Consider the following 56,084-nt stretch of genomic DNA (forward strand, 5'->3'; position numbering starts at 1 on the left):
ATCGACTCCCTCCGCCTGTCCATGGCATCATTTCTCAGGCATTCCGCGAAAACCCCGCCGAGCGACCCGGGATGGAAGAAATCCTTGCTGTGCTTCACGACAGTGATCCCACGACTCCGGTAAGCGCGCCTCGCTCACGGGCACGTCACGCCCGAGGGCGGAGGCGCAGGGCGAGTCCGGACTCCTGACTCTCGGCTTCGGCCCGGGGTCTCAGGTGATGTCGTGGACGTTGTGCTCACTCAGGTCGGATGCGTGACGGGCGACAGCGCGGTAGTCGGCATCGTCGTGGAGGACGGTCAGACCATGGTAGGCGGCAGTGGCGGCGATGATGAGATCCACCGCTGAGGCGCTGCGGTGCTCGCCCGCCTGGGCCATCCGGTGCTGGACCGCACCGATCCAGCGCCCCGCGTTCTTCGGCACCGGTACGTCAGGGTAGAGATCGGCGAACATCTCCGCGATCTCGTCGTACTCGCGCCTGTTCCGGGCGCTGTAGAGGAATTCAGCGCGCTGCGCGTAGCAGGACGCGACAGTCGTGGCGTCGATCGCGTCGTACCAGGCCGATTGCAGTTCGGGGTCACGGAGCAACCGGACCAGGCCGGACGTGTCGAGCAGGTACATCACCGGCTGTTCTTCTCCGCCCGGTGCAGCTGCTCGGCGTCCTCGACGGCGCCCCACTCACGCGCCCGCTCGAAGTGCCGGCCGATCCGGGCCGCTCGCTCCTGCTGCTCGGCGTAGAAGCGCAGAGCGAGGTTCACCGCCTCCTTCTTGGTTCTGACCTTGGACAGAGCCATGGCGCGCTCCAAGGCATCGTCATCGATGTCGATCTGCGTCACAGACATGAAGCACCTCCGGCGCGATGTTGGTGATGTACATAGAAGAGTACGTGACCAACATTGACTCCGTCCACGAATCGGTCACTGTCAGGACGTGATCAGCTCCCCGGTCGACACCCGCTCCATAGCCCCCACCCCCTTCTCCGCGTCCGGCGCGACCTCGGCCGCCGTCAGCACGTACCCCGTCTCGTCGTCGGACGTGGACCGGGCGAAGACGACCCCGAACACCCGCCCCTCGGTCGTCAGCAGCGGCCCCCCGGAGTTCCCGGGCCGGACGGTCGACCGGATCGAGTAGATCTCCCGTGTCACCGTCGCGTCGTTGTAGATGTTGCGGCCCGTCGCCTTGACCCGGTTCGCGACCGTGGCCGCCTGGAGGTTGAGGTCGCCGTCCTGGGGGTAGCCCGCGACGACCGCCTGGTCGCCCCGGGACGCCTCGTCGTCGAAGCGGAGGATCGGTGCGCGCAGGCCGGGGACGTACAGGACGGCCACGTCCTTGTCGGGGTCGAACAGGACCACGCGGGCGTCGTAGGAGCGGCCCACGCCGCCGATGCGGACCGTGGGGCGGTCGATGCCCGCGACCACGTGGGCGTTGGTCATCACGCGCTCGCGGGCGTACACGAACCCGCTCCCCTCACGGCCCTGGTCGCCGGACGCGCCCTCGATCTTCACCGTGCTGAGTTTCGCCGCGTTGGTGGCGCTCGCCGTGACGCTGTCGCCCGTCGGCTTCGCGACCTCCGCCGTGGACTCGTTCTCGAAGGGGTTGAAGACCTGGGGGAACCCGGCCTCGGTGAGGGCGGAGGTCGCGTCGGAGAACCAGGCCGGGGTGGTGTCGGGCATGGCGTCCTGGACCGTGCCGAGGAGCTTGGAGTCCCGTATCGCGGAGGTGACCAGCGTCGAGGAGGACGCGCCGAGGACGCTGGCGGCGACCCAGGCGACGATGAGGACGGCGACCGCGTTGGCGGCGGCGCCCCCTATGCCGTCGGCGACGCGCAGGGGCCCCCGGTCGAGCTCCCGGCGCAGCCGCAGGGCGAGCCGCCCGGCGAGGCTGTGCGCGACGACGGCCGGCAGCAGGACCGTACACACCGCGGTGATCGTCGCCGCCGTCGTACCCGGTGTGACCAGCTTCATCACCCACGGCAGGACCCAGACGCCGATGACCGCGCCGCCGACGAAGCCGGCGAGCGAGACGCAGCCGGCCACCAGGCCGCGGCGGTAGCCGGAACCGGCGTACGCGAGTACAACCAGCACCAGCAGGATGTCGAGCAGGTCCACGGAGCCGCCTTTCTCTCGAACCCATGAATACGTGGGGGAAGGGCCCTTTTGATCAGCCGCACCCGCACGCGTGATCGAAACCGGCCACGTGTGCGTGTACCTCGGAAAACGGTCGGACCGGGACGTTGGTTCCACCGAGTGGCACACCGTACATCGCGCCCTCGGTGCGACGAACCGACAGTAGGACCATGCGCAACGGACGCCGCCTCAAACCCCTGGCCTACGTTCCCGGCCTCGCCGCGATCGCCGCCCTCGCCCTGTGCGCGTCCGGCGTCGACCGGGTCCCGGTGACCACCGCGACGCTCCAGCCCGCGCCGCACACCGCGCCCCGCCCCCGCATCGTCCCCCGCAGCGCCTGGCTCGACGGCCCCCGCGCGCAGCCCGCGCCCCGCTACGACGACAAGGTCGTCGCCGTCTTCGTCCACCACACCGACTCCCCGAACCGGTACGACTGCGCCGACGCACCCCGCATCATCCGCTACCTCCGCGCAGGTCAGACAGGTGTCCGGGACTGGGACGACATCGGCTACAACTTCCTCGTGGACCGCTGCGGGACCATCTACGAGGGCCGCGCGGGCGGCACCGACCGCGCCGTCACCGGCGCGCACACGCAGGGTTTCAACCACCGGACGACGGGTATCGCGGCGCTCGGCACGTTCATCTCCGGGACGCCGGTCCCGCCCGCCATGACCGAGGCCATCGCCGCGCTCGCCGCGTGGAAGCTGGGGCTGTCCGACGTCGACCCGCGCGGGCTCGCGCGCCTCACGTCCACGAGCGGGCACAGCCGGTACGCCGCCGGGACCACCGCGTCCCTGCCCGTGATCGCCGGTCACAAGGACGGGTACATGACGACCTGCCCCGGCCTGGCGTTGATGCGCCTACTGCCCCACATCCGCGCCCGCGCCGCCGAGTTGCAGGGCCGGGCGTTCACAGGAACGTCTCAGGCGGCCTTCAGCGTCCTCCCATTCCCGGTGCCTAACGTCATGCACGACACAAGCCGACAGGGAGGCCGGGGAACATGAACGAGCACCGCACACCGCAGCCGAAGCGCTGGACCCGCAGCCCCTGGGCGGTGCTGGGCGCCGTCGTCGCGGTCGTCCTCGGCCCGGCGGCGACGACCGCGTCAGCGCTGGACCAGGCGAACCGGGCGCCGCTGCATCACGCAGTGCTGAAGGCGGAGGGGCAGCAGGGGTACATCCCGAGCGACAGCACGCGGCGCCCGGCCTCCCGTACGGAACCCCTCACTCCTTGAACCGCCCCCACAGCCTCGGGTACCTCTCCGCCAGCGCCGCCTCGTTCTCGAAGTCGATCGGCGTGCCCGCCGGCTCCGGCGGGGCCGGGGGGATGCCCAGGTCCGGCGCCACCACCCCCGTGAGCTGCTCGTACGCCTCGTCCGCCGCGTAGCCCAGCTCCTCGCCGTCGCCGTCGATCTCCTCGTCGAAGTCGTCGATCAGCTCCGCGAGGGCGTCGGGGTCGTGGAGGGCGCCCTCGAAGACGTCCCGGCCCTGGCCGATCAGCCAGCACCGGAAGAAGTCGAACGCGTCGTCGCTCACCCCGTCCAGCAGGACCCACGCGGCGCCCCACAGATCCCACCGGTACGCCCGGTTGTACCGCGCCTCGAAGTGACGGGCGAAGTCCAGCACCGCCTCCGGATCCCGCTCCAGCAGCCGCGCGACCAGCACATCCGCCTGCTCCTCGGGGTCCCCGTCGGCACCCTCCCGAGCACCGTCCACCAGCTCCCAGAACTCCGTCTCGTCCATCACGGGACCAGCATCGTGCTTCGAGGGGCGGGACGCACCCGGAGTAGCGGGATCGGCGGGATCTTCACGGGACGGTGCCACGCCCTCCCCCCTCCCCGTACAGCGCCCCCAACCTCCCCGCCACCCCCACGAACCGCTCCCGCAACTCCCGCGGCGTCACCACCTCCACCTCCGCGCCCAGCCCCAGCAACTGCGTGAACGCCACGTCCATCGACTCCACGCCCAGCGTGACGGTCACCCACTCGCGGCCCGCCTCCACCCCCGCGAGCGCCTCCCGCGCCGTCAACGGATCGACCACGTACGGCAGCCCGCGCACGCCCTCCGGCGAGAGCCGTACGACGACCTCCTCCCGCCGCAGCGACCGCGCGAACGACTCGCCCTGCGTCTCCCAGAACGCGGCCAGCTCGAAGCCGCCGTCCCGGTCGAACCGCTCCTCCAGCACGTCCACGGCCTCGAACCGCTCGACCCGGTAGATCCGGAACGTGCCGTCGGCCCGCGCGCACAGGTACCAGACCCCGGCCTTCAGTACGAGCCCGTACGGCTCCAGCTCCCGCTCCACGGTCCGGTCCTTGCGCCGGTACGTCCCCCTGATCCGCCAGTCCCCCCACACCCCCTGCGCCACCGCCGCGAGCCCCTCCGGGACCGCCGCCTCCCGGAACCACGCGGGCGCGTCCAGATGGAACCGCTGGGCGGCGACGTCCGGAGCGTCCCGCAGCGAGGGCACCAGCGCGGCGGCGACCTTCATCCGGGCCGCCGACGCGGCGTCCTCCAGCCCCATCCCCCGGAGCGCCTCCGGCACCCCGCTCAGGAACAACGCCTCGGCCTCGTCCCTCCCCAGCCCCGTCAACCGCGTCCGGTACCCCCCGATCAACCGGTACCCCCCACCCCGCCCCCGCTCCGCGTACACCGGAATCCCCGCCTCCGACAACGCCTCCACATCCCGGCTCACCGTCCGCTCGGACACCTCCAGCTCCCGGGCCAGCTCGGCCCCGCTCATGAAGGGCCGCCCCTGAAGCAGCAGAACCATCTTGATCAACCGCGCCGCACGCATACGGCCATGATGCCGGGGGCCACTGACAACGGGGTCAGACCCGGTTCTTGGATACGAGCCAGCGCCAGCGGCGGCGTTCTGTGACGAGGGTGGTGGCGGCCAGCAGAGTCACCGCGATCGCCACCCCGGCGGGCCAGGCCACCCACGCGGAGATCACGGCCGCGGTGAGCTGAAGCAGCACGAGCAGGATCGTGACCCAGCCAGGTACCGGAATGATCACCTTGGCCTTGTCGCCGGGGGTGGAGAAGAGTGTCGGGAGGCCGATCAGGATCACCACGGAGAGAGTGGCGAGCAGCCATGAGTGGCTGGACAGGGCCCAGGGGGTGGCTATCCAGGCGATGAGTTCCGTTGCGAAACGCAGGACGGACGGGATGCGGTCGTCCGGGGCAATGTCAGTCACCTGCGGACGGTCTCACGGTGTGGAGCTGGTCACCAAGGGTTGGGCCCGTCGCCGTGGGGTGGGGGGGGTTTAGAGCATTTCGCGCGGGCGCGCGAGGGGGGTTGAGGGGGTCCGGAGTGCCTGGATGAAGGGGGTCCAGGCTTGGGGGGTGAAGAAGTGGACGGGGGCGGAGGGGAGCTGTTTGCTGTCGCGGACCGCTTGGCCTCCGAGGGAGGTGCGGGCCAGTTCGACGCAGGCGTTCTGCTGGGCCGAGTACGACGACTTGCGGAACGGGGTGACGATCCCTGGCGTCATGCGCAGTCCCTCAGGAGGTTGTGGTCACGGACTGGACGAACCGGGTCCACGCCTCCGCGCCGTGGAACTGAACCGGGCTGGAGGACAACTTGCTGTCACGGACGGCATGGCCCCCGATGGAAGTGCGGGCGAGTTCGACGCAGTCGTTGTTCTGGGCCGAGTACGACGACTTGCGGAACGCGCTGACGATCTCAATGTCGGGGGTCACAGGTGCCTCTTACGTCTGCTGGTCCTTGTTGTCCAGCGCCTGGCGAATCCGGCGAGCGGACTGCGTAGGCGACAGTGCTGCCGAGCGTAGCCGATTGAAGACGTTGGCGTAGGTGGCCAGGTCATCCGGGGACTCAACGACGGTGGTGTTCACGGGGGTTCGGACGGTTACGACCTCCGCGTAGGGCTCCACGCCGTACGAAAAGGCTGTAAACGCGTCGGACATCGTCGCGGCCAGAAAGGCCGATGCCGGCAGGATCTGAAGCTGTACGTTCTGCCGACGGCCCACCTTCAGCAGATGTTGCAGTTGGTCCCTGTTCGCCTCGGAGCCATCAGCAAGCGCAGTGATCACAGGCTCCCAGAGGATGGCCGTGTACTGCACAGCCCCCTCGTCGAGCCTGCGCTGCCGCTGCATCCGGACCTCGACCAGTTCGGCGACCTTGTCGTCCGAGTGAACGAAAGGCCCGACGGTAATGACCTTCTCCGCGTACTGAGCGGTCTGCAACAGACCAGGGATCAGCACCGGGTCCCACGACAGGATGTACGACGCGTCGTTCTCCAGCGTGATGTGGTCCGCATAGTCAGGCTGAAGCGTCTCCTCATAGTCGACCCACCAGCCCCGTTCGTTACTGGCGCGCGCCCAACCCAACAAGCGCGCCCGCTCGTTCTCGTCCGTCACCCCGTACCGGTCCAGCAGCGTGCGGACTTCCAAGGCCGAAACCGAGACGTGACCGCTCTCCGCCCGGCTGACCTTGCTCACGGACTTGATGATCGCCTCGGCCGCCGCTGCCTGGTCGAGGCCGGCCGCCTCTCGGTGACGGCGGAGTGCGATGCCGAGCCGGCGGCTGCGCACGGTCGGCTTTCCCCCTACGGGCATATCCCTTCCCCTCTCAACTCTGCCGAAGAGTCTGCCCTGTTGATGCAAGGTGAGTACAGGGGGAACACTAGTTCTGACGCAAATTTGTGAGCCAAGCGCATTGCAGACACGATTCGAACGCGGCTAGCTTCGGTGCGTAGCGCAAGCCGCACGGAACAAAGGGGATGACTCATGCCCGCGAACGCCGTATCGCAGTCCGCCGCCCACCAGTACCCCCGCACTCGCCGCAGCGTCGCCCGCGCCCGGGACGACCTCAGGCGGCAGCTCATCCGCTGGCGGATCGGGACCGAACTCATCGACGACGCCGAGCTGTTGGTGTCGGAGCTGGTGACCAACGCGGTGCGGGCGAAGGCGGCGCCCGACAAGGAGGTGCGGGTGGAGGTCGAGTTGGGCGCGGTGGAGCTGCGGATCGAAGTCGCCGACGCCGGCGAGGAGTTGCCCGTGGTGAAGCGGGCCACGGAGTGGGACGAGGACGGGCGGGGGCTGATGCTGGTGGAGGCGCTGGCGGCGGAGTGGGGGGTGGGGCCCAGGGAGGGGGTGGGGAAGGTGGTGTGGGTGGTGTTCAAGCTGCCGGGCGGGGGCACTGTAGGGGCGGGGTGCGATCGGCGGGAGTGACCCGCTCGCACACGATTGAATGTTCAAACGGAGATTTTATGGGGACGAGGCGCAGGATGGGCGCATGAAGCGAATCGCTGTGGCCGGGGCTTCCGGTCTGATCGGGAGTGCGCTGGTTCGGTCCCTGGAGGCCGACGGGCATGAGGTGGTGCGGCTGGTGCGGCGTGAGACATCCGGGCCGCGCGAGATCGCCTGGCAGCCGGAGGCGGGGCGGGTGGACGCGGCGGGGCTCGCGGGCGTGGACGCCGTCGTGAACCTCGCCGGGGCCGGGGTCGGGGACCGGCGCTGGACGGAGGCGTACAAGAAGACCATCCGGGACGGGCGGATCAACGGGACGCGGGCGCTCGCCGAGGCCGTCGCCGGGATGGCCGAGCCGCCGCGCGTGTTCGTCAACGGGAGTGCGATCGGCATCTACGGCGAGACCGGGGACCGGGTCGTCGACGAGAGCGCGCCCGCCGCGTCGGGGTTCCTGCCCGAGCTGTGCGTGGAGTGGGAGGCCGCGGCCGGGGCGGCCCAACAGGCGGGCGTACGGACCGTGTTCGCGCGGACCGGGCTGGTCGTCGCGAAGGGGGGCGGCGCCTGGGGGAAGCTGTTCCCCTTGTTCAAGGCGGGACTTGGCGGGCGGATGGGCGACGGGCGGCAGTACTGGTCGTACATCGCGCTGCACGACGAGGTCGCCGCGATCCGGTACCTCCTCGAACACGACGACCTGGAAGGGCCGTTCAACCTCACCGCACCCGAACCCCTGACCAACCGTCAGATCACCGACGCCATGGCCCGCGTACTGCACCGCCCGAAGGTGTTCACCGTCCCCGCCCCCGTGTTGAAGGCGGTGCTCGGCGAGATGGCCGGGGACGTGCTCGGCAGCGCCCGCGTCGTACCCGGCAGACTCCTGGAGTCCGGATTCCGGTTCGCGTTCCCGGGCATCGACGACGCCGTGCGGGCCGCCCTCGGGTGACATGCGACCCGCGTGCGCCCGTGCCCGGTGTGTGCGCGAGCTGACCCCGCGCGGGCGCGGACCTACCCTCAAGCGGAACTCGGGTATCCCTACGGCGAGTTGAGGGTACGACGCCTTCGACTCGACGCAATCCGCGAGGAGGGGCACATGCTTGAGCCCGCGTACAAGGTCGACGTCGTCATCGTGGGAGCCGGGGTGTCCGGGCTGTCCGCGGCGCAGCGGCTGACCAGCGCAGGACTGTCGGTGTGCGTACTGGAGGCCGCCCCCGGGGTCGGGGGGCGCATGGCGACCGAGAAGGTCGACGGGTTCCGGCTGGACCGGATCGGGCAGCTGCTGTCCACGGCGTACCCGGAGCTGACGATGACACCGGGCCTGGCGGGGCTGGCGCTGCGGCCCTTCTCGCCGGGGGTGCTGGTGCACGGCGAGGGACGGCGGGTGCGGATGGGAACTCCCGGCGCCGCGAGGGGACTTGGGGGCAGGAGGGGAGTCGCCGGAGCACGGAGGACAACTCCTGGTGCCTCGCGGGGGGTTCGGGGTGGGGCGGGGCTCGATCCCGGAGGCGGGCGGGGAGTTCTGGGCGGGCGAGGCATCGACCTCGGAAGCGCGCGGGGTGGGCTGGGGCTCGACCTCGGAGGCGCGCGAGGAGTCCTGGGGCTCGACCTCGGCGGCGGCCGGGGAGTCCGGGCGTTCGGCCGCGGCGCGCGCGGGTTCGACGCGGCGAGGGAATCGTGGGGCTCCGAGACCGAGACCGGCTCCCGGGCCGCCGCCGTGGGGGGCGCGCTGGCCGGTGCCGGAGGCTCCGTCGTGGGGGGCGCGAGGGGCGCATTCGACGCCGTACGCGCCCTGGCGAGCGCCCCTCGGACCGGGGCGGGCGGCGAGGTGCGGTACGGCGGCCCCCTCGGATCGGCCATGGACCAGGCGCGGTTACGCGGCGCCCTCTCCCGGCTCGCGTCCGTCCCCGTCGAGCGGCTCCTCGCCCGCGCCGAGTCCCCCGCCGGGGAGGCGCTCACGGCGCGGGGGCTGCCGGGCCGTACGGTGGACGCGTTCTTGCGGCCCCTGCTCGCCGCGCTGCTGTGCGACCCCGAGCTGACGACGTCCAGCCGGTGCGCCGACCTGGCGCTGCGGGCATTCGTCGGGGGGCGGCTGTGCGTACCCGAGGGCGGGGCCGACGCGCTGCCCGAGCTGCTCGCCTCGACGCTGCCGACGGGCGTCGTGCGTACGGGAGTTCGCGTCACGTCCGTCTCCACCACCTGCGTCACCACCGCCGAGCACGGGGAGTTCCGGTGCCGGGCCGTGCTGGTGGCGACCGACGCGCGTACGGCGGCCGAGCTGCTGCCGGGGCTGCGGGTGCCGGAGTTCCATCCGGTGACCGTCGTCCACCACACGACCGACGAACTCCCCGACAGCGGGGGCGCGTTGCTGCTGGACGCGGAGCGGGGCGGGCCGGTCGCGCACACGGCCGTCATGAGCGAGGTCGATCCCAGCAGGGCGCCCGTGGGGCGGGTGCTGATCTCCTCGACCGTTCTCGGCACTCCCCCGGCCGGCCTGGACGACGCCGTCCGCGCGCACCTCGCGCGCCTCTACGGCACGTCCACGTCCCGCTGGGAGACCCTCGCCGTCCACCACACCGCCGAGGCGGTCCCCGCGATGCGTCCACCCCACGACCTGCGCCGGGCCGTCCGGCTCCTCGCGGGGCTGTACGTCTGCGGGGACCACCGGGACACCAGCACGGTGCAGGGGGCGCTGCATTCGGCGCACCGCGCGGCGACCGCGCTGATCGCGGAGCTGGGGGCGTCTGGGGCGTCGCAGTCGGCGGACCCCCCGGCGACGGTCCGCGAAGCGGCGTGAGGGTCCCGGAGAAGAGAATTCCGCGCGAGAAGTGAACCGTCCCCATCATGACAGGTTCGCCGGTGATTTCGTAGGACGGACGGCACAACTCGTTTGCCTTGTCCGCGAGTTCACCGGCGCCCAGAATCTTCCGCATGGATCACTCCAAGTCGGTCGATCAGGACGCGGTGTTGAGGGCTCGGACGGCATTGCTGGGATCGGGGGGACTGAGTCTGCGGGAGAAAGTCACGGCCTATCGGGTATTGGCTCAGGTGAGTCCGCTGGCTTATCTGGGGAAACTGGCGACGGCATTGGTCTCGTATTCGTACGCGGCGGAATTCAGGGAGCGGCCGGACATCGTCTTCGCGCTGTGCGGGGAGGCGGCCCGGGCCGCGCGGGAGATCCCGGGAGACGAACCCGGGCGCACCGAGACACTGGTGCGGGCGCTCGGGGCGTACGAAGGGGAGTTGTTCCGGCAGGGGCGGCGGGCGGAAGGGCTCGCCGTGTGCGAGGAGGCGGCCTCCGTCGGGCGCGAGGGGTTCGAGCGGGGGCAGGTGGCGAGCCGCGCGTACGGGAGCGGGCGGCTGGCCGTGGTGCTCGCGGAGGAGGGGCGGCACGACGAGGCGGCGGAGGTCGCCGGGCGTGAAGTGGACGACTCCTTCTGGGCGTTGACGCGGTGGGCGGCCGAACTCGACGCGGCGGGCGGCCACAGCGCGGCGTCGGAGGCGTTCGGGCGGCTCGTCGATGTCCAGCGGGGGCGGCTCGTGAAGGGCGAGGGGTCGACGGCGATCACCGTGTGGGCGCTGGTGCACCACTCCCGGATGGCGGGGACCGTCGGCGCGGACGCCGTGCGGGCCGAAGCGCTGGGCCTGTTGCGGGAGTTGGGCGATTCCGGCGAGCAGCGGGCGTGGAGCGGCCTCCTCACGTTCTGGACGACGCTGCTTGCCCTGTCGTCCCGTTCCCTGGAGCCCGCCGGCTCCCCCGCGCCCGCCTTCGGCACCGACTTCGCCGACTGGTCCCCCGATGTCCGGCGCGCATACGTCGCCGGGCTCGGCGAGCTGGAGCGCAAGGCCGCCGAGCCGGGCCTACCACTCGCCGAACTCGCCGTCGTACAGCACCGATTGACGGTCCGTTCGGCGCTGTACCACGAGCGGCGCACCCACCGGGTGGAGCAGCCTCTGCGTCCCCTCTTCGACCGATCCGTCGCTCTGGCACGGGAGTTGGGCGATCCGGAGTGGCTCGCCCGGATGCTCACCGACCGGGCGACGTTCCTGGTCGCGGTGAAGCGGTACCGGGAGGCGCACGCGGACTTCCGGGAGGCGGTGGAGCTGACGGGGTGACCGGCCCGGCCGGGCGGCCCCCACCGGCCGCCCGGCGCGCTCTCACCCCAGCGCCGCCACCTTCTCCCGGTACCCCCGTACCGCCGCCGCGTCCTTGTACGGCTCCAGCCTCCGCTCGAAGTCCCGGACGTACTCCACGGCCCGCGCCGAGCGCATCTCGGAAGCCTGGGTCGCCGCCTCCGCCGCGTGGCGGCATGCCTGGTCCAGTTCGCCCAGGGAGAGGCGGGCCGTCGCCAGGACCACCCGGCAGAACAGGCGGCTGCGGGCCTGGGTCGCGGGCCTCAAGTGGAGGGAGCGTTCCGCGTGCTGGGCCGCCGCGCGGAACTGGTGGAGGTCCCGGTGGCAGTGGGCGAACTCGTCGGCGAGCTGGGCCTCGTCGAAGAAGCGGGCCCAGTACGGGACTTCCTCCGCGCCGGTGTGCTTCGACGCTTCCAGGGCCCGTTCCGCGCGGACCAACGACGTTGTGCAGGCCCGCACTTCGCCCAGGACTCCGTGTCCGCGCGCCTCCACCGCGTGCAGCAGGGCCTGGACGGTCGGGGCCGCCGCCGTACCCACGCCCTGCTGGGCCACACGCGCCAGTTGGACCGCCTCGCGGCCGTGGCCGAGGTACACCGCCTGGCGGCTCATCGTGACGAGGACGTACGCGCCGTACGCGCGGTCGCCCGCCGCCTGGGAGAGGCGCAGCGCCTGGACGAAGTACCGCTGGGCGAGGCCGTGCGCGGCGATGTCGTACGACGTCCAGCCGGCCAGCCGCGTGAGGTCGGCGGCGGCGGCGAACAGGCGGCGGCCCGTCTGTTCGCCGTACACACCCCGGAGCATGGGCTCGCACTCGTGCTCCAGGTAGCGGACCAGGGCCTGGCGGGCGTGGCCGCCGCCGTAGCGGCTGTCGAGCGCGCGGAAGAGTTCGCCGACCGAGCGCAGCGCGGAGATGTCGCCGCCGGTGACACGGACCCCGCGTTCGCCTCGGTCGCCCCGCTCGCGCTGGCGGGGTACGGCCGGGCTGCCCTGCGGGGGGATACGGGGGTGCGGCTCGGCGCGGGCCACCTTCTCGTCGGCGCGGCCGATCAGCCAGTCGCGGCTCGGTACGACCAGGCCCGCCGGGGTGAAGGCGATCTTGCGGAGTTCCGCGTGGCTGCCGGAGTCCTTGCGCCACAGGCCGCTGATGATGTCGACGGCCTCCTCGGGGGTGCCGGCGAACTCCAGGCCCGCGTACACGGGGGCGCAGGCGTCGAGGCCGAGGTCCTGGGCGGTCAGGCGGCGGCCGAGGCGCCTCGTGAAGACCTCCGCGATCAGGGCCGGCGTCGTACCCCTCGGCTGCTGGCCACGCAGCCAGCGGGTCACCGACGTCTTGTCGTATCTGAGGTCCAGGCCGTGTTCGAGCCCGAGCTGGTCGACCCGACGGGCCAGTCCTGCGTTGGAGAACCCCGCTTCTGCGATGAGCGCGGCGAGCTGGCGGTTGGGGGTGCGCGGCGCGGGTCGGTCCGTCATCTGCGGTGCGGTCTCCTGCCTTCCGGGCATGTGGCGTGCCCGGATGAAGTTCCCGGATTGCCTGTGAGCAGCCCAGTTGGCCTCGTGAACGGCGCGAATGTAGCGGAGCGTGAGCAAGCGGTCGCACTATCCGGGGGGCATTCATCCGATCGTGTGAGGATTGGCCGTCGGGCTGACGCGGACGCGGCAGTCGTACAGTGGCGTGGAGGCGTTTCGTGCCTTACCACGTCGAGGAGGCGTTTGCGGTGAGTGAGCTGCGGTTCGTCCGCATGGGGTTCGGGGACGGGGCGGTCGAGTACCAGGTCGCCTGGGACGAGCAGCGGCGGGTTCATGCGGCGCGCTTCGCCGATGAGGTGCCGGACACGGTGCTGCTGCTGGAGCATCCGCCGGTCTACACCGCCGGGCGGCGTACGGCCGACAGTGAGCGGCCCCTTGACGGGACGCCGGTGATCGACGTCGATCGCGGAGGAAAGATCACGTGGCACGGGCCCGGTCAGCTGGTGGGGTATCCCATTCAGAAGCTGCCCCGGCCGGTGGATGTCGTGGCCCATGTGCGGCGGATCGAGGATGCGCTGATCCGGGTCTGTGCGGAGTTCGGGGTGGAGACGTCGCGGGTCGAGGGGCGCAGTGGGGTGTGGGTGCTGGGCGATCCCGTCGAGGAGCGGCCTTCGCTCGGGGGGTTGTCCCTGGACTTCGATCCCCGGTTGACCGATGAGGAGTTCGACCCTCGGATGAACGGGCCCGAGTACGCGCCGTCCAACGCGGGGCAGCGGCGGGAGGACCGGAAGATCGCGGCGATCGGGATCCGGGTCGCCAAGGGGGTCACGATGCACGGGTTCTCGTTCAACGTGAACCCCGACAACAAGTGGTACGACCGGATCATCCCGTGCGGCATCCGGGACGCGGGGGTGGCGTCCCTGGCGGAGGAACTGGGGCGGGACGTGACGATCGACGAGGTGTTGCCGGTGGTGGAGCGGCATCTCAGGGATGTGCTGGAGAACGCGGAGTTGAAGCCGCGCGAGGTGGAGCGGGCCGCGGTGTGATCGGAGGGAATCAACCCCTTCATCCCGAGGTTGGCCCCATTAATCACGGGCGTACCCTGGTGTACGCCGAAGAATCGAAGCACAGGGAGCCGGTCGTGTCCGCAGTTGCACCCGACGGACGCAAGATGCTGCGCCTGGAGGTCCGTAACGCCCAGACCCCCATCGAGCGCAAGCCCGAGTGGATCAAGACCCGGGCGAAAATGGGTCCCGAGTACACGAAGATGCAGAGCCTCGTGAAGAGCGAGGGGCTGCACACGGTGTGCCAGGAGGCCGGCTGTCCCAACATCTACGAGTGCTGGGAGGACCGGGAGGCGACGTTCCTCATCGGCGGCGACCAGTGCACGCGGCGGTGCGACTTCTGCCAGATCGACACGGGCAAGCCCGAGGCACTGGACCGGGACGAGCCGCGCCGGGTGGGCGAGTCCGTCGTCACGATGGACCTGAACTACGCCACCATCACCGGCGTCGCCCGCGACGACCTGGAGGACGGCGGGGCGTGGCTGTACGCCGAGACCGTGCGGCAGATCCACGAGCAGACGGCCGCGCGCGCGGAGGGCCGTACGAAGGTCGAGCTGCTGGCGCCGGACTTCAACGCCGTACCGGAGCTGCTCGAAGAGGTCTTCGCGTCCCGGCCGGAGGTCTTCGCGCACAACGTCGAGACCGTGCCCCGGATCTTCAAGCGGATCCGGCCCGGTTTCCGGTACGACCGTTCGCTGAAGGTCATCACCGCCGCCCGTGACTACGGCCTGGTGACCAAGTCGAACCTGATCCTCGGGATGGGCGAGACCCGCGAGGAGATCACCGACGCGTTGCAGCAGATGCACGACGCCGGGTGCGAGCTGGTCACCATCACGCAGTACCTGCGGCCGTCCGTGCGGCACCACCCCGTCGAGCGGTGGGTCAAGCCGCACGAGTTCGTGGAGCTGAAGGAGGAGGCCGAGCAGATCGGGTTCTCCGGGGTCATGTCGGGGCCGCTGGTGCGGTCGTCGTACCGCGCGGGACGGCTGTACCAGATGGCCGTCGAGAAGCGTGGCGCGTACGTCGCCTCGCAGGCGGTATGACGCTCCGACCTTCGGATGTACTGACTCCAGCCGTGTGAATTCCCGCACAAGAACCTACTCGCCGGTAACGGCCGAGACGACGCGGCCCCGGACGTCCTCGCAGTTGAGGGCGTCGCCGGGGCCGCGTCGAAGGTTTTCGGGGTCACCTCAACGTTTCATCGGCGTTTGACCGGTCGGTCACGCCCTGGTAACACCAATCAGTGACGCTGATGTCACATCACGTAGGCCCATACCCAAAGCCTTTCCGAGGGGGGACCTCACCATGCAGGCCGCACCCGTCCGTGCCACCGCCATCCCGACCTTCACCGACGCCCTGCGCGCCGTCGAGTCGCTGCTGCTCAGCAGCGGCCAGCGCACGGCCCGCCGCAACGCGTGGACCTCCGTGCTCGAAGACCGCCGCCGGGCCAAGGACCGGGTCGAGACCGAGCGCGTCCTCGAAGCGGTCAGCTCCGCCCGTCCCTGAGCGCGAGGGCTCCGCACCGGGCACGTAGACTTCTGGCATGGCGAGAAGTGACAGCGCGGCAGCATCCGCGAACCCCGGGCGACTGAAGCAGATCGCCCTGACGTACAAGATGACCCGTAAGGCCGACAAGACGATCGGCCTGGTGCTCGCGGGCGTCTTCCTCCTCATCCTCGGTGTCTTTCTCGCGATCGGCTTCTGGATCGACCACCCGGTCTACCTCGGGATCCTCGGTTTCCTGCTGGCCTTCCTGGGTACGGCGATCGTCTTCGGGCGGCGGGCCGAGCGGGCCGCGTTCGGACAGATGGAGGGGCAGCCGGGGGCCGCCGCCGCCGTCCTCGACAACATCGGGCGTGGCTGGACCACGACGCCGGCTGTCGCGATGAACCGCAGCCAGGACGTCGTCCACCGGGCCGTCGGCAAGGCCGGGATCGTGCTGATCGCGGAGGGGAACCCGAATCGGGTGAAGACTCTGCTGGCCGCCGAGAAGAAGAAGATGAACCGGATCGTCGCGGATGTGCCGGTGCACGACGTGATCGTGGGCGTCGGCGAGGGTCAGATCGCGCTGAAGAAGCTGCGGACGGCGTTGCTGAAGTATCCGCGGGTTCTAACCGGACCGCAGGTGACGGCGACGAACGACCGGCTGAAGGCGATGGGGGACCTGATGTCCAACATGCCGCTTCCCAAGGGGCCGATGCCGAAGGGTATGAAGCTGCCGAAGGGTGGGCCCAAGGGCCGCTAGTACGACGAAGAACCCCGGGGATTTTTCTCCGGGGTTCTTTTTGTTTTCGGGTGCGGCGCCGTCGTGGCTGGTCGCGCCCACGCGGCGGAGCCGCATATCGATACAGCCCCGCGCCCCTAAAAGACGTTGGCTCAGATCCGCACTTCGACCGTTTGCGCCAGCCTGTCGTGCAGGCCCCTGCCGTCCTTGTCCCAGACCAGGGCCGGGACCGCCAGGCACAGCAGGAACGTGCGGAGCAGGGCGCGCAGGGGGTTGACCGTGCCGGTGGGGAGGTGGAGGACGCGGATGCCGAAGAGGCGTTTGCCGGGGGTGAAGCCGATCGTCGTGACCGTGAGGGCGCCCAGGACGAAGAAGACCAGCAGGGCCCAGTTGCTCGTGGCGGGCGAGTAGCCGTCCGTGATGAGGCCGTATGCGATCAAGACGCTCAGGCCCCAGTCGACGGCGAGTGCGCCGAGGCGGCGGCCGGGGCGGGCCAGGGAGTTCGGGCCGTCCTCCGGGAGACCGAGGTCCCGGCCCCGGTAGCCGAAGTCCGCACCGGCTTCCTCCAGGGCCGCGCGGGGTCCGGAGAGCCAGGATCCGAGTGCTTGCCTTTTGTCCACCCGTCCACGGTACTGGGCGGGTACGGGGAAGCCGACAGGCGGGGGGCCGGGTGGGCAGGGCGGGCCGGAGCCGGTTAACTTCGGTGAAACAAATGGGTCACGCCCGAGAAATCACCCGTCCCTAGGGTCGGGACGAGCGTGTGCCACCGCACTGGCCGCACGAACGAACTACCACCCCGGCTCGGGAAACAGCCGGGAGTAGGAGGAGCTGGATGTCCCAGAACGCCGACGACATCAAGAAGCTGATCACGGACGAGCAGGTCAAGTTCGTCGACGTGCGCTTCTGCGACCTGCCGGGCGTCATGCAGCACTTCACGGTGCCCGTCGATGCGTTCGACCCGGACGAGGAGCTGGCGTTCGACGGCTCGTCGATCCGTGGTTTCCAGGCCATCCACGAGTCGGACATGGCGCTGCGCGCCGACCTCGGCACCGCGAAGATCGACCCGTTCCGCCGCGACAAGACGCTGAACATCAACTTCTTCATCCACGACCCGATCACGGGCGAGCAGTACTCCCGTGACCCGCGCAACGTGGCGAAGAAGGCGGAGGCGTACCTCGCGTCGACCGGTATCGCGGACACCGCGTACTTCGGTCCCGAGGCCGAGTTCTACGTCTTCGACTCGGTGCGCTTCTCCACCGCCGCGAACGAGAGCTTCTACCACATCGACTCCGAGGCGGGCGCCTGGAACACCGGTGCGGTCGAGAACAACCGGGGTTACAAGGTCCGCTACAAGGGCGGCTACTTCCCGGTCGCGCCGGTCGACCACTTCGCCGACCTGCGCGCCGAGATCTCCCTGGAGCTGGAGAAGTCCGGCCTCAAGGTCGAGCGCCAGCACCACGAGGTCGGCACCGCCGGCCAGGCGGAGATCAACTACAGGTTCAACACGCTGCTCGCCGCGGCCGACGACCTCCAGCTCTTCAAGTACATCGTGAAGAACGTCGCCTGGCGCAACGGCAAGACCGCGACCTTCATGCCGAAGCCGATCTTCGGCGACAACGGCTCGGGCATGCACGTCCACCAGTCGCTGTGGGCCAACGGCGACCCGCTGTTCTACGACGAGGCCGGGTACGCGGGCCTGTCGGACACCGCGCGCTACTACATCGGCGGCATCCTCAAGCACGCGCCGTCGCTGCTGGCGTTCACCAACCCGACGGTGAACTCCTACCACCGCCTGGTCCCGGGCTTCGAGGCGCCGATCAACATGGTGTACTCGCAGCGCAACCGCTCCGCCGCGATGCGCATCCCGATCACGGGCTCCAACCCGAAGGCCAAGCGCGTCGAGTTCCGCGCGCCCGACTCCTCCGGCAACCCGTACCTCGCCTTCTCCGCCCTGCTGCTCGCGGGCCTCGACGGCATCAAGAACAAGATCGAGCCGGCCGAGCCGATCGACAAGGACCTCTACGAGCTGGCCCCCGAGGAGCACGCGGGCGTCGCCCAGGTCCCGACCTCCCTGAACGCCGTCCTCGACGCGCTGGAGTCGGACCACGAGTTCCTCCTCGCCGGCGACGTCTTCACGTCCGACCTGATCGAGACGTGGATCGACTTCAAGCGCACGAACGAGATCGCGCCGCTCCAGCTGCGCCCGCACCCGCACGAGTTCGAGCTGTACTACGACGTGTGATCGAACCGTGAGCCGTCCGGCGCCCTCGTCCCGTTCTCCGGGGCGGGGGCGCCGTCGTATCGTGAGGTGTATGACGGAGAAGGGCGAACAGAACGACGAGGAGCGGGAGTTCGATCTTCGGTGGGCCGATGGGGCCGCGCACAAGGAGCCGTCGGCTCGGGCGCGGATGCTGGCGGCGAAGTGGAAAGAGGAGCCGCCGGAGGCCGTGCCGTTCCGGGGGGAGCCCTCAGGGCGTCGGCGGCGGTTGCGGGTGCCTCGGGTGCGGCTCGGGGCGGGGTCGCCGTGGCGGTCTGTCGTGGTGGTGTTCGGGAGTGTCGCCGTGCTGATCGTCGTACTGGGGTACAGCGGGTTTCAGGGGTTCTGAGGGCGCTCTCAGGAGCTTTTGCCTGGACGGGGGCTGTTCAGGGACTGTTCATGGGGTGGTCACGAGCACACTGGGCAGTGGGGCGAGTGCCTGACTGCGGGGTGATTGCAGATGCGGAGCCGTTTCCGGAGCGACCGGCAGCTGACCGTACGGATGACGGTCACGATGTTCCTGCTGGGGCTGCTGTACGTGGGGTTCGTCGCTGCCCTGATCGTGCTGCTGAAGTCGTGGGTGCTGGTCGTGGTGATCGTGGCCGCGATGCTCGGCGCCCAGTTCTGGTTCTCGGACCGGATCGCGCTGTTCGCGATGCGGGGGCGGGTGGTGGAGCGGGAGGAGTATCCCGAGCTGCACGCCGTCGTGGACCGGCTGTGCGCGCTCGCCGACATGCCGAAGCCCGTCGTCGCCGTCTCCGAGATGGACATGCCGAACGCGTTCGCGACGGGGCGCAACCCCGACAACGCCGTGGTGTGCGTGACGACGGGGCTGCTGCGGCGGCTGGAGCCAGCGGAGCTGGAAGGGGTGCTGGCGCACGAGCTGTCGCACGTGGCGCACAAGGACGTCGCGGTGATCACGATCGCCTCGTTCCTCGGCGTGATGGCGGGGCTGATCGTACGGTTCGCGCTGTACTCCCAGATGTTCGGCGGGCGGGACCGCAAGGACCAGAACACCCTCGCCGTGTTCGCCGCCGTGCTGGGTGTCTCGATGGCCGTGTACGCGCTGAGCTTCCTGCTGATCCGCGCGCTGTCCCGGTACCGCGAACTCGCCGCCGACCGGGCCGCCGCGCTGCTGACCGGCCGTCCCTCGGCGCTCGCGGCGGCGCTCACGAAGGTGGACGGCGACATCGCGCGCATCCCCTCGAAGGACCTGCGGACGGCGCAGGCGTTCAGCGCGTTCTACTTCACCCCGGCGCTGGGCTCGGAGCCGGGCATCGCCCGGTACTTCTCGACCCACCCGAGCCTGGACCAGCGGCTGGAGCAACTGGGGCGGATCTCCGCCGAGTTGGGTGAACCACTGGGGAAGACGGACTGACTGATGGGGCTGCTGGACATCCTGCTGGGCCGGACCAAGCCGGTCGCACCCGACCTGGACCAGCTCTTCGCGCTGCCCTCGGCGGCGATCACCCTGGAGGCGGCGGCCGGGCTCACCCCGACCGGCGTCGGCGCGGTGTGCTTCGCGACGGTCGAGGGCTCGGCGTTCGACCAGACCCACCGGGAGGTGCAGGCGCTGCTGGACGCGGACACGGACCGTACGGGGCCGCCGGTCGAGCTGGTGCGCGACACGTACGGCTACTCCTGGCTCGTGTCCCGCCGCTCCCCCGACGACCTCGCCGCGCTCGTCAACGACCTGCACGCGGTGAACAGTTCGATGGAGGTCAACGGGTTCGGGCCGCAACTCCTGTGCTCCCTCGCGGGGTTCACGGACGCCGACGGGCGGGGGCTCGCGCTGGTGTACCTCTACAAGCGGGGCACGTTCTACCCGTTCGCACCGCTGGGAAGCGGCCAACGCCGGGACAACGCGCTGGAGTTGCGGGTCAAGGCGGCTCTCGTGAACGACCTGCGGATCGAGCAGGACCTCAGCCGGTGGTTCCCGGTGTGGGGTGCGCCGGGGGTGTGAGCAGCGTCCCCCGTACCGCCTCCTCCGTCCGCGCCACCACCGCCGTACCGTCCTCGGCGGTGATGATGGGGCGCTGGATCAGCTTCGGGTGCGCCGCGAGGGCGGCGATCCAGCGGGCGCGGGACGCCTCGTCGCGCGGCCACTCCTTCAGGCCCAGTTCCTTCGCGGCGGCCTCCTGCGTGCGGACGATGTCCCACGGTTCGAGGCCGAGCCGCCCGAGGACCTCCGCGATCTCGGTCTCGCTCGGTACGTCCTCCAGGTAGCGGCGGACGGTGTACCGCGCGCCCTCCGCGTCGAGGATCGTGAGGGCGCTGCGGCACTTGGAACAGGCGGGGTTGATCCAGATCTCCATGCGTCCAACGGTACGTGAGTGAGGTGCTGGGAGAGCCCCCGAACGGCCTTTGATCAGGGGCTTTTGTCAGTGGCGGGTAGTAGAATAGAAGCAGTGTTCGAGGGTGTCGCCGGGGGGTTCGACACATCCCCGGCGGCGTCCTGACAACGGGAGGTTCGCCTGTGTCCGCTGTCCTGTTCGATCTGCCGTACGCCCCTGTCGAGAAGCACCCGCTGCCCGCGGGGCGTCCGCGTGAGTGGTACATCTCGCACAACCGCCGCCTCAAGGCCATGCGCCTCGCCATCGCACTCCTCGACGCAGGGGTGTTCGTCCCGAACCAGGCCCGCAACGAGAGGATCCGCTCCACGGCCGAGCGGATCGGCATCCACCCGCCGTCGGACACGACGTGTCACATGGTGCGGGCGCTGATGCGGTACTCGCGGTGAACTGAGCGCCGGGTGCTGCTCGTTGGCACCCGGCTCTTTCATGTGTACGTCGCCATGAGGCCGCGTACGTACGTCTCCATCCGCTCGCCCAGCACCTCGGGGGTCAGGTCGGTGCGGCCCGACTCCCGCCAGGGGCCCGCGAGTTTGGTCGCGTCGCCGGCGTAGTGGAGGCAGTCCAGGAGGCGCCAGTAGAGGTGGTCCGCGTCGGGGGCCAACTGGCGTCCGCCGTGGGCCTCGTAGCGTTCCCGGAAGCCGAGTCCCGCCTCCGGGCCGTGCAGGAGCGCGAGCGCGGTCGAGCAGTGGGCGACGTCCACGTCCGCCGGGCCCCAGGACGTCTCCACCCAGTCGACGACGCCGGTGATCCGGCCGTCGTGGAAGAGGACGTTGCCGGGGTGGAAGTCGCGGTGGAGGAAGCAGGGGTCGTACGTGGGGGGTTCGCGGCGGATGAGGCTCACCGCGTGGGTCCACAGGTCGCCCTGGGGGGTCTTGACTCGGTCTGCGGACGTCCAGGGCTGGTAGTCGCGGGGGCGTTCGGCGGGGGTGACCGTGTGGATGCGTACGAGGAGCGCCGCGAGTCGGTCGAGGCGGTGGTCCAAGTCGTCCTCGTCGAAGCGGACTTGGCCGGGGAGGGCGGTCATCGCGAGGGAGGGGTGGTCGCAGTGGGTGGCGTCGGGGTCCACGGCGATGAGTCGTGCCGTGGGGATGCCGTCCTCGTCGGCGAGGAGGGTGAGGATGGCCGCCTCTCGGTTGAGGAGGCCGGGGGCGTGTCTGTGGAAGAAGGGTTTCACGAAGGTGCGCAGGACGACAGCGTCGTCTTCGAGTGTGACGCGGCGCATCTGGGAGCTCCAACCTCCCTTCAGCGGCTGGGAGTCGACGCGCTTCTTGCCGGTCTGCTCGGCCAGCCACTCCCAGGTCGCCGTCCAGCCCCGGTCGGTGAGGCCGGTGAGGAGGCCGGTCACCAACTCCCGTCTCGCCTCGGCGTGGTCCCGGTACCAGAGTCCCAACTGGTGGTCGGCACCTTTTAGTTCGACCCTGCTGTACTGGGCCCGTGCCGTCAGCGCGTCCTCGATCGCCTCGGTCACTTCCGGCGGGATCACCTCGTCCGTCTCCGGTACGAGGAGCAGGGCGCGGCCGGTGTAGGCCCGCAGCACGTCCAGCGCGGCCGAACGCCGCCAGGTGTCCGGCGTCCGGATGATCTCCGTGAACCTGCCGTCGCCCTCGCCGAAGGGTTCGGTCCAGGCTTCGGGGGCGTATACGGCGGGGGCGGCCAGGGCGATCGCCGTGACGCGGTCGCCGTAGTGGGCGGTGAGGTCGGCGACGGTCTGTCCGCTCATGCTGAAACCGACGAGGATCAGGGGGAGTTCGGCGGGGACGTACGCGTCGATGACGGCGACCGCTTGCTCGAACCGGCGCTGGAGGCTCAACTCCCGTAGCTGTCCGGTGCTTTCGCCGTGGCCGGTGAAGTCGAGGGCGAGGGCCTGGACGCCGTGCGCGGTGAACTCCCCGGCCAGCGGGAGGAGTCGGGCCTTGCTGCCGCGTCCGGCGCCGTGCAGGAGGACGGCTGCGGCCGGTGCGCCGGCCGGACCGCCGTGCACCCCGCTGAGAACCTCGCCGCCATGGGCGTACCCGAAAGAAGTCAGTTCTGGCATGGGCCCATTGATACATGCGCGGGGTGAGGGAACCCGAAGAGGAGAAGGAGGAGATCCGTCATGGGAATCATCGCGCTGGGCGCGATCGCCGTACTGGTCGTGCTCGGGTTCGGGAATCATCTGTGGTGGCTGGTCGCGGGGGCGCTGTACCTGTCCCTGCGGCGCCCGCCGAAGTCCGAGGAGGGGGCGAACACGGGTCGTCCGACGACGTACCAGGCGTACCGGGAGCGGCGGGACCGGCAGGCGCGGTGGGAGAGGCGGTATCGGCGGGAGCGGGGGCGGAGGTGGATCTAGGGCGCCTTCGGCGGGCGGGGGGCCTCGGGGGCGGGTGATCCTCGGCCGGGGGGGGTGGTCTTCGGCCAGCGGGTGGTCTTCGGGGGGCAACCGCATCGCATACGAGCCGTCGCGCGGGTGGGTGCGGGGCGGTGGCTTTCGGGGTGATCGGTTCCGCGCCGCGTCCGTTCGTATCGGCCCTTCCGCCCCTCACCTCCGTGAATCCCGTCACAGAACACCCAGGTAACACGGGGTTCACACTCGGGCAATGGGCGGGAAACCGCCTGTTGACAGGGTGCCGGTATTCGACGCGGTGCCCCAGTGCCGTAGTGCCGCAGCACCCGCAAGTGCGCACAAGACATACCCCCGAAGGATGTGGCCCGTGACCTTCAAGGCTGAGTACATCTGGATCGACGGCACCGAGCCGACGGCCAAGCTGCGTTCCAAGACGAAGATCGTCACGGACGCGTTCGGCGGGCTCGAGTCGCTGCCGATCTGGGGCTTCGACGGGTCCTCCACGAACCAGGCCGAGGGTCACGCTTCGGACCGTGTGCTGAAGCCGGTCTTCACGTGTCCGGACCCGATCCGCGGGGGCGACGACATCCTCGTCCTGTGCGAGGTCCTGGACATCGACATGACGCCGCACTCGTCCAACACGCGTGCCGCGCTCGTCGAGGTCGAGGCGCGGTTCGCCGCGCAGGAGCCGATCTTCGGCATCGAGCAGGAGTACACGTTCTTCCAGGACGGCTACCCGCTCGGCTTCCCCAAGGGCGGCTTCCCGGCCCCCCAGGGCGGCTACTACTGCGGCGTCGGCGCGGACGAGATCTTCGGCCGTGAGGTCGTCGAGGCGCACCTGGAGAACTGCCTCGCCGCCGGCCTCGGGATCTCCGGCATCAACGCCGAAGTCATGCCGGGCCAGTGGGAGTTCCAGGTCGGCCCGCTCTCCCCGAGCCTCGTCGCCGACCAGCTGTGGATCGCGCGGTGGCTGCTCTACCGTACGGCCGAGGACTTCGGCGTCTCCGCGACGCTGGACCCGAAGCCGGTGAAGGGCGACTGGAACGGCGCGGGCGCGCACACGAACTTCTCCACGAAGGCGATGCGGGAGACGTACGCGGCGATCATCACCGCCGCCGAGTCCCTCGGCGAGGGTTCGAAGCCGCTGGACCACGTCAAGCACTACGGCGCGGGCATCGACGACCGCCTGACGGGCCTGCACGAGACGGCCCCGTGGAACGAGTACTCCTACGGCGTCTCCGACCGTGGCGCCTCGGTCCGTATCCCGTGGCAGGTCGAGAAGGACGGCAAGGGCTACATCGAGGACCGCCGCCCGAACGCGAACGTCGACCCGTACGTGGTGACGCGCCTGCTGGTGGACACGTGCTGCTCCGCACTGGAGAAGGCCGGCCAGGTCTGACCCCACCCAACTCCTTGAAGGGCGCTCCCGTGTCGGGGGCGCCCTTCTCGCGTTGTCAGGGGATCGCCGTTACTCCCCTGGACTGGCGTAAGCGGCTGGTGGGGTGAGGGGAGGGGGCTTCGGTTGTGGTCAAGGATGCGTCCAATCTGTGAGAGGAGGGTCCTCTCACAGGGCGGGGTCTGCTTCAATGTGGGCATGGCCAGCTTCCAGAAGTGCGATGCGACGGGTCGCCATGACCTTGAGCCGTTCTGGCCCTCCCGTCAGCATCACGACTTCGATCGGGTGTGTTGTCGCGCGGTGAACGCGCCGGCCCTCTAAAGCCGTACATCCCGGTCTTCGGCCGGCGCGAACAGGTACGTCCCTCGGCGGGGCCCGACCACGAATCGGGGCCGTCGGTCCACCTGACTCCTCGCGCGAAAGAGCTGACGTCTCATGGCGACCACCACTCGTTCACTGTCCCCCGCGTACCGCTCCGCCGGGGTTGCCGCTTCCTCTCCTTCCCGGCATCGGCTGCGTGCCGTCGATCGGGACGAGGTCGTGGAGATCTCCGACTTCCTTCCGCCGGGGGCGACTTGGCTGCCCGCGCCGCAGCACACGCTGCCCTCTCTGCCCGGTCAGCCGCCCATGGTCGGGTACCTCGTCCTCGTCCCGGCGGATCAGCAGCCGCCGTTCCTGCCGGTGGCCGTGCGGGAGCCCGAGCCTGAACCCGGCGGGGACGACTCGCTCGTCCGTGTCGACTCCGTCCAGCGGACCGCGTTCGTCGACGGGGTCGAACTCGATCTGACGTACCTGGAGTTCGAGTTGCTCGCGCATCTTGTGGCTCATCCTCATCGGGTGCATACCCGGGATCAGCTCGTCACCACGGTGTGGGGGTACGGGCATGTGGGGGACGGGCGGACCGTGGATGTGCATGTGGCCCGGCTTCGGCGGAAGCTGGGGGCGCATCGGCAGGCCATTCAGACGGTTCGGCGGGTGGGGTACAAGTACGCTCCGCCGGTTGGGTAGTTGCGCCTAGGGGGGTGCCGGGAAAAGACGGTTGGTATCGCCTGATTTCGGCCTGAAAGGTGCAATCCTTCCCCGGCTCCTCTGCTGTCGGCAGAGTTGCGTTCCGTCCGGAGTGATCAACGGGCAGAGTCCCTCCCATGAAACTTCTTGTGCTGGGTGGGACTCAGTTCGTGGGGCGGGCCGTTGTGCAGGCCGCTGTTGCTCGGGGGTGGGACGTCACCGTTTTCAATCGGGGGTCCGCCGGAGCCGTCGCGGGCGTTGAGCAGCTTGTCGGGGACCGGACCGTCGACGGCGGGTTGGCGGCGTTGGCCGAGGGGACGTGGGACGCCGTCGTCGATACGTGGGCCCGGGAGCCGAAGGCCGTACAGAGCGTGGCCCGGTTGTTGCGGGGGCGCGTCGGGCGGTACGCGTACGTGTCCAGCCTGTCCGTGTACGAGTGGGCGCCGCCCGCCGGGTACGACGAGAGCGCGCGGGTCGTCGAGGGGGAACCCGGTGCCGGGCTGACCGACTACGCGCGGGACAAGCGGGGTGGTGAGCTTGCCGCGCTGGAGGCGTTCGGGGCCGAGCGGTCCCTGTTCGCGCGGGCCGGGTTGATTCTCGGGCCGTACGAGAACATCGGGCGCCTTCCCTGGTGGCTGGCCAGGATCGCGCGGGGTGGGGACGTACTCGCCCCCGGGCCAAGGGAGTTGGCGTTGCAGTACATCGACGCCCGCGATCTCGCCGGGTGGCTGCTGGGCGCGCTGGAACGCGAGGTGAGCGGACCGGTCAACCTCGTCACCCCCCAGGGCCACTCCACCATGGGCCGGCTCCTCGACGCCTGCGTCTCCGTAACGGGTTCCGCCGCCAACCTCCGCTGGACCGACCCCGAGACGATCCTCGCGGCCGGCATCAAGCCGTGGACGGAGTTGCCGGTGTGGGTGCCGCCGGGGACGGACATGCACGACGCGCTGCACGCCGCGAACGTGTCACGGGCGGTGGGGACGGGGTTGACGTGCCGCCCGGTGGAGGAGACGGTCGCGGACACGTGGACGTGGTTGCGGTCCCTCGGGGGTGAGGTGCCGCGCCGTCCGGACCTGACGATCGGGGTGCCGGAGGAGGTGGAGGCGAAGGTGTTGGCGGGTGGGTGAGAGGAGTGGGGGTGTACCTACCACCACCCCACCCTCCGGGTCCTTGGCCCAGTGACCGTCCCTCCCCCGGCCGGAAGACTGGGCGCATGGACATCAACACATCCAAAGGCCGGGTGCGCGGCGCGTGGCTCGCGGCCGTGCAGGGGCTGGCGATCGCCGCGGCGATGCTGCCGGTGAGCATCTTCCTCGTCGTCGTCACGTCGGTCTCGCTGGCCCTGATACCCGTCGGCGTGGGGGTCGTGACCACCCCCGCCGTGCTGCACGCCGTGCGGGAGTACGCCGGCAAGCGGCGGGAGATCGCGCAGGAGTGGGGCGGGGTGCGGATTCCGGCCGTCTACCGGGACGTACGGGGCGGGATCTGGGGGCGGACGGCCGGACTGCTGAGGGACCCGCAGACCTGGCGGGACCTCCGGTGGCTCGCCGCGGATCTCGTGCCCGGGTTCGCCACCGCCCTGCTCCCGGCCGCCCTCGCCTTCTACGCCGTCGAGGGGCTCGCGATGCCGTTCGGGCTGTGGAAGGTGTACGGCGACGACCCGTACTGGTACGCGTTCGTACCCGTCTCGAACTTCCCGACGGCGCTCGCCGCAGCCGGACTCGGCGCCGTCTGTCTCACCCTCGCCCTCCGCTACAACCGGACCCTCCTGGCCGTCCACTTCCGGCTCACCAGGGCCGTGTTGGGGGCGGACCACGACGAACTCACCGAGCGGGTACGGGTCCTGACCGACACCCGGCGGGACGCTGTCGACACCTCCGCCGCCGAACTCCGCCGTATCGAGCGGGACTTGCACGACGGCGCACAGGCGCGGATCGTCGCGATGGGCATGGACCTCGGCACGATCGAGGCGCTGGTCGAGCGGGACCCGGCGACCGCGAAGAAGCTGCTGGCGCAGGCGCGGCGCAACTCCGTGGAGACGCTGGAGGAGTTGCGGGACCTGGTCCGGGGCATCCACCCCCCGGTCCTGGCGGAGCGCGGACTCGGCGACGCCGTACGGGCGTTGGCGCTGAGGCTGCCGCTGCCGGTGGAGGTCACGGTCGAACTCCCGGGCCGCGCGGAGGCTCCCGTCGAGTCGGCGGCGTACTTCGCGGTGAGCGAGCTGCTGACGAACGCGGTGAAGCACGCGAACGCGGACCGGATCTGGGTCGACGTCCACCACGCCGACGGTCTGTTGAGGATCTCCGTCACCGACAACGGCCGGGGCGGCGCAGCCGTCGGCGCGGGTTCCGGGCTCGCCGGGGTGGAACGCCGGCTGGGTACATTCGACGGCGTCCTGGCCGTCGGCTCCCCCGTCGGCGGCCCCACGATGGCGACGTTGGAGATCCCGTGCGTGTTGTCCTAGCCGAGGACCTGTTCCTGCTGAGGGACGGCCTCGTGCGCCTGCTGGAGGCGTTCGGTTTCGAGATCGCGGCAGCGGTCGAGACGGGCCCCGAACTGGACCGGGCGCTGCGGGAGTTGAAGCCGGACGTCGCGGTGGTGGACGTCCGGCTGCCGCCGACGCTGACGGACGAGGGTTTGCAGTGCGCGCTGCGGGCGAGGCAAGAACGGCCGGGTTTCCCGGTGTTGGTGCTGTCGCAGCACGTGGAGCAGTTGTACGCGCGGGAGTTGCTGGCGGACGGCACCGGCGGGGTGGGCTATCTGCTGAAGGACCGGGTGTTCGACGCGGAGCAGTTCGTGGACGCGGTACGGCGGGTCGCGGCGGGAGGCACGGCGATGGACCCCCAGGTGATCCAGCAGCTCCTGGCCCGGCGCGGGGAGGACCGGCTCCCGGCGCGGCTGACGCCGAGGGAGCTGGAGGTGCTGGAGCTGATGGCGCAGGGCCGGACGAACGCGGCGATCGCGGGGAAGCTCGTGGTGACCGAGCGGGCTGTGGCGAAGCACACAGCGAACATCTTCACGAAACTCGGTCTGGAGGTCTCGGACGACGACAACCGCAGGGTACTGGCGGTGCTGGCGTTCCTGGACCGAGAGCGTTGATCCCGGCAACTCGGGTTGTCTCACAGGTTTTTCTGAGACAGCTGAACACCTCTGAGCCGGCGTGCGTAATGAACGACGCCGCTTCACTCCTGTCGGGCGCCTCGATGCTGCCCCGCAAGGAAGTCAGAGGAGTTCCATGGGACGCAACACACGTAAACGCCGTTCGTCGATGGCCAACAAGGCCATAGCCGCGTCGGCGGCCCTAGCGCTCGGTGGGGGCGGGCTGATCTGGGCGAACTTCTACGCTTCGGCGCACGAATCGTCGAACGGCTCGGGCCAGAACGAGGTCAAGGCCGCTGGTGCCCAGGTCGCGACGATCGCCTGCCCCGACGTCGGCCAGAAGCTGACGAACGTGCCGCAGAACGCGCGCCAGGGCGTCGACAGGGAGTTGGCGCTGCTGGACAAGCAGATCACCGAGGCATACGCCCGGCTCGCCTCCACTCGGCAGGCGCAGGCTCAGGACGCGGGCTTCGTGCAGAACGCGATCACCGGGCCGCTGAAGGAGAAGCGCGCCGCGACGATCGACCGTATCCGCATCAACATCCAGCGGGTGGGCGGGCAGTTCGACAACTCGCTCAGCCAGCTCGCCGCCTGTACCCCGCAGGTTGCCAACGCCAACACCAATGCCGGTCAGAACAACGGCGGCAACGGTCAGAACAACGGCGGCAACAACAACGGCAACCAGAACAACGGGGGCCAGAACAACAACAACGGCCAGAACAACAACGGCCAGAATGGTCAGAACGGCCAGAACGGCAACGGCCAGAACAACAACGGCGGCCAGAACAACGGCGGCCAGCAGGCCGGTGGCGGTCAGGGCGGCAACGGCCCGGTGGCCGCGGACTTCGTGGACATCACGAAGGCCGGCGGTGGCGCCAACTTCGGTGTCGGCAACAACGGTCTCGCTGCCAACGGCAACAGCGGGTCGCGCGGTTCCTTCACCACCAAGTGCGGCACCAACGGCAACGACAACCACAACACGGACAACGTGATCGTGGCTCCGGGTGTCGCCAACGGCGCCCACCACCTGCACGACTACGTCGGCAACCAGTCGAACGACGCCTTCGCGTCCGACCAGGAGCTGAAGAACGCGCAGACCAGCTGCCAGAACCAGGGCGACAAGTCCTCGTACTTCTGGCCGGTCCTCCGCGTCCAGGACGGTTCGCAGGACTTCGACCAGAACAACGACGGCGGCGGCAAGGAGGGCAACGTCGGCAAGATCCTCCAGCCGGCCCAGGCCCAGCTGAAGTTCGTCGGCAACAAGGCGGGCAACGTCGTCGGGATGCCGTCCGCGCTGCGCATCATCACCGGTGACGCCAAGGCGTTCGTGAACGGCAACGCCAACGCGAACACGAACTGGAGCTGCACCGGCTTCGAGAACAAGGTGCAGCTGAAGGACAAGTACCCGATCTGCCCGCAGGGCAGCCAGGTGGTCCGGACGTCCTTCTTCCAGAGCTGCTGGGACGGCAAGAACATCGACTCCGCGAACCACCGGACGCACGTGGCCTTCGTCCAGGGCAACGGCCAGTGCGCCAACGGTTTCAAGGCGATCCCCCAGCTCCAGGTCCGCCTGGTCTACAACGTTCCGGCTCCGCAGATCCAGAACGGCCAGGTGAAGAACGCCTACGCGGTGGACTCCTTCCCGGAGAACCTGCACAAGCCGATCACCGACCACAACGACTTCATCAACTTCTTCTCGCAGAACACGATGAACAAGATGGTCAACTGCATCAACACGGGCAAGAAGTGCCAGTAGTGGCCTGAGCCCAGCACATGAGAGAGCCGGCGGTGGGAATCCCACCGCCGGCTCTCTCGTACGTTCCCAACCAGTGACGTGTGTCAGTGACTTGGTCAGTGACTTGTGTGTCCGGCCGAGTGGTCGGTGCCCTCCTCGATGTCCCCGCCGAGCGTCTTGCGCAGGGTGTCGACCGTCTTCGTCTGGTCGCCGACGGCGATCCACTTGCGGCCGACGAGGTAGTGACCGCCGTAGTCCTTCGCACCGTTGATCCACTCGCGCTGCCCGCGGTCGGTCGCGAAGGTGAGGAGGATGAACTTGCCGGTGGCGGTCTTGCAGATGGCCTGGCGCAGTTCGTCCGCGTCGGTCTGCATGTTCGGCTTGCAGTCCACCTTCGCCGCGAGCTGCTCCAGGCTGCCGGTCGCCGCGACGGGTACGGCGTCCGCTGCCTTGTCGTCCCCGCCGGATCCGCAGCCCGCCAGCGTCAGCGCCGCCACGGCGGCCAGCGCCGCGAGCGTCGGTCGGGTCAGCTTCATCGGGGCTCTCCTTCGTCGATACCTCCGGCTCCAGCCGGTGGTGGGGCTACCTCCCTCTTGCGGGGGAGAAACGAAGCTCCTGCGGAGCAGGGCAGGCAAAGCCGGTTCGCCACCAGGGCGGACCGGCGCCCATCTGACACCGGTCTACACAACCCGCTCACACGGAAGTTGATGCTATGCGAGGCATGACGCAGCAGGTCAAGCGGGCGTTCAAGTACCGCTTCTACCCCACGGACGAGCAGGCGGCCGAGCTGTCGCGCACGTTCGGCTGTGTCCGCCTCGTTTACAACAAGGCACTGGAGGAGCGCACCCGGGCCTGGTACGGCGAGCAGCGCCGGATCTCCTACGTGCAGTCGTCCGCCGCGCTGACGGAGTGGAAGAAGACCGGGGAACTGGCCTTCCTGACGGAGGTGTCCTCCGTTCCGCTCCAGCAGGCACCGCGGCACCTTCAGGCGGCGTTCGGGAACTTCTTCGCCAGGCGCACCAAGTACCCCCGGTACAAGAGCCGGAAGAAGTCCCGCGCGTCTGCCGAGTACACCCGCTCCGCCTTCACCTGGCGCGACGGGCGGCTGACGCTCGCGAAGATGACCGGCCCGCTGGACATCCGCTGGTCGCGTCCGCTGCCCCAGGGTGCGGAGCCGACCACCGCGACCGTGTCCCGCGATGCCACAGGGCGCTGGTTCGTGTCCCTGCTGTGCGAAGACACCATCGCCCCTGCCCCCGCCACCACGAACGCGGTCGGCCTGGACGCGGGGATCACGTCGCTGGTGACGCTGTCCACCGGGGAGAAGATCGCCAATCCGAAGCACGAGCGGCGTGACCGCGCCCGCCTGGCGAAGGCCCAGCGGGAGTTGTCGCGGAAGGTGAAGGTCTCGGCGAACCGGGAGAAGGCCCGGCGTAAGGTCGCCGAGGTCCACGCGCGGATCGCCGACCGGCACCGTGACTTCCTGCACAAGCTCACCACTCGTCTCGTCCGTGAGAACCAAACGGTCGTGATCGAGGACCTCACCGTCCGCAACCTGCTCAAGAACGGCAGGCTGGCGCGCGCCATCAGTGACGCGGCGTGGACGGACCTGCGCATGATGCTGGAGTACAAGTGCGCCTGGTACGGGCGCGAACTCGTCGTGATCGACCGCTGGTTCCCCAGCTCGAAGCTGTGCGGGGCTTGCGGCTCGGTCCGCGAGAAGCTGCCGTTGAACGTCCGTGAGTGGACGTGCAAGTGCGGCGCGGTGCATGACCGCGACGTGAACGCGGCACGCAACATCCTGGCCGCCGGGCTGGCGGCATCCGCCTGTGGAGACGGCGTAAGACCTCAACGGGAGTCCTCCCGGACGGGGCGGTCGTCGATGAAGCAGGAACCCCAGCGGGCGACCGCTGGAACCCCCCGCCCTTGAGGCGGGGGAGGAAGTCAACTGTCCAGTTCCTCCCTGCGAAAGACCTCACCTTGGATACGGGCCCAGGCGTACGAACCACTCAACCGGTCACTTATCCCGGTGCGGTTCTTCACTCTCGCGTGCCATCGTGATCTCCATGAACCAGGACTGGGAAGACCGTGTCGAGGCCGCGTGGGCGAGCTACGACGAGTACACGGAGGAACAAGGCGCCGACTTCCGCGCCGTGATCATCGCGCTCACCGCCGAGTTGCCGCCGGGCGACCCGACGGCCCCCTTCGAGCAGGCGTGCGCCTGGGACTCGACGGGCCGCTCCGACAAGGCGGTTCCGCTGTACGAGGAGGCCCTCGCGCTCGGTCTCGACGGCTACCGGAAACGGCGTACGAAGATCCAGCTGGCGAGTTCGCTGCGCAACGTGGGCCGGGCCGAGGAGGGCGTGAAGCTGCTGACGCCCGAACTGGACGCGCCCTCGGACGAGTTGGACGACGCGGTCCGGGCCTGCCTCGCGCTGTGCCTGTCGAGCCTGGGCCGGGACCGGGAGGGGCTGTCGCTGGTGCTGGGGGCGCTCGCGGGTCATCTGCCGCGCTATCAGCGGTCGATGGCGAACTATGCGCGGGCGCTGGTGGAGCCGGAGGGCTGAGGTGGGACCGGGGGGCGTGCGGCGTGAACCGGCGTGCCGGGCAGGCCGGTTCGGCCGGTGCCGGTCCGGCGTGGTGTGCCGGCCGCGCTGAAACGTTCCTCGAACGCCCGTACCCGTAGGGGGGATTCACCCGACCGGCGGTGACCTCCCGTCGTGCCGCTCGTTCTCCCGGACGTGCAGTCACAGGATGTCGCCCAGCGCCCAGCGTCCCGCTCTCCCCACTCCGGCCCCGCCCTCGACGTCGAGCAGGCCGAGGCCGCGCTCGTCGAGCACTACCCGCGCCTCGTCCGGCTCGCGTACCTCGTGCTGCCGCCGACGCTCGCGCGGGGCCGCCGCGTCCTGACCGCGCACGCCCTCGTCCAGCGCGCCCTGCCCCGCCGCAGGGCCTCGGCCCCGGTGATCCCGGCGCAGTCGACGGGCCGGGACGGCGACCCGGGGTACGCGTACGTCCGGCTCCAGGTCGTGCGTACGGCGCTCCAGGCCGGGTTGCCGCTCAGGCGCCGCGCGTGGCCGAAGCGGGCCCAACTGCCGCCGCTGCTCCCCCAGGTGTGGGGGCTGCGGCTGTTCCCGCGCTCGGGCGGCGCCGACGAACTCGCCCTGGAGCAGCGGCTGTCGGGGCTGGACGGCCCGGCGCGCGCGGCGTACGCGCTGTCCGGTCTGGAGAAGCTGCCGGATGCCGGCGTCCGCAAGGTTCTCGGGGAGTGCGGGGTCACCGCGATCGACGCGGCGCTGCGTGAATCGGGCGCGGTGGAAGGGGAGTTCACGCTCCTCGACTCCCCCGGCTTCGACCCGTGCTCGCTCCAGGCGCGGCCGACGGACCTGATGCGCCGCCGCCAGCACGGCAGGGCGGCGCTGGCCGCCGGGGCCGCGCTCGCGGTGTGCGGGGTGCTGGTCGTGCTGCCCGGGGGCGGCTGGGGTCCGAACGGCGCGGCGGCCCCGGCGTACGCCAAGAACCCCGCCGCGGAAGCCGCGTTGGACCCCGGACGCCTCCTGAAGGTCTCCCCCGTCGCGTGGCGGACGTCGGCGCGCACCGACTTCTCGGCGTGGCCCGCACGCGGTGAACTCACCGGCGACGACGGCCTGTTGCGCCGCGCGCTGGCCGTCTGGGCGCGCCCCGGCGAGCAGGTCCACGTCTCCGCGACCCCGGACACCCCGACCGGCGGCCCCTCGGGCCCGCCCCAACTCCTGTACGCGGGCACGGTCGACAACGTCCGCGTGGTGATCCTGTACGACGGACTGCGCATCGCCCGCTACGCCGAGCCGAAGGACGGCACGGCCGGGGCCGCCCTGGACTTCGCGCGCGTGGACGGCGCGTCCGGCGCGGAGTCGGGGGCGGTGGTGCTGAGCCGCGCCGACGGCAACGTCCGCTATCTGACCGCCCCTTGGGTCACCAAGGCCGGTGAGCGGGATCTGTCGAAGCCCGGCGCCGGGGTGATGGACCTGACGCTGACGCAGGGCGTGACGTCCCCGCTGGTCAGCCCGGCGACGAAGACGGGGACCTGCACGGGCTGGGAGGTCCTGGAGCTGACCGGCGGGCAGGGCCGCCAACTCCTCAGCGATCTGGGCGAGTTGGTCCCGGCGCGGCTCACCTCGGGGCGGCCCGGCGTGGCGAAGGACGCGACCGGCGCGGAGGCCCTCAAGACCTGGGCGCCGTACGCCTGTTCGCTCGGGGAGGCACGGGCGCTCGGCGTACGGGCCGTGAACGTCTGGCAGTTCGCGCGCCAGGCGCTGCCGGACGGGACCGGGTCGGCGGACTGGGTGTGCACGCGTGCGGAGACCTGGCGGGGTGACGGGACGCGGGCGCTGGCCCAGTTCCACACGCCGGGCGGGCTGGTCGGGGCGGTCGTCGCGAAGGCGGCGGACGGACCGGCGTGCGGTCCGCGCGACCCGCACGTGCTCGCGGGGGCGCTGTGGAAGTCGAAGGCCGGGCACTGGTTCCTGCTGGCCGCCGGGGACAAGGACACCGCGTCGCTGCGGACGACCGGCGGGGTCGACGCGCGGGCCGACGGCAACCTCCTCGCCGTACGGACCGAGCAAGGGGTGCAGGCGGGGCTTGAGGGGACGCTGAAGGGCGGGAAAGCGGTCAAGGCGCTGCGGTAGAACGTGCAGGAAACGGCAGAAAACGGTTGCTGAAATTCGGCCGTGCACAGGGGTTCACCCCCGCTCTACCCGTCAGTACATTGACATCATGTCTAACAAGCAGGCCGCACCTCGGCCGGTCGAGGGCGAGCGGGTCGACCTCAAGGCGCGGAGGGTGTCGTTCTCCTGGGAGGGGACCCCGCTGCACTGGGTGCCCGGGGACCCCTTCACCACGCACACCATCAACGTGCTGCACCTGCTGCTGCCCGCGGGCGAGCGGTGGTTCGTGCACGTGTACCGGCAGGTGCTGCCGTACATACGGGACGAGCGGCTGCGCGCGGACGTCGTCGGGTTCATCGGGCAGGAGGCGATGCACTCGCAGGCGCACGACGAGGTGCTGCCCCACCTGCGGGAACAGGGGCTCGACCCGACGCCGTACACCGCGCAGGTGGACTGGATGTTCGAGAAGCTGCTCGGGGACCGGACGCTGCCGCCGGGGCGGGCGCGGCGCTGGTGGCTGCTGGAGCGGGTCGCGCTGATCGCGGCGATAGAGCACTACACGGCGTTCCTCGGGGACTGGGTGCTGAACGCGGAGGAACTGGACCGGCGGGGCGCCGACCCGATGATGCTGGACCTGCTGCGGTGGCACGGCGCGGAGGAGGTCGAGCACCGGTCGGTCGCGTTCGACCTGTTCATGCACGTCGACGGGAACTACCGGCGGCGGGTGCGGACCTGGGGGACGGCGTTCGCGACGCTGATGTTCCTGTGGCAGCGCGGGATCCGGTTCTTCATGGAGAACGATCCGACCGTGCTGGACGGAAAGGCGTCAGTAAAGGCTTTCTACCTGAGCGGCCAACAGGGGACGCTGCCGGCGACCGGGGACATCCTGAAGTCGATCCCGAGCTACCTCAGCCGTACGTACCACCCCTCGCAGGAGGGGTCGACCGAGCAGGCCGTCGCGTATCTCGCCGCCTCTCCGGCCGCGCTCGCCGCAGAGAAGAGGGCGTCCTGATGGCGCCCCGGCCGTTGGCGGTCGTCGCGGTCGCGGGGGCCGCACTGCTGGTGAGGCGCTCGATGCGGCGGCGGATCCAGGCGTCGCCGCTGTGGCCGATGCCTGCGCTGGAGGAGCCGGTGTCGGGGCGGCCTCGGACCCGGGGGGTGCGGTTGCGGGTCGCGGGGCGAGAGACGGTTGCCGAGGGGGTGGTGCAACTCCGGCTGGAAGGCAGCGAGTTGCCGCGCTGGGAACCCGGTGCGCATCTCGATCTCGTGCTGCCCTCGGGGCTCGTGCGGCAGTACTCGTTGTGCGGGGACCCCGGGGACACCTCGTCGTACACCGTCGCCGCGCGGCTCGTCGAAGGCGGGCGGGGCGGGTCTCGGGAGGTGCACGAGGAGCTGCGGGAAGGGGTGGAGGTCGAGGTGCGGGGGCCGCGTAACCGCTTTCCCCTTGTTGCCGGGGCGCCCGCTTACGTGTTCGTCGCGGGCGGGATCGGGATCACGCCGATCCTGCCGATGCTGCGGGCGCTGCCGAAGGGTGTGCAGTGGCGGTTGCTGTACTGCGGGCGGTCGCGGGCGTCGATGCCGTTCCTGAGGGAGGTCGAGGAGTTCGGGGCGGACCGCGTGACGGTGGTCGAGGGGCGGGGTGAACTCGACGTGTTCCTCGGGGACTTGACGGAGGGGACGGCCGTGTACTGCTGCGGGCCCGAGGGGCTGGCGGCGGCGGTCGAGGAGCGGGTGCCGGGGGTGCGGCTGGAGCGGTTCGGGGCGGCCGGGGCCCTGGCGGGCGACGCGCCTTTCGAGGTCGAACTCCGGCGCAGCGGAAGCGTGTTGACGGTCGCCGCCGACTCCTCGGTGCTGGCCGCCGTGCGCGAGGAACTGCCGGACACGCTCTACTCCTGCGAGCAGGGTTTCTGCGGGACGTGCCGGCAGCGGGTGCTGGAGGGCGAGGTGGACCACCGGGACGAACTCCTCACCGATCAGGAGCGCGACGGCTCCATGCTGATCTGCGTCTCCCGGGCACGCGGCGGGCGTCTGGTCCTGGACATGTGAACGCCCTTTCGCGGGTGGGAGGTTGAAGTCGGAACCGCTCGGTAAAGTTGTCGTCATGACAACCGGGGTGCGTCGGAGAATGAGCGTGGAGGAGCGGCGGCAGCAGCTCATCGGTGTCGCGCTCGAACTGTTCGCCCAGCGCTCCCCCGACGAGGTGTCGATCGACGAGATAGCGGCGGCTGCGGGGATCTCACGGCCGCTCGTCTACCACTACTTCCCCGGCAAGGTCAGCCTGTACGAGGCCGCGTTGAAGCGGGCGTCGGAGGATCTGGCGAGCCGGTTCGTGGAGCCGCACGAAGGGCCGCTCGGCACCCGGCTGCTGAGGGTGATGCGGCGGTACTTCGACTTCGTCGACGACCACGGCCCCGGGTTCGCGGCCCTCCTGCGCGGCGGCCCGGCGGTGGGTTCCTCGACGACGAACGCGCTCATCAACTCCGTGCGCCAGGAGGCGTACGAGCAGATCCTCTCCCATCTGGAGATCACCGACCCGCCGCCCCGGCTGGAACTCCTCGTCCGCTCCTGGATCTCCCTCGCCGAGTCCACGGCCCTGATCTGGCTGGACGGCCGGCGCATCCCGCGCGAGGAGCTCCAGCTCCAACTCGTCCAGGACTTCGCCGCGTTGACGGCGGTGACCGCCGCGTTCGACGACGAGCTGAAGGGGCTGCTGCGCCCGATGCTGACCGGCGAACCGGCGGACGGGCCCTTCGGGCTGCTGGCGATGCGGCTCATCGAGCTGGCGTCGTAAGGGAGTTGGCGCTCCTACCACTGGGCCTTCGTGTACGAGGGGTCCAGTTCGCGGACCTCGGCGGAGGCGTGCACCGTGTGCCAGCCTTCGGCGGGGAGGTGTTCCTTGAGCAACTCCAGGACGGCGGCGGTCAGTTCGGCCTTGACCTCGGCGGTGCGGCCGGCCAGGAGGCCGAGGGTGACGTGCACGACGGCGTGGCCCTCCTCCTCGTAGCCGAACGCCGTGTGGCCGGCGGCGCGGAACTGGGTCTTGCACGCCTCGGGCTTGGCGGCGGCGATCTCGACGACCGCGGTGTGCAGGGCGCGGGCGAAGGCGGCGTGGTCGAAAGCCTGGGTGAGTTCGGCGGAGTGGTCGACGGTGATCTGGGGCATGCGGGGCTCCTCGGTGGGCGACTCGGGCTCGGGCTTGCCGGGCTCGGGTCACCTTAACCGGGTGCGCGACGCTCACCTCAGGCGCAGGGCCAGCATCGCGATGTCGTCCTCACGGCCGTCGGCGAAGCAGCCGAGGAGCAGGTCGCAGAGGGTGCCGAGGCCGTCGGGGGCGCCGGCGGCGGCCGTACGCAGGTGGGCGAGGGACATCGCGAGGTCGGTGCCGCGGGTCTCGATGAGCCCGTCGGTGACCATCAACAGGCGCTGTCCGCGCCGGAGTTGGAACTCGGTCGGGGCGGGCCTGGGGAGGCCGAGGCCGAGCAGGGGGCCCGCCGCTTCGATGTACTCGGCGGCGCTGCCGGTGACCACCAGCGGCGGGAGGTGTCCGGCGTTCGCGATGCGGACCCGGCCGGTGTCGGGGTCGATCAGGGCCAGGCAGACGGTCGCCGTGAAGTCGGGGTGGTAGCGCTGGAGCATGCGGTCGAGGCGGGCGGCGAGGGTTCCGGGGTCGTCGTCCTCGACGCAGTACGCGCGCAGGGCGTGCCGTATCTCGACCATCACCGTCGCCGCGTGCAGGGAGTGGCCGACGACGTCGCCGACGGCGGTGAGGACGCCGGAGTCGGTGGGCAGCGCGGCGTAGAAGTCCCCGCCGATCTCGGCCTCCAGGGAGGCGGGGACGTACCGGACCTCGACGTCGACGCCGGGGAGCTTCGGCAGGGAGGCGGGGCGGGGCAGGAAGCTGTGCTGGAGGGTGAGCGCGACATGCCGCTCGACCTGGTACATCAGCAGCGGTTCGGCGGCCAGCGCGGTGGCCTGGGCGAGCCGGGCGAGCAGTCCGTCGTCCCCGGCGTCGGGGGCGTGCGCTGAGGGCGCGGGGGTCGCCACGCACACCGGCGTACGCCCTGCGGGCGCGGGCGCGAGGATCAGCCGGGCGTCGTCGCGCGCCCCCCGCCGGAAGTAGCCGGGCGGCCACAGCGCGCCGGGCACGACCACGGTCTGGGTGCCGCCGCGCCCCTCGGCGAGCCGGGTGACGAGCCGGACGGCCGTCTCGTCGGCGCCCGCGTCGGGCGGTACGACGCGGGACCGGCCGCGCGGCAGGCCCCGGTACACCTCGCCGCGCGCGCCGATGACGAGGACGACGGCCGGGGTGCCGGACAGCCGGGCCGCGCCCTCCGCCGCCGCGTCCGCCAACTCCTGTGCGTCGCGGGCGCCTTGGACGGTGACGATGGACTCCGCGAGGATCGCGAGCCGCCGGGCGGCCTCCTCGGCCACGCCGCGCGTGCGCGCGCCGCGCAGGGCGGCCCGGACGACGGCCTGGATCTCCAACGGGTCGGCGGGGACGGTGAGATACGCCTCCCCGCCGACGTCGAGCCCCCGGCACCGGTCGCTCGGCGCGACGGCCGCCGCCGAGAAGTGCACGATCGGCAGCCGCTCGGTCCCCGGGGTGGCCTTGAGCCTCCGGCACAGTTCGAAGCCGCTCATGTCCGGCAGTCCGACATCCACGAGCGCGACGTCGAACGGCGTCCCGGCGCGCAGCCGTACGGAGACCTCGCGCAGCGCGTCGTGCCCGGTTGCCGCGTCCACGACCCGATGGCCGGCGCGGCGCAGCACGGCGCCCATCGCGTAGCGACTGGCCGCCACGTCGTCGACGACCAGCACGGTCGCGCCGGCGTCGTTCTCGGTGATCTGCTGAGTGTCGACGGCCGTCTCCTCTCCCGTGCAGACATGAGGCGAGCCGCTGTTACCCATCGCTGGTGGTCAACAACGTACTGTCAGATCAGGCCGTTCGGGAGAAAACCGCCACCGTGCGCCCCGGAACGGCGAACGTGCCCGAATTCCGCTCGTAGCGCGCCCCCTTCACGGTAGGGTCCGCCCCCGCGCGTTGCACAGGGTGCAACTGATAATCGGTGCCCGCGAGTTGGGTCACCGTCTGGTCCTGGGCGGTGGGTGTCGCGTTGAGGACGACGACCAGGTCACCGAGGCGCATGGTGATCACGCCGGGGGTCTCGGCGGTGCCCGACAGGGGGAACGACAGGACGGTCTGAACCTGCGCCGTCGTACGGAGCGAGAACGCCTTGTCGGTCGTACGGATCCTCAGCAGATCGCGGTACGCGGCCGAGGTGGCCCGGATCTGGGGGCAGTTGACCTTGACGCTGCTCAACAGGGGCCTGGCGTAGGGCCACTTGTCGGTGTTGTCGGCGGCGGGCGGCAGGCCCCGGCCGAAGCCGTTGCCGTCGGCGCAGTTCCAGTGGATCGCGTTGAACCAGTCGCCGCTGTCGTAGGAGTTGCGGTCCAGGGACTTGGAGCGCAGGAGGTCGCTGCCGGCCTGGGAGAGGGCGGGGCCCTGGGAGAGGAGGGCCGTGGCCAGCGCGAGGACCTGCATGCGGGCGCGGTCGTCGGCGCTCGTGCGGGCGGGGAGTTTGAAGGCGAGGGCGTCGAACAGGGACTCGTTGTCGTGGGCGTCGGCGTAGGCGAGGGCGTCGCCGGGGTTCGCCGCGTACCCCGCCGGTTGGCCGTTGTAGTCGACCTGGGCGCCGGTGACCTCGTGGCCGTTCGTGTCGGTGAAGCGGTAGTCGGCGAGGTTGCCGGTCAGGCCGACCTTGATGAGGTCCTGGTAGTGCAGGAGGCGGGCCTTCTGCTCGGCCGTGGTGCCGTTGGCGGTCGAGGAGTTGGGGTCGGTGTAGAGGCCGGAGGCGAAGCCCTGGACGCCGGGGTCGGCGTCGAAGGGGCCGCCGCCGCGTACGGCGTCACGGGCGCGGTCGGAGAAGGTGGCGATGCCGGTGCCCGCCATGTTCTTCTGCGTGGCCTGGACGAAACGGGCGTCGTCGGCGACCTCGCCGAAGTTCCAGCCCTCGCCGTAGAGGATGATCCTCTTGCCGTCCACCCCGTCCCTCTGGAGAGTGAGGGCGTCGAGGGCCTTGCGTACGGCGAGGATGTTGGCCTTGGGGTGGTGGCCCATCAGGTCGAAGCGGAAGCCGTCGACCTTGTACTCCTTGGCCCAGGTGACGACCGAGTCGACGACCAGCTTCCCCATCATCGCGTTCTCGGTCGCCGTGTCGGCGCAGCAGGTGCTGTCGGCGACGCTGCCGTCGGCCATCAGCCTCTGGTAGTACCCGGGTACGACCTTGTCGAGCACGCTGGTGTCGGCCTGACCGGCTGCCGCCGTGTGGTTGTAGACGACGTCCATCACGACCCGTAGCCCGTCGTCGTTGAGCGCCTTCACCATCCGGCGGAACTCCGTCGTACGGGTTACGCCGTCCGGGTCAGAGGCGTACGAGCCCTCGGGGACCGTGTAGTGGTACGGGTCGTAGCCCCAGTTGTAGCCGTCCTTCGCGGCGATCTTCGCCACGCACTCCTGCTGCTTCTCGGAGTCGGCGGGCAGGGCGGCGAGGTCGCAGTCCGTCGTGGCCTGGTCGGCGCGCTTCTCGGGGATGGTGGCGATGTCGAACGCGGGGAGCAGGTGGACGTAGTTGGCGCCGGACTTCGCCAACTCCCGCAGGTGCTTGGCGCCGTCGCTGTTCCTGTCGGTGAACGCCAGGTACTGGCCGGGGTGTCGGGAGGTGCGGTCGGCGATCGAGAAGTCCCGGATGTGGAGTTCCTGGATCTCGGCGTCGTTGATGGGGGTGGCCTTGGGCTTGGTGTAGGTCGTCCAGCCGCTGGGAGCGAGGGACTTGTCGTCGAGGTCGGCGATCAGGCTGCGCTCGGAGTCGGCGGTGAGGGCTACGGAGTAGGGGTCGGTGACACGGTTGGTGACGATCTCGCGGACGGTGGGGGCCCAGACCTTGACGATGTAGCGGTAGGGCTTGTTCCTCCAGCTCTTCGTGCCGGTGACCGACCAGACGCCGGTGGTGTCGTTCCGCTTCATGGGGACCGTCCTGCCGTCGAGGTCCAGGGCGACGGACTGGGCGGTGGGGGCCCAGACGGCGAGGGTGGGGCGGTTGTCGGTGAAGGTCGGGCCGAGCTTGGTCCTGGTGGCGTCGTAGAGGTCGTCGAGGGCGCCCGCGATCTGAACGCCGGTCGCGGTGAGCACGGCACCGTTCGACGCCCGCTGGGAGGCGACCAGTTGGCCGCGCAGGGCGTCGCGGACCCGGTCCCGGTCGCGGGGGTCGATCGTCCAGGCCGGGTAGTCCTTGAGGTGGGGGTACTTGGCCTTCTGGGCGTCGGTGAGGGTGGTCTTCGTGAGGCGGAGCCAGCGTTCGTCGTCACTGGTCAGGGTGGAGTTGTCGACCTTGATCGAGCCGTCGTGGGAGTACAGGAGCTGGGTGGAGGCGGCGGCCTCGCTGCCGTTCCAGGCGAGGGTGTTCCGGTCGATCCAGATCGCCTTGGAGGTGGTCAGGTCGAGGGCGGCGGCGCTTCCGGCGGGCTGTGGGAGGAGGTACTTCTCCTGGCCGTTCAAGAGCCACACCTCGTGTCCGTTGGCGGTGAGGTCGAGGGACTGGTCCGTGGGGAGGTCTTTGTCGTCGCCCTTGTGGAGGATGTAACTCAGGCTGGTGGCGCCGGGGTTGAGGGGTACCTCGTATACGGCGCCGTACGCGTCGACGCTCTTCGGCTTCAGTGGGGCCGACCAGTCGGTGGGGGTCGCCGCGCCCGTCCAGACGTGCAGGCCCCAGCCGTCGTAGGCGCCTCCCCCAGAGCCGAAAGCCTGGGAGGTGCCCCCAGCGCGGTGGTAGTGGAGGATCGCCTTCGTCTTGTCCTGGGCGGGGTAGTCGGGGCGGTCGGTGCGGACGTCGGGCTTGCCCTGGTCGATCCAGACCTCGCCGGTCTTCGTGACGTCGATCGTGCGGTCGGTGGCGACGTCCTTGGTGCCGTCCTTGTCGATGACCAGGAAGGAGACGGTGGAGGCGCCGGGCTTCACCTTGACGTAGGCGAAGGCTCCGTAGGCGTCGCGGCCGGTGAAGGGGTGGCTCGCGGGCCAGGTCGTGGACTCGCCGTCGGCCAGGTCGCCCCAGGCGTACAGGCCCCAGTCGGCGTAGTCGCCGTCGGGGCGGTTGTAGTGGACGATCGCGTAGTCGCGGGAGGACGCGGTGGGGGGCTGTTCGACAGGCGGGGTGCCGGTGGTCGTGGACGCGGTCGCCGAGGCTCTGCGGCCCGCCGAATCGACGGCGACCGCCTTGTAGCGGACGGGGGTTCCGGGCTTCGCCGTGATCGTCTGGGTGACCTGGTAGGGGGCGTGGTCGGCCGAACCCAGGGTCTGCCAGGGGGCGTTGCCGGTCTGGGCGGCGAAGATCACGCGGTTGAGCTGTCCGCCGGTGACGTCGGCGGTGAGATCGACGGTGCCTGCGGCTCCGGCGGGCGGTGCGGTGAGGGTGATCTTCGGGGGCGTCGTCGGCTTGGCGAGGTCACCCTTGAGTACTACCGCCTTACCCGGCGGGACCGTGAGGGTGACGCGGGCGGCTGCGTCGGAGCGGGCCGTGGTCGTAGTCCCGTAGATGCCCCGGTAGCTCATACCTGAGGACGAGGTCGCGAAGGTCGCCGTCTTCGGTTCGGTCGCGTTGTTGAGGGCGACGACGTACTCGGTGTGCCGGTCGCTGCGGGTGAACGCGTAGACGCCGCTGCCCTGCGCCGCGTACCGCTCTGTCTGTACGCCGTCCGCGAGGGCCGGGTTGGCCTTGCGGAGGCGGGAGAGGCCGGCGATCTGGCGGTAGAGGGGGGCCTGGGGGTCGTAGGCGTCGCTCGCGTGGGTGCGGGTCGTGCCGATCTGGTCGTCGTCGAGGTAGTCGGGGGTGCGGGAGGCGAACATCGACTGGCGGGCGTCCTTGTCGCCGCCCGCGCCGGTGAAGCCCTGCTCGTCGCCGTAGTAGACCACCGGGTTGCCCCGGCCGAGGAACATCAGTTCGTTGGCGAACTCGTCTTTTGCGAGGAGTTCGGCGTCGGTGGCCTTCGGGTTGTCCTGCTCGATGAAGGTGCCGATGCGGCCCATGTCGTGGTTGCCGAGGAAGGTGACCTGTTCGTAGGCGTTCGCCTTGTCGGTCGTGTACTTGTGGTCGGCGCCGAAAACTTGTGCAAGGGCTTGCGCGCTGCCGCCCTGGGAGGCGTACCGGCGGGCCGCGTCCTGGAAGGGGAAGTCCAGCGTCGCGTCCAGGCGGCCCTGGGTGACGTACGGGGACGTGATGTCCGTGTCCGCCGAGTAGACCTCTCCGAACATGAAGAAGTCGTCCCGGCCGTGCTTGGCCGCGTAGGCGTCGAGGGCGGTCGCCCACTGCGTCCAGAACTCCATGTTCACGTGCTTCACGGTGTCGATCCGGAAGCCGTCGATGTCGAAGTCCCTGACCCAGCGTTCGTAGATCTTCTCCATGCCGGTGACGACCTCGGGGCGCTCGGTCCACAGGTCGTCGAGGCCGGAGAAGTCGCCGTAGGTGGTGGACTCTCCGGCGTAGGTGGAGTCGCCGCGATTGTGGTACATCGTCGGGTCGTTGAGCCAGGACGGGACCTTGGTGGTGCTCGCGGTCTTCGGGGCGGCCTTCGGGGTTCGTGGGAAGGAGTCCGTGTCGACCGCCGGGAACTTCCGTTTGCCGTCGGCGTATTGGGCGTCGTCGAAGGGGTGGCCGTCCTTCGTCAGGTACGGGAAGGCGCCCTTGGAGAGGTAGTTGTAGGACTGGGGGTCGTAGTCGACGACGTCGGCGGTGTGGTTGGTGATGACGTCGAAGAAGACCTTCATGCCCTTGGCGTGTGCCTTGGAGATGAGGGTTTCGAGGTCCTGGTTGGTGCCGAAGTGCGGGTCGACCTGGGTGAAGTCGGTGATCCAGTAACCGTGGTAGCCGGCCGAGGCGTTGGCGCCGGTCCCCTGCACGGGCTGGTTCTTGAAGATCGGCGCCAGCCAGATCGCCGTGGTCCCCAACCCCTTGATGTAGTCGAGGCGTTGGGTGAGGCCCTTGAGGTCGCCGCCCTGGTAGAAGCCCTTGTCGGTGGGGTCGTACCCGGTGCTGAGCCGTGAACCGGTGAGCCCGCCACGGTCGTTGGCGGTGTCGCCGTTGGCGAAACGGTCCGGGAGGACGAAGTAGAACTGCTCCCGCGTCGCGTCGTGCCGGGCGGGCTCGGCGGCGAGTTTCGCGTCCGAGGGCGGCGGAGGCGGGGCGGCGGCGTGCGCGGCGACAGGTGGGGTGAGCGCGGCGGCGAGTGCGGCGACTGCGACGGCGGCGATCCGCCGGGGCCATCTCGGTGTCACGGGCGGGAACTCCTAGCGATTGCCTGGCGGTTACGGCGGTTACTGCGGGTCCGACCCCGCGTGACCGTATCGCTCACGCAAGGTTTACAGCAAGACGCTTGCAACAGACAGAAAGAATTTGCATCCAGCGCCTTGACGTGCCCGCCACAACTGCCCCACGCTCACGAATTGTTGAACTGTGATCCCTCATGTTCCGGAGCCGCAACATGATCCGACACCACCCCCCGGGTGTCCTCCCCCGCGCCCTGCGCCTCACCGCCGCGAGCGCTCTCGCTCTCGCCGGTGTCGTCGCTCTCCCCGCCTCCTCCGCCCACGCCGACACCACCAGGAAAGGCGACGTCATCGCCAACCTGTGGGAGTGGAACTGGGACTCCGTCGCCTCCGAGTGCACCAATGTGCTCGGCCCCGCCGGGTACGGCGCCGTGCAGGTGGCGCCGCCTTCCGAGTCGCTCAAGCAGGCGTCGTCCTACTGGTGGGACGTCTACCAGCCGTACTCGTACAGCCTCAACAGCCGGTTCGGTACGGCCGCGAAGTTCCAGGCGATGATCAACGCCTGTCATACCGCAGGGGTAAAGGTGTACACCGACGCGGTCATCAACCACACGGCCGCGCAGACCGGCACGGGGTACAACGGGACGACTCTCACCAACAAGTACGACACCCCTGAGTGGGACCGCGCCGACTACCACGACTCGTCGAGCTGTCCCACCTCCGACCTCACCATCCAGGACTACGGCAACCTCACCCAGGTGCAGAACTGCGAACTCCTGGGCCTGCCCGACCTGAAGACCGGCACGGACCACGTCCGCACCGGCATCGCGAACTTCCTGAACTCCCAACTCGCCCTCGGCGTCGACGGTTTCCGGGTGGACGCGGCGAAGCACATCCCCGAGGCCGACCTCGCGGCGATCGAGTCGAAGCTGACCGACACGAAGGCGGGAACCGACCCGTACGTCTTCCAGGAGGTGTACCCGGGTACGACTCCCCAGCCGGCCGACTACTACGCCTCCGGCGACGTCCTCGACTTCACGTACGCGAGCAAGCTGAAGTCGGCGTTCCAGGGGAACGTCAGCGACCTGGCGTCACTGTCCTCGTCCGGCATCCTGCCCGCCGACAACTCCGTGTCGTTCGTGACGAACCACGACACCGAGCGCAACGGGCTGCACCTGTCGTACAAGGACGGCGACGCCTACCGGCTCGCGAACCTCTTCCAGCTCGGCTACAAGTGGTCGACGCCGACGGTGTACGCGGGCTGGCAGTTCACGCAGAGCGACCAGGCGCCGCCGAACTCGGGCGGGTTCGTGACCGACACGGACTGCGCCAACGGCTGGTACTGCCTGAACCGCGACACCGCCGTCATCGGCATGGTGTCCTGGCACAACGCCACCGACTCGGCCGCGGTCTCCGACTGGCAGACCAAGTCGTCGTCCGTGATCGGCTTCGGCCGCAGCGGCGCCGGGTTCTTCGCGCTCAACAACGGTTCCTCGGCGGCGACCTACACGTTCGCGACGGGGATGGCCGACGGGACGTACAAGAACGTCATCGACGGCGGGGCCGGCACGGTCACCGTCTCGGGCGGCAACGCGAGCCTGACGATCCCGGCGAAGAACGCGGTCGCGTTCTACAACGCGTCGTACACGTGCCCGATCAGCTCCTGCACCGGCGGGGGCGGCGGCGGTTCGACGACTGTGAACGCGACCTTCAACGAGTACGCGCCCACGTCCTCCGGGACCAACGTCTACGTCGTCGGTTCCCTTGCGGCGCTGGGGAGTTGGGACACGTCCAAGGCCGTCGCCCTCTCGTCGGGCGGTTACCCGGTCTGGTCGGGCACGGTGTCCGTCCCGGCGAGCACGTCCTTCGAGTACAAGTACCTCAAGAAGAACTCCTCCGGCGCGGTCACCTGGGAGTCCAACGCCAACAGGACGGGCACGGCCGGGACTTCGGCGCTCACCCTGAACAACTCGTGGAACGTGGCGGACGCGAACGCGACGGACGTGACGTTCAACGAGACGGCGACGACGGCGTCCGGGACGAACGTGTACGTCGTCGGTTCCCTTGCCTCGCTGGGGAGTTGGAACACGGCGGACGCGATCCCGCTCTCCTCGGCCGCCTACCCGACCTGGTCGAAGAGGGTGATCGTCCCGAAGAGCACCGCCTTCGAGTACAAGTACCTGAAGAAGGACGCCTCGGGGACGGTGACGTGGGAGTCGGGCACCAACAGGTCGTACACGACCGGGAGTTCGAGCGGCTATACGACCAGTGACACCTGGAAGTAACGCCCGGCAAGCGGTTGCGCAACAAGGGACCGGCCCTCGGAAGGGGGCCGGTCCTTCGCCGCGCCCGTCAGCTCGCCGTGAACCACACCGTCGTGTCCGCCGGAACGGTCACCCCGTCGAACTCTCCGCTGGCGAGCAGCACCCGCCCGTACTCGGGAACGCTCACCGCGTCCCCCGTGGTGTTGGCGAACGCCACGAACTCCCCCCGCCTGAAGGCGAGTACGCCCTCGGGCGACGGCAGCCACTCGACGGACTCCCCCGCCCCGAGGCCGGCGTGCTCGCGCCGGACGGCCAGCGCGGACCGGTACAGCTCCAGCGTCGACCCGGCCACCCCGGTCTGCGCCTCGACGCTCAGCTCGCCCCAACTCGCGGGCTGCGGAAGCCAGCTGCCGCCCGCACCGAAGCCGTACGACCCGCCCTCCCGGCTCCACGGGATCGGCACCCGGCAGCCGTCGCGGAAGCCGTCCTGGCCGGCGCCCCGGAAGTAGGCGGGGTCCTGGCGGACCTCGTCGGGCAGGTCGACGACGTCGGGCAGGCCCAGCTCCTCGCCCTGGTAGATATAGGCGGAGCCGGGCAGGGCCAGCATGAGGAGCGTGGCCGCGCGGGCGCGGCGCAGGCCGAGTTCACGGTCCCCGGCGAGGCGGATCTGGGTGCCGAGGCCGGGCGCGTTGGCGAAGCGGGTGGCGTGGCGGGTGACGTCGTGGTTGGAGAGGACCCACGTCGCCGGGGCGCCGACGGGACGCATCGACTCCAGCGTGAGGTCGATGACCTCGCGGAGCTTCCCGGCGTCCCAATCGGTGGCCAGGTACTGGAAGTTGAATGCCTGGTGGAGTTCGTCGGGGCGGACGTAGTTGGCCGTGCGCTCGACGGTCGGGGTCCATGCCTCGGCGACGAAGATGCGTTCCCCCGCGTACTCGTCGAGGACCTTGCGCCAGGCCCGGTAGATGTCGTGGACGCCGTCCTGGTCGAAGAACGGCATGACATCGTTGCCCAGCAGCTTGACCTGATCGCTGCCCCCGATGTCGGGGAGTCCGGCGGCCTTGACCATGCCGTGGGCGACGTCGATACGGAAGCCGTCGACGCCCATGTCGAGCCAGAAGCGCAGGATGGAGCGGAACTCGTCGCCGACGGCGGGGTGTTCCCAGTTGAAGTCGGGCTGCTCGGGCGCGAAGAGGTGGAGGTACCACTCGCCGTCCGGGAGCCGGGTCCAGGCGGGCCCGCCGAAGATGGACTCCCAGTCGTTGGGCGGGAGTTCACCGTCCGCGCCCTTGCCGGGCCGGAAGTGGTAGCGCTCCCGCAGCGGCGAGCCCGGGCCCTCCTCGACGGCCCGCTTGAACCACTCGTGCTGGTCGGAGGAGTGGTTGGGGACGAGGTCGACGATGACCCTGAGGCCGAGTCCGTGCGCGTCGCGGATCAGCGCGTCGGCGTCGAGGAGGGTGCCGAACATGGGGTCGACGGCACGGTAGTCGGCGACGTCGTAGCCGGCGTCGGCCTGCGGGGAGGCGTAGAAGGGGCTGAGCCACACGGCGTCCACGCCCAGCTCGCGCAGGTACGGGAGGCGGGTGCGTACGCCGGCCAGGTCGCCCATGCCGTCGCCGTTGCCGTCGGCGAAGCTGCGCGGATAGACCTGATAGATCACGGCCTCCCGCCACCAGTCGGGGCGGCTCGCCTCGACGGTGACGGTGACCTGGGCCTGGTCGGCTGCGGAGTGCTGCTGGCTCATGGCGTCCTTGTGCTGGTCGATCGGGCGGAGAGGTCGTCGTACGGAGAAGGGACGGCCGTAGGGGTCGGCGGGGTCGGACGGACCCCTACGGCCGCCGCCCCGCTCGTGACCATGGGTATCAACAACCGGCAGGCCACGGGCGGGAGTTTCGGGAAAAGCGCGGGAATTGTCGCTGCGGATCAGCCCTTTGTACCGCCCGCGGTGAGGCCGGTGACCAGGTTCTTCTGGACGAGATAGAAAAACGCGGAAACCGGTATCGCGATGAGTACGGCGGTGGCGGCCATCAGGTTGCGCTGGGCGTCGTGTTCGCTGACGAAGCTCTGGAGGCCGACGGCGAGCGTGTACTTCTTGTCGTCGAGCATGAACGTCGTCGCGAAGGCGACCTCGCCGAACGCGGTGATGAAGCTGTAGAAAGCGGCTACTGCGAGGCCCGGGCGGGCGAGCGGGAGGATCAGCCGGGCGAAGGTGCCGAAGGGGCTGAGTCCGTCGACGCGTCCCGCCTCGTCGATCTCGAAGGGGATGGTGTCGAAGTAGCCCTTGAGCAGCCATGCCGAGTACGGGACGGCGGTGGTGCAGTAGACGAGGATCAGGCCGAGGTAGGTGTCGATGAGCTGGAGGTCGGCGAGGATCTGGTACATCGGCACCATGAGGACGGCGACCGGGAACATCTGGGTGAGCAGCAGCAGCCACATGAACTTGCGGTAGCCGGGGAAGCGCATGCGGGAGACGGCGTACCCGGTGGTGGCGGCGACGAAGACGCCCAGGAAGGTCGTGCCGAGGGAGACGATCAGCGAGCTCTTCAGCCAGTCGAGGAAACTGGTGTGCTGGAGGACGAAGCCGTAGTTGTCGAAGGTCATCTTCGACCAGATGCGGCCGGGGTGGAGGTAGTCGTCCTTGTCGGGGCCGAGCGACAGGAACACCAGCCAGGCGACCGGGAAGAGGGCGATCAGGCTCGCCAGGACCAGGATGCCGTGCGAGGCGAGGGAGGCCGGCAGGCCGCTTCGGCCGCGCCGCCGGACGGGGGTGCTTGCAGCGGTGGTCACGGGGTAACTCCCTTCGCTAGAGCGCGACTTGCGGGTCGTTGCGGTTCAGCCAGCGCCGGTAGAACGAGGTGAACACGACGAGGATGCCGAGCAGCAGGATTCCGTACGCGGCCGACTGGGCGAAGTCGCGCGGCTGCTGTCCGAAGCCGAGGTAGTAGGCCCAGGTGACGAGGATCTGCGCGTCGGGCGCGGTGTTGCCGAACAGCAGGAAGATGACGGCGAACTGGTTGAACGTCCAGATGATGCCGAGCAGGACGACGGTGGAGGAGACCGAGCGCAGGCCGGGCAGGGTGACGTACCGGAAGCGCTGCCAGGGGCTCGCGCCGTCCATCTCGGCGGCCTCGTAGAGGGAGCTGTCGATGGACTGGAGGCCGCCGAGGAGCGAGATCATCATGAAGGGGACGCCGCACCAGGTGTTGACCATGATGGCGGCGAACCGCTGCCAGAAGGTGTCCTCCAGCCACTGCGGCTGCGGCAGATGCAGGGCGTCCAGGGCGGAGTTGATGATGCCGCTGTCCGCGAGCATGAAGCGCCAGCCGAAGACGGTGACGAACGTCGGGACCGCCCAGGGCAGGACGAGCAGGAGGCGGTAGAGGGTGCGTCCGCGGCGCTCCTGGTTGAGGAGCAGGGCGAGGGCGAGGCCGATCGTGTAGTGCAGGGCGACGCAGAGCGCGGTCCAGACGATCGTCCAGATGAAGTGGGACCAGAAGCGGTCGTAGGCGGTGTCGCCCCACAGGATGTCGGCGTAGTTGTCGAAGCCGATGAACTGGTAGGTGGCGTCGATGTGGTTGGCGCCGATCGTGCGCGCGGTGTTGAGGCTGTCGGCGTCGGTGAGGGTGAGGTAGAAGCCGTAGACCAGGGGGTAGACGACGAGGACGCCCAGGACGACCGCGACGGGGGCGATCATGGCGTACGCGTACCAGTACCGGTCGTAGCCTCGCTTCAGACGCCTGCCCAGCCCCGGCTTCGGTTCGCCGGGCCGTTTACGGCCGGTCGCTCGGTCGATGGCGACTGTCATTTCGACACCTTCTGACGGTTCAACGGGGGGTACTACGACCACGGGGGTACGGCGGGCCGTCCGCCTCGGGAGGTACGCCGGGCAGGGTCACTCTCGGGAGCTACGGCGGGTCGTCCCTCTCTGGAGTTACGGCAGACCGGTGGCCGCCGGATTCCTCCCCCGTGTCTCGCGGGAATCCGGCGGCCACGCGGGGCTCACTTGCTGAAGTCGGGGACCAGCTTGGCGATGGCCGTCTCGGCGGCTCCGAGGCCGGAGTCGAGGGACTCCTTGCCGCCCGCGATCTTGGGCAGTTCGGTGTCGAGGGGGCCCCACAGGGAGCTGTACTCGGGCAGCGCGGGCCGGGGCTGCGCGGCGGCGAGGACCGTCTGGTAGCCGGCGATGCCGGGGTCGGCCTTGACCTCGGCGGTGTACGCGTCGTCCCGCGTCGGCAGCGTCGAGTTCTTCAGCGCGATGGTGGCCTGCGACGTGGCGGACGTCATGAAGTCGACGAACTTCAGCGCGGCCTTCTGGTGGGCCTTGTCGGAGCCCGCGTACACGGAGAGGTTGTGGCCGCCGGTCGGCGCGCCCGCCTTGCCGGTGGACCCCGCCGGGACGGTGGCGATGCCGAGGTTGGCCTTGTCCTTGAACGCGGCGCCCTGGTAGAAGTTCGTGATCTCCCACGGCCCCTGGATGATCGCGGCGACCTTGCCGTTGACGAACGCGTCCTGGATATGGGCGTACGCGTCGGCGGTGGTGTCGGCCTTGTGCAGGCCCTTGCCGTCGAAGAGGGAGAGCCAGGTGCCGTACGCCTTCTTCGCGGGCGCCGAGTCGACGGTGATCTTCTTGGCGGAGGCGTCGACGGTGTCGGTGCCCTCGCCGTACAGGAAGCTCTGCGCGTAGTACGCCTGGGTGGAACCCCAGTAACCGTCCACGCCCGTCTTGTCCTTGACGGTCGCCGCGGTGGCCTTCAGCTCGTCCCAGGTCTTGGGCGCGGCGACGCCGGCCTTGGCGAAGAGGGCCTTGTTGTAGACGAGCGCGAGGGTGTCGGTGACCAGCGGGACGCCGTACGTCTTGCCGTCGTACTTGGCCTGTTCGATCAGGTTGGGCTTGAACTTCGCCTGGTCCGCGAGGGCTTCGGTGCCGTCGAGCGGCAGGAAGAAGCCCTTCTTGGCGAACGCGGGGGTCCAGCCGACCTCGGAGCGCAGCACGTCCGGCGCGCCGGAGGCACCGGCTGCGGTGTCGAACTTGTTCTGCGCCTGGTCGAAGGGGACGTTGACATACTTGACCTTGACGTCCTTGTGCGCGGCCTCGAACTGCTTGATCAGCGCCTGGTACGTGGGCGCCTCGTTCGTGGCGTTGGAGGTGTCCCACCAGGTGATGGTGGTCGGCCCCGAATTGTCGCTGCCGCTGTCGTCCCCGCCGCACGCCGTCGCCGTCAGGGCGACGGACGCCACCAGCGCGGTGGCCGCTATGCCACGCCGCATGAGTCTCTCCTTGGGTCGAAGCCCGTGCCTGCCGGGCGTCAGGGAACGTAACAAGGCCGTAAGCGTTACGAAAGTACTTGCAGCAAAAAAATGCAAGGAACCGTCGATGTTATCTGCGCGTGACCTGGGGAGGATCTCTGTGAGACCCTTGTTTCCAGGGGTCGGGCGGGCAGTTCCGCGGTATGAAAGACTCTGCAAGCTCTTGCTGACACTTTCCCGAAGGGGCCCGATGACACAGCAACCGGGGCGCGGGCGGCCCGTAGGCCGTCCCCGTCGCCCGAGCGGTGCGCGAGCGGACACCTGGCCGGTACAGTCCACCCCTGTGACCACACGGCTGGCCGATATCGCCGCGCAGGCGGGGGTGAGCGAAGCGACGGTCAGCCGGGTCCTCAACGGGAAGCCGGGCGTCGCCGCCACCACCCGCGAGTCCGTCCTCGCCGCGCTCGACGTCCTCGGCTACGAGCGGCCGGTACGGCTGCGGCAGCGCAGCGCGGGTCTGGTCGGCCTCATCACTCCCGAGCTGGAGAACCCGATCTTCCCGGCGCTGGCCCAGGTCATCGGGCAGGCCCTCACCCGCCAGGGGTACACCCCCGTACTGGCGACGCAGACGCCGGGCGGCTCCACCGAGGACGAGCTGACGGAGATGCTCGTCGACCGGGGCGTGGCCGGGATCATCTACGTCTCGGGGCTGCACGCGGACACCACGGCCGACATGCAGCGCTACGAGCAACTCCGGGCGCAGGGCGTGCCGTTCGTGCTCGTGGACGGGTTCTCGCCCAAGGTGCAGGCGCCGTTCATCTCGCCGGACGACCGGGCCGCGATGACCCTCGCGGTCAGCCACCTCACCTCGCTGGGGCACACCCGGATCGGGCTCGCCCTCGGGCCCAAGCGGTTCGTGCCGGTGCAGCGGAAGATCGAGGGGTTCGTGCGGGCCATGCATGAGACCTTGGGACTACCCGCGCAGACCGTCGAGACCGACCTCGTCCAGCACTCCCTGTACACGCTGGAGGGCGGACAGGCGGCGGCGACCTCGCTCATCGAGCGGTCCTGTACGGCCGTGGTGTGCGCCAGCGACATGATGGCGCTCGGCGCGATCCGGGCCGCCCGGCAGCTCGGTCTGACCGTCCCCGGGGACGTCTCCGTGGTCGGGTTCGACGACTCCGTGCTGATCGCGTTCACCGATCCGCCGCTGACCACGATCCGCAAGCCGGTCCCGGCGATGGGGCAGGCCGCGGTGCGTACCCTCCTGGAGGAGATCGGCGGCACCCCCGCGCCGCACAGCGAGTTCGTGTTCATGCCGGAACTCGTCGTACGCGGGTCTACCGCATCGGTACCGGGGGACCGTACGACTCGTCCCTGAGGTGGAGCCCGACCCCGTACGCACGCGGTAGGACGTGCGGGTCCGACCAGCCCGGGGGATGATCGGGGGGACAGCTCTTTTCTGGCAGACTTCATGTCTATGGGTGACGTAACCGTGACATCTTCGGACGGCCGGGACCCGGCCGTTCCCGTCTCCGTCACGGCCAAGTCCCGACGTGTGCACAGCCCCCGGCGACCGCGCCTCTGGTTCGAGATCCTGCTGATCGCGGTGAGTTACTGGACGTACTCGCTGATCCGCAACGCGGTCCCGGAGCAGAAGTCGGAGGCGCTGCGCAACGCCGACTGGATCTGGCGGATGGAGCACCACCTCGGCATCGCCGTCGAGGAGTCGGTCAACCACGCCGTGGATTCGGTGACTTGGCTGATCGTGGGCATGAACTACTACTACGCGACCCTGCACTTCGTCGTCACGCTCGGGGTGCTGGTCTGGCTCTACCGCAGCCATCCCGGCCGGTACGCGGCCACGCGGCTCGTCCTCTTCGCGACCACCGCCGTAGCTCTCGTGGGGTACTACTTCTACCCCCTCGCCCCGCCCCGGCTCATGAACGGCGGCGACTTCATCGACACGGTCGTCGTGCACGAGACCTGGGGGTCGATGGCCTCCGGCGACCTCAAGAACATGTCCAACCAGTACGCCGCGATGCCGTCCATGCACATCGGGTGGTCGCTGTGGTGCGGACTGACGATCTTCTTCCTGGCCCGGCTGCCGTGGGTGCGCGTCCTGGGGCTCCTCTACCCGACAGCGACCCTGATCGTGATCGTCTCGACGGCGAACCACTTCTGGCTGGACGCGGTGGGCGGCATCCTGTGCCTGGCCTTCGGGTTCTTCGTGGCGTGGGCGGTGTACGGGACGTCGCCGTACCGCTTGCCGCAGACGGTTGCGGCGGGGGTCCCGGCGTGGGATGCGCTGAAGGGGGCTGTGGCGAGGCTCTCGGGGAGGCCGGGGTCCGGGGCCGGGGAGGCGTCCGGTGAGGGGACCAGGTCCGTGACGGAGGCTGCGGCCCAGAACGGCGACGGCGCGAAGCCGGCCCGAAGCGGCGAGGGCCCGACGGTGTCCCGGTACGGGAGCCCGGCAGCGGCGCGGCCCAAGGGTTCGACCGAGGCCCGGAACGGAAGCCCGGCAGCAGCCCAATCCGCGAGCTCCGCAGCAGCCCAAGGCGAGAACCCGGCAGCGGCCCAGCCCGGAAGCCCTACGGCAGCCCAGCCCAAGAGTCCGGCCGGGGCCCAGGGCGAAGGGTCGGCGGCGGCTCGGATCTGAGCGTCCGCCGCGCCCCCGCCCGGCAGGGGCCGAGAGCCTGTGTCACCTCCCCGGTCGATCAGCGCACGTCGCCCGATGCCCCCCAAGCTCTGGCGAGCGGGGCCCCCAGATCGCGAGGCGCCGGAGCGCCCGCGATGGGTGTGCCCCCTGGTCGAGCGAAGCCGAGAGCTTGGGAGAGCGCGTGCCAGGCGGCGGGCGCCCGGCCGGGGATGTGACACCGGCTCTGAGGCTCGACAGCGCGCCGGCATCGGCACCCGCCCCGCGCCCGAGCCCCGCACGGCAGCTCAGCGCCGGCGCGCCTACCGCTCCCGCCTGGGCTCGGCGGCCCGCCGGAGTGCCTGTACGAACGTCCGCAGCGCCGGTGTCGTCGACGCCCCCTCCCGTACGCCGACGCAGATCCGGCGGGCGGCCGGGGTCCCCGCCAGGGGGCGTACGGCGATGTCGTCCCGGGCCGCGCCGAGGCCCAGGCGGGGGATCAGGGCGATGCCGAGGCCCGCGGCGACGAAGCCCTGCGCGGTGACGTAGTCCTCGCTGTCGACCACGAACTCAGGCCGGAACCCGGCGTCGGCGAACG

The 56,084-nt window shown here is 70.0% G+C and carries 53 protein-coding genes and 1 pseudogene (2 of these 54 running past the window's edge); 32 read left to right on the forward strand and 22 right to left on the reverse strand.

What is annotated here, in order from left to right:
• On the forward strand, positions 1-188 hold the final stretch of the coding sequence (locus ACQCO7_RS11620; protein ID WP_464071748.1) for a protein kinase domain-containing protein. The gene continues 1,660 nt to the left of window position 1, outside the view; 188 of the gene's 1,848 nt are visible here — the last part of the coding sequence; its start codon lies off the left edge, out of view; it ends in the stop codon at positions 186-188.
• Between the two features lie 22 nt (positions 189-210).
• On the opposite strand, the gene ACQCO7_RS11625 is transcribed toward ACQCO7_RS11620, so the two are convergent.
• The 3 genes from ACQCO7_RS11625 to ACQCO7_RS11635 form a co-directional block, all read right to left on the reverse strand.
• Positions 211-621: a PIN domain-containing protein gene (locus tag ACQCO7_RS11625; RefSeq protein ID WP_464071749.1), complete on the reverse strand. Its 411-nt coding sequence runs from the start codon at positions 619-621 to the stop codon at positions 211-213.
• Complete coding sequence (locus ACQCO7_RS11630; protein ID WP_464071750.1) at positions 618-839, reverse strand: type II toxin-antitoxin system VapB family antitoxin; 222 nt, start codon at positions 837-839, stop codon at positions 618-620. Before ACQCO7_RS11630 ends, ACQCO7_RS11625 begins: the two co-directional genes overlap by 4 nt.
• An 81-nt stretch (positions 840-920) precedes the next feature.
• Complete coding sequence (locus tag ACQCO7_RS11635; protein WP_464071751.1) at positions 921-2,105, reverse strand: MarP family serine protease; 1,185 nt, start codon at positions 2,103-2,105, stop codon at positions 921-923.
• A gap of 188 nt (positions 2,106-2,293) precedes the next feature.
• Here ACQCO7_RS11635 and ACQCO7_RS11640 point away from each other — a divergent pair, with 188 nt between their 5' ends.
• Together ACQCO7_RS11640 and ACQCO7_RS11645 are read left to right on the forward strand one after the other, a co-directional pair.
• Positions 2,294-3,127 (forward strand): peptidoglycan recognition protein family protein, encoded by an 834-nt coding sequence (locus tag ACQCO7_RS11640; protein ID WP_464071752.1) that lies wholly within the window; start codon positions 2,294-2,296, stop codon positions 3,125-3,127.
• Positions 3,124-3,357, forward strand: a complete 234-nt coding sequence (locus ACQCO7_RS11645) for a hypothetical protein (protein ID WP_464071753.1) — start codon at positions 3,124-3,126, stop codon at positions 3,355-3,357. The genes ACQCO7_RS11640 and ACQCO7_RS11645 overlap by 4 nt, the downstream gene beginning before the upstream one ends.
• Here ACQCO7_RS11645 and ACQCO7_RS11650 read toward each other — a convergent pair.
• From ACQCO7_RS11650 to ACQCO7_RS11675, 6 genes are all read right to left on the reverse strand, one after another.
• On the reverse strand, positions 3,347-3,865 hold the full coding sequence (locus tag ACQCO7_RS11650) for a DUF4240 domain-containing protein (RefSeq protein ID WP_464077196.1): 519 nt from the start codon (positions 3,863-3,865) through the stop codon (positions 3,347-3,349). The two genes, ACQCO7_RS11645 and ACQCO7_RS11650, sit on opposite strands and share 11 nt — an antisense overlap.
• A gap of 64 nt (positions 3,866-3,929) precedes the next feature.
• Positions 3,930-4,916 carry a helix-turn-helix transcriptional regulator gene (locus ACQCO7_RS11655; protein ID WP_464071754.1) on the reverse strand — a complete coding sequence of 329 codons (987 nt, stop codon included), beginning with the start codon at positions 4,914-4,916 and terminating at the stop codon, positions 3,930-3,932.
• Between the two features lie 34 nt (positions 4,917-4,950).
• Positions 4,951-5,316, reverse strand: coding sequence for a hypothetical protein (locus tag ACQCO7_RS11660; RefSeq protein ID WP_464071755.1), 366 nt, complete (start codon positions 5,314-5,316; stop codon positions 4,951-4,953).
• A gap of 69 nt (positions 5,317-5,385) precedes the next feature.
• On the reverse strand, positions 5,386-5,610 hold the full coding sequence (locus ACQCO7_RS11665) for a DUF397 domain-containing protein (protein ID WP_464071756.1): 225 nt from the start codon (positions 5,608-5,610) through the stop codon (positions 5,386-5,388).
• 10 nt (positions 5,611-5,620) lie between these two features.
• Positions 5,621-5,818, reverse strand: a complete 198-nt coding sequence (locus ACQCO7_RS11670) for a DUF397 domain-containing protein (protein ID WP_464071757.1) — start codon at positions 5,816-5,818, stop codon at positions 5,621-5,623.
• Between the two features lie 9 nt (positions 5,819-5,827).
• Entirely contained in the window at positions 5,828-6,670 is an 843-nt protein-coding gene (locus ACQCO7_RS11675; protein ID WP_464071758.1) for a helix-turn-helix domain-containing protein, read from the reverse strand.
• A 195-nt stretch (positions 6,671-6,865) separates the two neighbouring features.
• Here ACQCO7_RS11675 and ACQCO7_RS11680 point away from each other — a divergent pair, with 195 nt between their 5' ends.
• The 4 genes from ACQCO7_RS11680 to ACQCO7_RS11695 all read left to right on the forward strand — a co-directional run bounded on the left by ACQCO7_RS11680 (position 6,866) and on the right by ACQCO7_RS11695 (position 11,434).
• Positions 6,866-7,309: an ATP-binding protein gene (locus ACQCO7_RS11680; RefSeq protein ID WP_464071759.1), complete on the forward strand. Its 444-nt coding sequence runs from the start codon at positions 6,866-6,868 to the stop codon at positions 7,307-7,309.
• 64 nt (positions 7,310-7,373) lie between these two features.
• Complete coding sequence (locus ACQCO7_RS11685; RefSeq protein WP_464071760.1) at positions 7,374-8,267, forward strand: TIGR01777 family oxidoreductase; 894 nt, start codon at positions 7,374-7,376, stop codon at positions 8,265-8,267.
• Between the two features lie 147 nt (positions 8,268-8,414).
• Positions 8,415-10,115: an FAD-dependent oxidoreductase gene (locus ACQCO7_RS11690; RefSeq protein ID WP_464071761.1), complete on the forward strand. Its 1,701-nt coding sequence runs from the start codon at positions 8,415-8,417 to the stop codon at positions 10,113-10,115.
• 134 nt (positions 10,116-10,249) lie between these two features.
• Entirely contained in the window at positions 10,250-11,434 is a 1,185-nt protein-coding gene (locus ACQCO7_RS11695) for a hypothetical protein (RefSeq protein WP_464071762.1), read from the forward strand.
• Positions 11,435-11,476: 42 nt separating this feature from the next.
• Here ACQCO7_RS11695 and ACQCO7_RS11700 read toward each other — a convergent pair whose 3' ends face one another.
• Positions 11,477-12,922 (reverse strand): regulator, encoded by a 1,446-nt coding sequence (locus tag ACQCO7_RS11700; RefSeq protein ID WP_464071763.1) that lies wholly within the window; start codon positions 12,920-12,922, stop codon positions 11,477-11,479.
• 245 nt (positions 12,923-13,167) lie between these two features.
• Between ACQCO7_RS11700 and lipB the strand changes: the two genes are divergently transcribed.
• The 4 genes from lipB (at position 13,168) to ACQCO7_RS11720 (ending at position 16,228) form a co-directional block, all read left to right on the forward strand.
• Positions 13,168-13,965, forward strand: a complete 798-nt coding sequence (gene lipB / locus ACQCO7_RS11705; RefSeq protein ID WP_464077197.1) for a lipoyl(octanoyl) transferase LipB — start codon at positions 13,168-13,170, stop codon at positions 13,963-13,965.
• A gap of 95 nt (positions 13,966-14,060) precedes the next feature.
• Positions 14,061-15,026 carry a lipoyl synthase gene (gene lipA, locus ACQCO7_RS11710; protein ID WP_464071764.1) on the forward strand — a complete coding sequence of 322 codons (966 nt, stop codon included), beginning with the start codon at positions 14,061-14,063 and terminating at the stop codon, positions 15,024-15,026.
• Between the two features lie 262 nt (positions 15,027-15,288).
• Positions 15,289-15,489 carry an SCO2195 family GlnR-regulated protein gene (locus tag ACQCO7_RS11715; protein WP_409119177.1) on the forward strand — a complete coding sequence of 67 codons (201 nt, stop codon included), beginning with the start codon at positions 15,289-15,291 and terminating at the stop codon, positions 15,487-15,489.
• Positions 15,490-15,526: 37 nt separating this feature from the next.
• The gene (locus ACQCO7_RS11720; protein WP_464071765.1) at positions 15,527-16,228 is read left to right on the forward strand and encodes a DUF4191 domain-containing protein; all 702 of its coding nucleotides are present in this window, start codon (positions 15,527-15,529) and stop codon (positions 16,226-16,228) included.
• A gap of 131 nt (positions 16,229-16,359) precedes the next feature.
• Here the strand turns inward: ACQCO7_RS11720 and ACQCO7_RS11725 are convergent, their stop codons facing one another.
• Positions 16,360-16,827 carry an RDD family protein gene (locus tag ACQCO7_RS11725; protein WP_112474565.1) on the reverse strand — a complete coding sequence of 156 codons (468 nt, stop codon included), beginning with the start codon at positions 16,825-16,827 and terminating at the stop codon, positions 16,360-16,362.
• 212 nt (positions 16,828-17,039) lie between these two features.
• Between ACQCO7_RS11725 and glnA the strand changes: the two genes are divergently transcribed.
• The 4 genes from glnA to pspAB all read left to right on the forward strand — a co-directional run bounded on the left by glnA (position 17,040) and on the right by pspAB (position 20,427).
• Positions 17,040-18,449, forward strand: coding sequence for a type I glutamate--ammonia ligase (gene glnA / locus ACQCO7_RS11730; RefSeq protein WP_409119179.1), 1,410 nt, complete (start codon positions 17,040-17,042; stop codon positions 18,447-18,449).
• Positions 18,450-18,519: 70 nt separating this feature from the next.
• Positions 18,520-18,813, forward strand: a complete 294-nt coding sequence (locus tag ACQCO7_RS11735) for an SCO2583/SCO2584 N-terminal domain-containing protein (protein ID WP_464071766.1) — start codon at positions 18,520-18,522, stop codon at positions 18,811-18,813.
• 111 nt (positions 18,814-18,924) lie between these two features.
• The gene (htpX, locus tag ACQCO7_RS11740; RefSeq protein WP_464071767.1) at positions 18,925-19,842 is read left to right on the forward strand and encodes a zinc metalloprotease HtpX; all 918 of its coding nucleotides are present in this window, start codon (positions 18,925-18,927) and stop codon (positions 19,840-19,842) included.
• A gap of 3 nt (positions 19,843-19,845) precedes the next feature.
• The gene (pspAB, locus tag ACQCO7_RS11745; protein ID WP_464071768.1) at positions 19,846-20,427 is read left to right on the forward strand and encodes a PspA-associated protein PspAB; all 582 of its coding nucleotides are present in this window, start codon (positions 19,846-19,848) and stop codon (positions 20,425-20,427) included.
• Here the strand turns inward: pspAB and ACQCO7_RS11750 are convergent.
• Positions 20,387-20,779 (reverse strand): arsenate reductase family protein, encoded by a 393-nt coding sequence (locus ACQCO7_RS11750; protein WP_464071769.1) that lies wholly within the window; start codon positions 20,777-20,779, stop codon positions 20,387-20,389. The genes pspAB and ACQCO7_RS11750 overlap by 41 nt on opposite strands.
• 161 nt (positions 20,780-20,940) lie before the next feature.
• Between ACQCO7_RS11750 and ACQCO7_RS11755 the strand changes: the two genes are divergently transcribed.
• Positions 20,941-21,204, forward strand: coding sequence for a hypothetical protein (locus tag ACQCO7_RS11755; protein WP_010352006.1), 264 nt, complete (start codon positions 20,941-20,943; stop codon positions 21,202-21,204).
• 38 nt (positions 21,205-21,242) lie between these two features.
• Here the strand turns inward: ACQCO7_RS11755 and ACQCO7_RS11760 are convergent, their stop codons facing one another.
• Positions 21,243-22,853, reverse strand: coding sequence for a phosphotransferase (locus ACQCO7_RS11760; RefSeq protein ID WP_464071770.1), 1,611 nt, complete (start codon positions 22,851-22,853; stop codon positions 21,243-21,245).
• 60 nt (positions 22,854-22,913) lie between these two features.
• Here ACQCO7_RS11760 and ACQCO7_RS11765 point away from each other — a divergent pair, with 60 nt between their 5' ends.
• The 7 genes from ACQCO7_RS11765 to ACQCO7_RS11795 all read left to right on the forward strand — a co-directional run bounded on the left by ACQCO7_RS11765 (position 22,914) and on the right by ACQCO7_RS11795 (position 30,400).
• Positions 22,914-23,147, forward strand: a complete 234-nt coding sequence (locus ACQCO7_RS11765) for a hypothetical protein (protein ID WP_464071771.1) — start codon at positions 22,914-22,916, stop codon at positions 23,145-23,147.
• Positions 23,148-23,508: 361 nt separating this feature from the next.
• Positions 23,509-24,540 (forward strand): glutamine synthetase, encoded by a 1,032-nt coding sequence (gene glnII, locus ACQCO7_RS11770; RefSeq protein ID WP_464071772.1) that lies wholly within the window; start codon positions 23,509-23,511, stop codon positions 24,538-24,540.
• Positions 24,541-24,972: 432 nt separating this feature from the next.
• Complete coding sequence (locus ACQCO7_RS11775) at positions 24,973-25,545, forward strand: winged helix-turn-helix domain-containing protein (RefSeq protein WP_464071773.1); 573 nt, start codon at positions 24,973-24,975, stop codon at positions 25,543-25,545.
• A 137-nt stretch (positions 25,546-25,682) separates the two neighbouring features.
• Entirely contained in the window at positions 25,683-26,672 is a 990-nt protein-coding gene (locus tag ACQCO7_RS11780; RefSeq protein ID WP_464071774.1) for an NAD-dependent epimerase/dehydratase family protein, read from the forward strand.
• Between the two features lie 86 nt (positions 26,673-26,758).
• Entirely contained in the window at positions 26,759-28,009 is a 1,251-nt protein-coding gene (locus ACQCO7_RS11785; protein WP_464071775.1) for a sensor histidine kinase, read from the forward strand.
• Positions 27,994-28,644, forward strand: a complete 651-nt coding sequence (locus ACQCO7_RS11790) for a LuxR C-terminal-related transcriptional regulator (protein ID WP_464071776.1) — start codon at positions 27,994-27,996, stop codon at positions 28,642-28,644. The genes ACQCO7_RS11785 and ACQCO7_RS11790 overlap by 16 nt, the downstream gene beginning before the upstream one ends.
• Before the next feature lie 136 nt (positions 28,645-28,780).
• The gene (locus ACQCO7_RS11795; protein WP_464071777.1) at positions 28,781-30,400 is read left to right on the forward strand and encodes a DUF1996 domain-containing protein; all 1,620 of its coding nucleotides are present in this window, start codon (positions 28,781-28,783) and stop codon (positions 30,398-30,400) included.
• Positions 30,401-30,495: 95 nt separating this feature from the next.
• Here the strand turns inward: ACQCO7_RS11795 and ACQCO7_RS11800 are convergent, their stop codons facing one another.
• Entirely contained in the window at positions 30,496-30,915 is a 420-nt protein-coding gene (locus ACQCO7_RS11800; RefSeq protein ID WP_464071778.1) for a hypothetical protein, read from the reverse strand.
• Positions 30,916-31,100: 185 nt separating this feature from the next.
• On the opposite strand from ACQCO7_RS11800, the gene ACQCO7_RS11805 reads away from it, so the two are divergent.
• From ACQCO7_RS11805 to ACQCO7_RS11830, 6 genes are all read left to right on the forward strand, one after another.
• Positions 31,101-32,309: an RNA-guided endonuclease InsQ/TnpB family protein gene (locus ACQCO7_RS11805; RefSeq protein WP_464071779.1), complete on the forward strand. Its 1,209-nt coding sequence runs from the start codon at positions 31,101-31,103 to the stop codon at positions 32,307-32,309.
• 136 nt (positions 32,310-32,445) lie between these two features.
• Complete coding sequence (locus tag ACQCO7_RS11810; protein WP_464071780.1) at positions 32,446-32,946, forward strand: tetratricopeptide repeat protein; 501 nt, start codon at positions 32,446-32,448, stop codon at positions 32,944-32,946.
• Positions 32,947-33,120: 174 nt separating this feature from the next.
• A complete protein-coding gene (locus ACQCO7_RS11815; protein ID WP_464077198.1) occupies positions 33,121-35,046 on the forward strand; it encodes a hypothetical protein in 1,926 nt (641 codons plus the stop codon).
• 88 nt (positions 35,047-35,134) lie between these two features.
• Positions 35,135-36,037, forward strand: coding sequence for a metal-dependent hydrolase (locus ACQCO7_RS11820; protein ID WP_464071781.1), 903 nt, complete (start codon positions 35,135-35,137; stop codon positions 36,035-36,037).
• Positions 36,037-37,071, forward strand: coding sequence for a PDR/VanB family oxidoreductase (locus ACQCO7_RS11825; RefSeq protein WP_464071782.1), 1,035 nt, complete (start codon positions 36,037-36,039; stop codon positions 37,069-37,071). Before ACQCO7_RS11820 ends, ACQCO7_RS11825 begins: the two co-directional genes overlap by 1 nt.
• Before the next feature lie 79 nt (positions 37,072-37,150).
• A complete protein-coding gene (locus tag ACQCO7_RS11830; RefSeq protein ID WP_010351991.1) occupies positions 37,151-37,816 on the forward strand; it encodes a TetR/AcrR family transcriptional regulator in 666 nt (221 codons plus the stop codon).
• A gap of 14 nt (positions 37,817-37,830) precedes the next feature.
• On the opposite strand, the gene ACQCO7_RS11835 is transcribed toward ACQCO7_RS11830, so the two are convergent.
• The 3 genes from ACQCO7_RS11835 to pulA form a co-directional block, all read right to left on the reverse strand.
• On the reverse strand, positions 37,831-38,187 hold the full coding sequence (locus tag ACQCO7_RS11835; RefSeq protein ID WP_464071783.1) for a 5-carboxymethyl-2-hydroxymuconate Delta-isomerase: 357 nt from the start codon (positions 38,185-38,187) through the stop codon (positions 37,831-37,833).
• 72 nt (positions 38,188-38,259) lie between these two features.
• The gene (locus ACQCO7_RS11840) at positions 38,260-39,933 is read right to left on the reverse strand and encodes a SpoIIE family protein phosphatase (RefSeq protein WP_464071784.1); all 1,674 of its coding nucleotides are present in this window, start codon (positions 39,931-39,933) and stop codon (positions 38,260-38,262) included.
• A 28-nt stretch (positions 39,934-39,961) separates the two neighbouring features.
• Positions 39,962-45,349, reverse strand: coding sequence for a pullulanase-type alpha-1,6-glucosidase (gene pulA / locus ACQCO7_RS11845; RefSeq protein WP_464071785.1), 5,388 nt, complete (start codon positions 45,347-45,349; stop codon positions 39,962-39,964).
• Positions 45,350-45,555: 206 nt separating this feature from the next.
• On the opposite strand from pulA, the gene ACQCO7_RS11850 reads away from it, so the two are divergent.
• On the forward strand, positions 45,556-47,625 hold the full coding sequence (locus ACQCO7_RS11850; RefSeq protein ID WP_464071786.1) for a carbohydrate-binding module family 20 domain-containing protein: 2,070 nt from the start codon (positions 45,556-45,558) through the stop codon (positions 47,623-47,625).
• Positions 47,626-47,692: 67 nt separating this feature from the next.
• On the opposite strand, the gene ACQCO7_RS11855 is transcribed toward ACQCO7_RS11850, so the two are convergent.
• The 4 genes from ACQCO7_RS11855 to ACQCO7_RS11870 all read right to left on the reverse strand — a co-directional run bounded on the left by ACQCO7_RS11855 (position 47,693) and on the right by ACQCO7_RS11870 (position 52,872).
• On the reverse strand, positions 47,693-49,348 hold the full coding sequence (locus ACQCO7_RS11855; protein ID WP_464071787.1) for a glycoside hydrolase family 13 protein: 1,656 nt from the start codon (positions 49,346-49,348) through the stop codon (positions 47,693-47,695).
• A gap of 179 nt (positions 49,349-49,527) precedes the next feature.
• The gene (locus ACQCO7_RS11860) at positions 49,528-50,391 is read right to left on the reverse strand and encodes a sugar ABC transporter permease (RefSeq protein WP_464071788.1); all 864 of its coding nucleotides are present in this window, start codon (positions 50,389-50,391) and stop codon (positions 49,528-49,530) included.
• A 16-nt stretch (positions 50,392-50,407) separates the two neighbouring features.
• Complete coding sequence (locus ACQCO7_RS11865; protein WP_464071789.1) at positions 50,408-51,409, reverse strand: carbohydrate ABC transporter permease; 1,002 nt, start codon at positions 51,407-51,409, stop codon at positions 50,408-50,410.
• A 194-nt stretch (positions 51,410-51,603) separates the two neighbouring features.
• Positions 51,604-52,872: an extracellular solute-binding protein gene (locus ACQCO7_RS11870; RefSeq protein ID WP_464071790.1), complete on the reverse strand. Its 1,269-nt coding sequence runs from the start codon at positions 52,870-52,872 to the stop codon at positions 51,604-51,606.
• A 322-nt stretch (positions 52,873-53,194) separates the two neighbouring features.
• Here ACQCO7_RS11870 and ACQCO7_RS11875 point away from each other — a divergent pair, with 322 nt between their 5' ends.
• Positions 53,195-54,232, forward strand: a complete 1,038-nt coding sequence (locus ACQCO7_RS11875; protein WP_010351982.1) for a LacI family DNA-binding transcriptional regulator — start codon at positions 53,195-53,197, stop codon at positions 54,230-54,232.
• Between the two features lie 99 nt (positions 54,233-54,331).
• Positions 54,332-55,133 (forward strand): annotated as a pseudogene (locus ACQCO7_RS11880) (phosphatase PAP2 family protein); the annotation flags it as partial.
• 676 nt (positions 55,134-55,809) lie between these two features.
• On the opposite strand, the gene ACQCO7_RS11885 reads toward ACQCO7_RS11880, so the two are convergent.
• Positions 55,810-56,084, reverse strand: the 3' end of a protein-coding gene (locus ACQCO7_RS11885; protein ID WP_464077199.1) for a LysR family transcriptional regulator. It continues 604 nt past the right edge of the window; 275 of the gene's 879 nt are visible here — the last part of the coding sequence; its start codon lies off the right edge, out of view; it ends in the stop codon at positions 55,810-55,812.

Source organism: Streptomyces saintjeani, from assembly GCF_055409605.1.

Bases quoted from the DNA above. Each gene is read 5' to 3' on its own strand.
- ACQCO7_RS11630 (WP_464071750.1), bottom strand. From the start codon at position 839: ATGTCTGTGACGCAGATCGACATCGATGACGATGCCTTGGAGCGCGCC.
- ACQCO7_RS11640 (WP_464071752.1), top strand. From the start codon at position 2,294: ATGCGCAACGGACGCCGCCTCAAACCCCTGGCCTACGTTCCCGGCCTC.
- ACQCO7_RS11645 (WP_464071753.1), top strand. From the start codon at position 3,124: ATGAACGAGCACCGCACACCGCAGCCGAAGCGCTGGACCCGCAGCCCC.
- ACQCO7_RS11650 (WP_464077196.1), bottom strand. From the start codon at position 3,865: ATGGACGAGACGGAGTTCTGGGAGCTGGTGGACGGTGCTCGGGAGGGT.
- ACQCO7_RS11655 (WP_464071754.1), bottom strand. From the start codon at position 4,916: ATGCGTGCGGCGCGGTTGATCAAGATGGTTCTGCTGCTTCAGGGGCGG.
- ACQCO7_RS11665 (WP_464071756.1), bottom strand. From the start codon at position 5,610: ATGACGCCAGGGATCGTCACCCCGTTCCGCAAGTCGTCGTACTCGGCC.
- ACQCO7_RS11680 (WP_464071759.1), top strand. From the start codon at position 6,866: ATGCCCGCGAACGCCGTATCGCAGTCCGCCGCCCACCAGTACCCCCGC.
- ACQCO7_RS11685 (WP_464071760.1), top strand. From the start codon at position 7,374: ATGAAGCGAATCGCTGTGGCCGGGGCTTCCGGTCTGATCGGGAGTGCG.
- ACQCO7_RS11690 (WP_464071761.1), top strand. From the start codon at position 8,415: ATGCTTGAGCCCGCGTACAAGGTCGACGTCGTCATCGTGGGAGCCGGG.
- ACQCO7_RS11695 (WP_464071762.1), top strand. From the start codon at position 10,250: ATGGATCACTCCAAGTCGGTCGATCAGGACGCGGTGTTGAGGGCTCGG.
- ACQCO7_RS11700 (WP_464071763.1), bottom strand. From the start codon at position 12,922: ATGACGGACCGACCCGCGCCGCGCACCCCCAACCGCCAGCTCGCCGCG.
- ACQCO7_RS11715 (WP_409119177.1), top strand. From the start codon at position 15,289: ATGCAGGCCGCACCCGTCCGTGCCACCGCCATCCCGACCTTCACCGAC.
- ACQCO7_RS11720 (WP_464071765.1), top strand. From the start codon at position 15,527: ATGGCGAGAAGTGACAGCGCGGCAGCATCCGCGAACCCCGGGCGACTG.
- glnA (WP_409119179.1), top strand. From the start codon at position 17,040: ATGTCCCAGAACGCCGACGACATCAAGAAGCTGATCACGGACGAGCAG.
- ACQCO7_RS11735 (WP_464071766.1), top strand. From the start codon at position 18,520: ATGACGGAGAAGGGCGAACAGAACGACGAGGAGCGGGAGTTCGATCTT.
- htpX (WP_464071767.1), top strand. From the start codon at position 18,925: ATGCGGAGCCGTTTCCGGAGCGACCGGCAGCTGACCGTACGGATGACG.
- pspAB (WP_464071768.1), top strand. From the start codon at position 19,846: ATGGGGCTGCTGGACATCCTGCTGGGCCGGACCAAGCCGGTCGCACCC.
- ACQCO7_RS11750 (WP_464071769.1), bottom strand. From the start codon at position 20,779: ATGGAGATCTGGATCAACCCCGCCTGTTCCAAGTGCCGCAGCGCCCTC.
- ACQCO7_RS11760 (WP_464071770.1), bottom strand. From the start codon at position 22,853: ATGCCAGAACTGACTTCTTTCGGGTACGCCCATGGCGGCGAGGTTCTC.
- ACQCO7_RS11765 (WP_464071771.1), top strand. From the start codon at position 22,914: ATGGGAATCATCGCGCTGGGCGCGATCGCCGTACTGGTCGTGCTCGGG.
- ACQCO7_RS11775 (WP_464071773.1), top strand. From the start codon at position 24,973: ATGGCGACCACCACTCGTTCACTGTCCCCCGCGTACCGCTCCGCCGGG.
- ACQCO7_RS11780 (WP_464071774.1), top strand. From the start codon at position 25,683: ATGAAACTTCTTGTGCTGGGTGGGACTCAGTTCGTGGGGCGGGCCGTT.
- ACQCO7_RS11785 (WP_464071775.1), top strand. From the start codon at position 26,759: ATGGACATCAACACATCCAAAGGCCGGGTGCGCGGCGCGTGGCTCGCG.
- ACQCO7_RS11795 (WP_464071777.1), top strand. From the start codon at position 28,781: ATGGGACGCAACACACGTAAACGCCGTTCGTCGATGGCCAACAAGGCC.
- ACQCO7_RS11800 (WP_464071778.1), bottom strand. From the start codon at position 30,915: ATGAAGCTGACCCGACCGACGCTCGCGGCGCTGGCCGCCGTGGCGGCG.
- ACQCO7_RS11805 (WP_464071779.1), top strand. From the start codon at position 31,101: ATGACGCAGCAGGTCAAGCGGGCGTTCAAGTACCGCTTCTACCCCACG.
- ACQCO7_RS11810 (WP_464071780.1), top strand. From the start codon at position 32,446: ATGAACCAGGACTGGGAAGACCGTGTCGAGGCCGCGTGGGCGAGCTAC.
- ACQCO7_RS11820 (WP_464071781.1), top strand. From the start codon at position 35,135: ATGTCTAACAAGCAGGCCGCACCTCGGCCGGTCGAGGGCGAGCGGGTC.
- ACQCO7_RS11825 (WP_464071782.1), top strand. From the start codon at position 36,037: ATGGCGCCCCGGCCGTTGGCGGTCGTCGCGGTCGCGGGGGCCGCACTG.
- ACQCO7_RS11830 (WP_010351991.1), top strand. From the start codon at position 37,151: ATGAGCGTGGAGGAGCGGCGGCAGCAGCTCATCGGTGTCGCGCTCGAA.
- ACQCO7_RS11835 (WP_464071783.1), bottom strand. From the start codon at position 38,187: ATGCCCCAGATCACCGTCGACCACTCCGCCGAACTCACCCAGGCTTTC.
- ACQCO7_RS11840 (WP_464071784.1), bottom strand. From the start codon at position 39,933: ATGGGTAACAGCGGCTCGCCTCATGTCTGCACGGGAGAGGAGACGGCC.
- ACQCO7_RS11850 (WP_464071786.1), top strand. From the start codon at position 45,556: ATGATCCGACACCACCCCCCGGGTGTCCTCCCCCGCGCCCTGCGCCTC.
- ACQCO7_RS11855 (WP_464071787.1), bottom strand. From the start codon at position 49,348: ATGAGCCAGCAGCACTCCGCAGCCGACCAGGCCCAGGTCACCGTCACC.
- ACQCO7_RS11865 (WP_464071789.1), bottom strand. From the start codon at position 51,409: ATGACAGTCGCCATCGACCGAGCGACCGGCCGTAAACGGCCCGGCGAA.
- ACQCO7_RS11870 (WP_464071790.1), bottom strand. From the start codon at position 52,872: ATGCGGCGTGGCATAGCGGCCACCGCGCTGGTGGCGTCCGTCGCCCTG.